At 56.2% G+C, this 54,432-nt stretch carries 64 protein-coding genes (1 of these 64 cut by a window edge); 26 read left to right on the top strand and 38 right to left on the bottom strand.

From position 1 onward, the window contains the following. Positions 1-58: 58 nt before the first annotated feature. The 4 genes from mgtE to ppa all read left to right on the top strand — a co-directional run bounded on the left by mgtE (position 59) and on the right by ppa (position 4,884). Complete coding sequence (gene mgtE / locus FHW16_RS08300; RefSeq protein WP_182548595.1) at positions 59-1,444, top strand: magnesium transporter; 1,386 nt, start codon at positions 59-61, stop codon at positions 1,442-1,444. A 198-nt stretch (positions 1,445-1,642) separates the two neighbouring features. Then, positions 1,643-3,472: a translational GTPase TypA gene (gene typA, locus FHW16_RS08295; protein WP_182548594.1), complete on the top strand. Its 1,830-nt coding sequence runs from the start codon at positions 1,643-1,645 to the stop codon at positions 3,470-3,472. Positions 3,473-3,619: 147 nt separating this feature from the next. Further along, positions 3,620-4,126 carry a GNAT family N-acetyltransferase gene (locus tag FHW16_RS08290; protein WP_182548593.1) on the top strand — a complete coding sequence of 169 codons (507 nt, stop codon included), beginning with the start codon at positions 3,620-3,622 and terminating at the stop codon, positions 4,124-4,126. Between the two features lie 221 nt (positions 4,127-4,347). Then, entirely contained in the window at positions 4,348-4,884 is a 537-nt protein-coding gene (gene ppa / locus FHW16_RS08285; protein ID WP_091879537.1) for an inorganic diphosphatase, read from the top strand. On the opposite strand, the gene FHW16_RS08280 is transcribed toward ppa, so the two are convergent. Both FHW16_RS08280 and FHW16_RS08275 read right to left on the bottom strand, forming a co-directional pair. Continuing rightward, positions 4,885-5,208 carry a DUF167 family protein gene (locus tag FHW16_RS08280; protein WP_182548592.1) on the bottom strand — a complete coding sequence of 108 codons (324 nt, stop codon included), beginning with the start codon at positions 5,206-5,208 and terminating at the stop codon, positions 4,885-4,887. It lies immediately after the preceding gene. Positions 5,209-5,215: 7 nt separating this feature from the next. Next, positions 5,216-5,506 (bottom strand): YggT family protein, encoded by a 291-nt coding sequence (locus FHW16_RS08275; RefSeq protein WP_182548978.1) that lies wholly within the window; start codon positions 5,504-5,506, stop codon positions 5,216-5,218. Between the two features lie 257 nt (positions 5,507-5,763). Between FHW16_RS08275 and aqpZ the strand changes: the two genes are divergently transcribed. Together aqpZ and FHW16_RS08265 are read left to right on the top strand one after the other, a co-directional pair. Beyond that, positions 5,764-6,453, top strand: coding sequence for an aquaporin Z (gene aqpZ / locus FHW16_RS08270; protein WP_182548591.1), 690 nt, complete (start codon positions 5,764-5,766; stop codon positions 6,451-6,453). A gap of 148 nt (positions 6,454-6,601) precedes the next feature. Next, the gene (locus FHW16_RS08265; protein WP_182548590.1) at positions 6,602-7,843 is read left to right on the top strand and encodes an MFS transporter; all 1,242 of its coding nucleotides are present in this window, start codon (positions 6,602-6,604) and stop codon (positions 7,841-7,843) included. Between the two features lie 5 nt (positions 7,844-7,848). Here the strand turns inward: FHW16_RS08265 and FHW16_RS08260 are convergent, their stop codons facing one another. The 8 genes from FHW16_RS08260 to hemC form a co-directional block, all read right to left on the bottom strand. After that, complete coding sequence (locus FHW16_RS08260) at positions 7,849-8,583, bottom strand: glutamine amidotransferase (RefSeq protein WP_182548589.1); 735 nt, start codon at positions 8,581-8,583, stop codon at positions 7,849-7,851. 11 nt (positions 8,584-8,594) lie between these two features. Beyond that, on the bottom strand, positions 8,595-9,071 hold the full coding sequence (locus FHW16_RS08255; RefSeq protein ID WP_182548588.1) for a TerB family tellurite resistance protein: 477 nt from the start codon (positions 9,069-9,071) through the stop codon (positions 8,595-8,597). A 189-nt stretch (positions 9,072-9,260) separates the two neighbouring features. Further along, entirely contained in the window at positions 9,261-9,731 is a 471-nt protein-coding gene (locus tag FHW16_RS08250) for an SRPBCC family protein (RefSeq protein ID WP_182548587.1), read from the bottom strand. After that, a complete protein-coding gene (locus tag FHW16_RS08245; RefSeq protein WP_182548586.1) occupies positions 9,721-10,071 on the bottom strand; it encodes an ArsR/SmtB family transcription factor in 351 nt (116 codons plus the stop codon). Before FHW16_RS08245 ends, FHW16_RS08250 begins: the two co-directional genes overlap by 11 nt. A gap of 156 nt (positions 10,072-10,227) precedes the next feature. Continuing rightward, complete coding sequence (locus FHW16_RS08240; protein WP_182548585.1) at positions 10,228-11,946, bottom strand: heme biosynthesis protein HemY; 1,719 nt, start codon at positions 11,944-11,946, stop codon at positions 10,228-10,230. A 6-nt stretch (positions 11,947-11,952) separates the two neighbouring features. Next, positions 11,953-13,290, bottom strand: coding sequence for a COG4223 family protein (locus FHW16_RS08235; RefSeq protein WP_182548584.1), 1,338 nt, complete (start codon positions 13,288-13,290; stop codon positions 11,953-11,955). Between the two features lie 90 nt (positions 13,291-13,380). After that, the gene (locus FHW16_RS08230) at positions 13,381-14,106 is read right to left on the bottom strand and encodes a uroporphyrinogen-III synthase (RefSeq protein ID WP_182548583.1); all 726 of its coding nucleotides are present in this window, start codon (positions 14,104-14,106) and stop codon (positions 13,381-13,383) included. Further along, the gene (gene hemC / locus FHW16_RS08225) at positions 14,106-15,035 is read right to left on the bottom strand and encodes a hydroxymethylbilane synthase (protein WP_182548582.1); all 930 of its coding nucleotides are present in this window, start codon (positions 15,033-15,035) and stop codon (positions 14,106-14,108) included. The genes FHW16_RS08230 and hemC overlap by 1 nt, the downstream gene beginning before the upstream one ends. 96 nt (positions 15,036-15,131) lie before the next feature. On the opposite strand from hemC, the gene tsaD reads away from it, so the two are divergent. The 5 genes from tsaD to FHW16_RS08200 are packed head-to-tail and all read left to right on the top strand — an operon-like array spanning position 15,132 to position 18,633. Further along, entirely contained in the window at positions 15,132-16,211 is a 1,080-nt protein-coding gene (gene tsaD, locus FHW16_RS08220) for a tRNA (adenosine(37)-N6)-threonylcarbamoyltransferase complex transferase subunit TsaD (protein WP_182548581.1), read from the top strand. Continuing rightward, positions 16,208-17,194 (top strand): NAD(P)H-dependent glycerol-3-phosphate dehydrogenase, encoded by a 987-nt coding sequence (locus tag FHW16_RS08215; protein WP_182548580.1) that lies wholly within the window; start codon positions 16,208-16,210, stop codon positions 17,192-17,194. The genes tsaD and FHW16_RS08215 overlap by 4 nt, the downstream gene beginning before the upstream one ends. 30 nt (positions 17,195-17,224) lie before the next feature. After that, positions 17,225-17,515, top strand: coding sequence for a YciI-like protein (locus tag FHW16_RS08210; protein WP_182548579.1), 291 nt, complete (start codon positions 17,225-17,227; stop codon positions 17,513-17,515). 8 nt (positions 17,516-17,523) lie between these two features. Then, a complete protein-coding gene (locus tag FHW16_RS08205) occupies positions 17,524-17,952 on the top strand; it encodes an EVE domain-containing protein (RefSeq protein ID WP_182548578.1) in 429 nt (142 codons plus the stop codon). Between the two features lie 9 nt (positions 17,953-17,961). After that, a complete protein-coding gene (locus tag FHW16_RS08200) occupies positions 17,962-18,633 on the top strand; it encodes a class I SAM-dependent methyltransferase (protein WP_182548577.1) in 672 nt (223 codons plus the stop codon). 6 nt (positions 18,634-18,639) lie between these two features. On the opposite strand, the gene FHW16_RS08195 is transcribed toward FHW16_RS08200, so the two are convergent. After that, positions 18,640-19,173, bottom strand: coding sequence for a L,D-transpeptidase family protein (locus FHW16_RS08195; protein ID WP_182548576.1), 534 nt, complete (start codon positions 19,171-19,173; stop codon positions 18,640-18,642). A gap of 129 nt (positions 19,174-19,302) precedes the next feature. Between FHW16_RS08195 and FHW16_RS08190 the strand changes: the two genes are divergently transcribed. Together FHW16_RS08190 and FHW16_RS08185 are read left to right on the top strand one after the other, a co-directional pair. Continuing rightward, entirely contained in the window at positions 19,303-19,986 is a 684-nt protein-coding gene (locus tag FHW16_RS08190) for a response regulator transcription factor (RefSeq protein WP_091879514.1), read from the top strand. Positions 19,987-20,127: 141 nt separating this feature from the next. After that, complete coding sequence (locus FHW16_RS08185) at positions 20,128-20,586, top strand: cyclic nucleotide-binding domain-containing protein (protein WP_182548575.1); 459 nt, start codon at positions 20,128-20,130, stop codon at positions 20,584-20,586. A 1-nt stretch (position 20,587) separates the two neighbouring features. Here the strand turns inward: FHW16_RS08185 and FHW16_RS08180 are convergent, their stop codons facing one another. The 6 genes from FHW16_RS08180 to tesB all read right to left on the bottom strand — a co-directional run bounded on the left by FHW16_RS08180 (position 20,588) and on the right by tesB (position 28,133). Continuing rightward, positions 20,588-21,394 carry an exodeoxyribonuclease III gene (locus tag FHW16_RS08180; RefSeq protein WP_182548574.1) on the bottom strand — a complete coding sequence of 269 codons (807 nt, stop codon included), beginning with the start codon at positions 21,392-21,394 and terminating at the stop codon, positions 20,588-20,590. Between the two features lie 129 nt (positions 21,395-21,523). After that, the gene (locus FHW16_RS08175) at positions 21,524-22,192 is read right to left on the bottom strand and encodes an outer membrane lipoprotein carrier protein LolA (protein WP_182548573.1); all 669 of its coding nucleotides are present in this window, start codon (positions 22,190-22,192) and stop codon (positions 21,524-21,526) included. Positions 22,193-22,404: 212 nt separating this feature from the next. Beyond that, positions 22,405-25,032 (bottom strand): DNA translocase FtsK, encoded by a 2,628-nt coding sequence (locus tag FHW16_RS08170; RefSeq protein WP_182548572.1) that lies wholly within the window; start codon positions 25,030-25,032, stop codon positions 22,405-22,407. A gap of 236 nt (positions 25,033-25,268) precedes the next feature. Beyond that, positions 25,269-26,645: an ammonium transporter gene (locus FHW16_RS08165; RefSeq protein WP_182548571.1), complete on the bottom strand. Its 1,377-nt coding sequence runs from the start codon at positions 26,643-26,645 to the stop codon at positions 25,269-25,271. A 26-nt stretch (positions 26,646-26,671) separates the two neighbouring features. Further along, a complete protein-coding gene (locus FHW16_RS08160) occupies positions 26,672-27,010 on the bottom strand; it encodes a P-II family nitrogen regulator (RefSeq protein WP_105734234.1) in 339 nt (112 codons plus the stop codon). Between the two features lie 253 nt (positions 27,011-27,263). Further along, entirely contained in the window at positions 27,264-28,133 is an 870-nt protein-coding gene (gene tesB / locus FHW16_RS08155) for an acyl-CoA thioesterase II (RefSeq protein ID WP_182548570.1), read from the bottom strand. Between the two features lie 121 nt (positions 28,134-28,254). On the opposite strand from tesB, the gene FHW16_RS08150 reads away from it, so the two are divergent. Next, positions 28,255-29,508, top strand: a complete 1,254-nt coding sequence (locus FHW16_RS08150) for a ubiquinone biosynthesis hydroxylase (protein WP_182548569.1) — start codon at positions 28,255-28,257, stop codon at positions 29,506-29,508. A gap of 15 nt (positions 29,509-29,523) precedes the next feature. Here FHW16_RS08150 and FHW16_RS08145 read toward each other — a convergent pair whose 3' ends face one another. Together FHW16_RS08145 and FHW16_RS08140 are read right to left on the bottom strand one after the other, a co-directional pair. Next, positions 29,524-30,561, bottom strand: a complete 1,038-nt coding sequence (locus FHW16_RS08145) for an aldo/keto reductase (protein WP_182548568.1) — start codon at positions 30,559-30,561, stop codon at positions 29,524-29,526. Between the two features lie 21 nt (positions 30,562-30,582). Then, entirely contained in the window at positions 30,583-30,741 is a 159-nt protein-coding gene (locus FHW16_RS08140) for a hypothetical protein (protein ID WP_182548567.1), read from the bottom strand. 4 nt (positions 30,742-30,745) lie between these two features. Here FHW16_RS08140 and FHW16_RS29070 point away from each other — a divergent pair, with 4 nt between their 5' ends. Then, the gene (locus FHW16_RS29070; RefSeq protein WP_281410096.1) at positions 30,746-30,877 is read left to right on the top strand and encodes a hypothetical protein; all 132 of its coding nucleotides are present in this window, start codon (positions 30,746-30,748) and stop codon (positions 30,875-30,877) included. A 62-nt stretch (positions 30,878-30,939) separates the two neighbouring features. Further along, positions 30,940-31,377 carry an OsmC family protein gene (locus FHW16_RS08135; protein WP_182548566.1) on the top strand — a complete coding sequence of 146 codons (438 nt, stop codon included), beginning with the start codon at positions 30,940-30,942 and terminating at the stop codon, positions 31,375-31,377. Positions 31,378-31,452: 75 nt separating this feature from the next. Here FHW16_RS08135 and FHW16_RS08130 read toward each other — a convergent pair whose 3' ends face one another. From FHW16_RS08130 to FHW16_RS08110, 5 genes are all read right to left on the bottom strand, one after another. Next, entirely contained in the window at positions 31,453-32,232 is a 780-nt protein-coding gene (locus FHW16_RS08130) for a succinate dehydrogenase iron-sulfur subunit (protein ID WP_182548565.1), read from the bottom strand. Positions 32,233-32,246: 14 nt separating this feature from the next. Then, entirely contained in the window at positions 32,247-34,094 is a 1,848-nt protein-coding gene (gene sdhA, locus FHW16_RS08125; protein WP_182548564.1) for a succinate dehydrogenase flavoprotein subunit, read from the bottom strand. A 2-nt stretch (positions 34,095-34,096) separates the two neighbouring features. Continuing rightward, entirely contained in the window at positions 34,097-34,480 is a 384-nt protein-coding gene (gene sdhD, locus FHW16_RS08120; protein WP_182548563.1) for a succinate dehydrogenase, hydrophobic membrane anchor protein, read from the bottom strand. A 13-nt stretch (positions 34,481-34,493) separates the two neighbouring features. Then, positions 34,494-34,892, bottom strand: a complete 399-nt coding sequence (sdhC, locus tag FHW16_RS08115; RefSeq protein ID WP_182548562.1) for a succinate dehydrogenase, cytochrome b556 subunit — start codon at positions 34,890-34,892, stop codon at positions 34,494-34,496. Between the two features lie 380 nt (positions 34,893-35,272). After that, the gene (locus FHW16_RS08110) at positions 35,273-35,746 is read right to left on the bottom strand and encodes a GNAT family N-acetyltransferase (protein WP_182548561.1); all 474 of its coding nucleotides are present in this window, start codon (positions 35,744-35,746) and stop codon (positions 35,273-35,275) included. 193 nt (positions 35,747-35,939) lie between these two features. Between FHW16_RS08110 and FHW16_RS08105 the strand changes: the two genes are divergently transcribed. From FHW16_RS08105 to FHW16_RS08080, 6 genes are all read left to right on the top strand, one after another. Then, positions 35,940-36,344, top strand: coding sequence for a hypothetical protein (locus FHW16_RS08105; protein ID WP_182548560.1), 405 nt, complete (start codon positions 35,940-35,942; stop codon positions 36,342-36,344). Between the two features lie 76 nt (positions 36,345-36,420). After that, positions 36,421-37,131 (top strand): 7-cyano-7-deazaguanine synthase QueC, encoded by a 711-nt coding sequence (queC, locus tag FHW16_RS08100; RefSeq protein ID WP_182548559.1) that lies wholly within the window; start codon positions 36,421-36,423, stop codon positions 37,129-37,131. Beyond that, positions 37,128-37,787 (top strand): 7-carboxy-7-deazaguanine synthase, encoded by a 660-nt coding sequence (gene queE / locus FHW16_RS08095; RefSeq protein WP_182548558.1) that lies wholly within the window; start codon positions 37,128-37,130, stop codon positions 37,785-37,787. Before queC ends, queE begins: the two co-directional genes overlap by 4 nt. 48 nt (positions 37,788-37,835) lie before the next feature. Next, positions 37,836-38,222, top strand: coding sequence for a 6-pyruvoyl trahydropterin synthase family protein (locus tag FHW16_RS08090; protein ID WP_182548557.1), 387 nt, complete (start codon positions 37,836-37,838; stop codon positions 38,220-38,222). A 23-nt stretch (positions 38,223-38,245) separates the two neighbouring features. Next, complete coding sequence (queF, locus tag FHW16_RS08085) at positions 38,246-38,680, top strand: preQ(1) synthase (RefSeq protein WP_432652015.1); 435 nt, start codon at positions 38,246-38,248, stop codon at positions 38,678-38,680. A gap of 25 nt (positions 38,681-38,705) precedes the next feature. Beyond that, positions 38,706-39,131 carry an OsmC family protein gene (locus FHW16_RS08080; protein ID WP_182548555.1) on the top strand — a complete coding sequence of 142 codons (426 nt, stop codon included), beginning with the start codon at positions 38,706-38,708 and terminating at the stop codon, positions 39,129-39,131. On the opposite strand, the gene FHW16_RS08075 is transcribed toward FHW16_RS08080, so the two are convergent. Further along, entirely contained in the window at positions 39,132-40,334 is a 1,203-nt protein-coding gene (locus FHW16_RS08075; protein WP_182548554.1) for a GGDEF domain-containing protein, read from the bottom strand. 141 nt (positions 40,335-40,475) lie between these two features. After that, positions 40,476-41,885, bottom strand: coding sequence for a 3-isopropylmalate dehydratase large subunit (gene leuC, locus FHW16_RS08070; RefSeq protein WP_182548553.1), 1,410 nt, complete (start codon positions 41,883-41,885; stop codon positions 40,476-40,478). 196 nt (positions 41,886-42,081) lie between these two features. On the opposite strand from leuC, the gene FHW16_RS08065 reads away from it, so the two are divergent. Next, a complete protein-coding gene (locus tag FHW16_RS08065) occupies positions 42,082-42,738 on the top strand; it encodes a DUF1287 domain-containing protein (RefSeq protein WP_182548552.1) in 657 nt (218 codons plus the stop codon). On the opposite strand, the gene FHW16_RS08060 is transcribed toward FHW16_RS08065, so the two are convergent. The 6 genes from FHW16_RS08060 to rimM all read right to left on the bottom strand — a co-directional run bounded on the left by FHW16_RS08060 (position 42,735) and on the right by rimM (position 47,046). Further along, a complete protein-coding gene (locus FHW16_RS08060; RefSeq protein ID WP_182548551.1) occupies positions 42,735-43,553 on the bottom strand; it encodes an amino acid ABC transporter permease in 819 nt (272 codons plus the stop codon). The two genes, FHW16_RS08065 and FHW16_RS08060, sit on opposite strands and share 4 nt — an antisense overlap. A 9-nt stretch (positions 43,554-43,562) precedes the next feature. Further along, the gene (locus tag FHW16_RS08055) at positions 43,563-44,336 is read right to left on the bottom strand and encodes a transporter substrate-binding domain-containing protein (protein WP_432652014.1); all 774 of its coding nucleotides are present in this window, start codon (positions 44,334-44,336) and stop codon (positions 43,563-43,565) included. Positions 44,337-44,565: 229 nt separating this feature from the next. Beyond that, positions 44,566-45,018 carry a 50S ribosomal protein L19 gene (gene rplS, locus FHW16_RS08050; RefSeq protein WP_182548549.1) on the bottom strand — a complete coding sequence of 151 codons (453 nt, stop codon included), beginning with the start codon at positions 45,016-45,018 and terminating at the stop codon, positions 44,566-44,568. 194 nt (positions 45,019-45,212) lie between these two features. Next, complete coding sequence (locus FHW16_RS08045) at positions 45,213-45,740, bottom strand: GNAT family N-acetyltransferase (RefSeq protein ID WP_182548548.1); 528 nt, start codon at positions 45,738-45,740, stop codon at positions 45,213-45,215. Between the two features lie 14 nt (positions 45,741-45,754). Beyond that, complete coding sequence (trmD, locus tag FHW16_RS08040; protein ID WP_182548547.1) at positions 45,755-46,471, bottom strand: tRNA (guanosine(37)-N1)-methyltransferase TrmD; 717 nt, start codon at positions 46,469-46,471, stop codon at positions 45,755-45,757. Next, positions 46,468-47,046: a ribosome maturation factor RimM gene (rimM, locus tag FHW16_RS08035; RefSeq protein WP_182548546.1), complete on the bottom strand. Its 579-nt coding sequence runs from the start codon at positions 47,044-47,046 to the stop codon at positions 46,468-46,470. Before rimM ends, trmD begins: the two co-directional genes overlap by 4 nt. A 146-nt stretch (positions 47,047-47,192) precedes the next feature. Here rimM and FHW16_RS08030 point away from each other — a divergent pair, with 146 nt between their 5' ends. The 3 genes from FHW16_RS08030 to FHW16_RS08020 all read left to right on the top strand — a co-directional run bounded on the left by FHW16_RS08030 (position 47,193) and on the right by FHW16_RS08020 (position 49,759). Next, positions 47,193-48,149: a tyrosine recombinase XerC gene (locus tag FHW16_RS08030; RefSeq protein WP_182548545.1), complete on the top strand. Its 957-nt coding sequence runs from the start codon at positions 47,193-47,195 to the stop codon at positions 48,147-48,149. Positions 48,150-48,230: 81 nt separating this feature from the next. Next, positions 48,231-49,298 (top strand): TraB/GumN family protein, encoded by a 1,068-nt coding sequence (locus FHW16_RS08025; RefSeq protein ID WP_182548544.1) that lies wholly within the window; start codon positions 48,231-48,233, stop codon positions 49,296-49,298. Positions 49,299-49,441: 143 nt separating this feature from the next. Further along, entirely contained in the window at positions 49,442-49,759 is a 318-nt protein-coding gene (locus FHW16_RS08020; protein WP_182548543.1) for a hypothetical protein, read from the top strand. A gap of 72 nt (positions 49,760-49,831) precedes the next feature. Here FHW16_RS08020 and lpdA read toward each other — a convergent pair whose 3' ends face one another. From lpdA to FHW16_RS07990, 6 genes are all read right to left on the bottom strand, one after another. Further along, positions 49,832-51,238: a dihydrolipoyl dehydrogenase gene (gene lpdA / locus FHW16_RS08015; RefSeq protein WP_182548542.1), complete on the bottom strand. Its 1,407-nt coding sequence runs from the start codon at positions 51,236-51,238 to the stop codon at positions 49,832-49,834. Positions 51,239-51,271: 33 nt separating this feature from the next. After that, positions 51,272-51,799 (bottom strand): hypothetical protein, encoded by a 528-nt coding sequence (locus tag FHW16_RS08010; protein WP_182548541.1) that lies wholly within the window; start codon positions 51,797-51,799, stop codon positions 51,272-51,274. Between the two features lie 9 nt (positions 51,800-51,808). Then, the gene (locus tag FHW16_RS08005; protein ID WP_182548540.1) at positions 51,809-52,447 is read right to left on the bottom strand and encodes a LysE family translocator; all 639 of its coding nucleotides are present in this window, start codon (positions 52,445-52,447) and stop codon (positions 51,809-51,811) included. 2 nt (positions 52,448-52,449) lie between these two features. Continuing rightward, complete coding sequence (locus FHW16_RS08000; RefSeq protein WP_182548539.1) at positions 52,450-52,899, bottom strand: VOC family protein; 450 nt, start codon at positions 52,897-52,899, stop codon at positions 52,450-52,452. Between the two features lie 115 nt (positions 52,900-53,014). Continuing rightward, entirely contained in the window at positions 53,015-54,316 is a 1,302-nt protein-coding gene (gene odhB, locus FHW16_RS07995) for a 2-oxoglutarate dehydrogenase complex dihydrolipoyllysine-residue succinyltransferase (protein WP_182548538.1), read from the bottom strand. A 47-nt stretch (positions 54,317-54,363) separates the two neighbouring features. After that, positions 54,364-54,432 carry the 3' portion of a 2-oxoglutarate dehydrogenase E1 component gene (locus FHW16_RS07990; protein ID WP_182548537.1) on the bottom strand. 2,934 nt of this gene lie beyond the right edge of the window, so only the last 69 of its 3,003 coding nucleotides appear in the window; its start codon lies beyond the right edge, outside the window — the gene reads right to left on this strand; the stop codon is at positions 54,364-54,366.

Here is a 54,432-nt window from a genome sequence, read left to right as displayed (position 1 = left end):
AAGAGATCAGCTCGCCCCGATCAGCCGTGACGGCGGATCGACGGAAAGGCGAGCTAAAATGAACGACCTTCGCTTAACCCAGGATGCACTCAATGCCGACTTGGCACAGGCATCCAATGTAGCTGAACAGCTTGCTGCCATGCAGGCCGCTGATGCTGTTGAACTGCTCAATGAACTCGATATCGAGGATGCTGTCGGCATTCTGGCTGAAATGCCGCGCGATCACGCCGTTTTGATCCTGGATCAGCCCGAACTGCACTCATCCGCCGAGATTATCGCCGAGCTTCCCGCACCGATCGCACGCGAACTGCTCGATGCTATGTCGGCCGACCGTGTCACGGATATTTTCCAGCAGTTCGACGATGAAACCCGTATCCGCCTTGCTTCCAGCCTCGGGCAGGAAACCAAGGCCGCGCTTCGCAAACTGTTGCATTACCCGCCCCATACGGCAGGCAGCCTGATGACCACGGAGTTTGTCAGCGTTCCCGCCAACTGGAACGTCGCTGCAACGCTTCAGCATATTCGCGAAGTTGAGCGGTCTCGCGAGACGATTTATGCAATCTACGTGACCGACCCGAAGACCAAGGGTCTGTTGCGTGCTGTTGCATTGCGCCGACTGATCACCAGCGAGGCAAATGATTCCATCATGAGCGTCGGCCGCGACGTAGCCCCCGTGACTGTCGGTCCGCTGACCGACCAGGAGGACGTCGCCCGGCTCTTCCGCAAGCACGATCTGCTTGCCGTTCCCGTGGTCAATGACGACAATCACATCATCGGTATCGTTACCGTCGATGATGTGATCGACGCCATGACGCAGGAAATGACCGAAGACACGCTGAAATTCGGCGGCATGGAGGCCTTGAACAAGCCCTACATGCAGATCGGATTTGTCCAAATGCTGCGCAAGCGGGCAGGCTGGCTGGGTGTATTGTTTCTCAGCGAGATGCTGACCGCCAGTGCCATGCAGTATTTCGAGGGTGAACTGGAAAAGGCTGTCGTTCTCACCTTGTTCATACCATTGATCATGAGTTCAGGGGGCAATTCCGGCTCCCAGGCCACATCGCTGTTGATACGTGCCCTGGCGTTGCAGGAATTGCGTCTGAAGGATTGGTGGCGGGTCGCCCTGCGTGAGCTGCCCACCGGGATGGTGCTTGGCTCCTTCCTTGGCCTGATCGGCGTCATCCGCATCAGTACATGGCAGATGATCGGCCTGTATGATTACGGCCCGCACTGGATGCTGATCGCCGCAACTGTTGGCGCTGCGTTGATCGGTATTGTGACCTTCGGATCGCTCGTCGGATCGATGCTGCCATTTCTCCTGCAAAAGATCGGCTTCGATCCTGCCAGCGCCTCTGCGCCTTTTGTCGCCACGCTGGTCGACGTGACCGGGCTGGTGATCTATTTCTCGATTGCGCTGGTCTTCCTTTCCGGCACCCTGCTTTGACCAGACGCGCGGCAATTTCCCGGATTTGCCGCGCTCAACCCCAGCGGAGAGCTGTTACGCCTGCATAGCTGTAATGCAGGCAACGGCCAGCCAAAAGCGTATCCCCCCTTTCGCATTTGCGAAAAAACATGTAAGGAGCGCGCAAATGCAAAGCGGCGCCAGCATGTGAGCGTCCACAATCCTCCAAAAGAGAAACTCATGAAACTGCGCAACATCGCGATCATCGCACACGTTGACCATGGCAAAACCACGCTCGTTGACGAACTTCTGAAACAGTCCGGCAATTTCCGTGACAACCAGCGCGTTGCCGAACGCATGATGGATTCGAACGACATCGAAAAGGAACGCGGGATCACCATTCTCGCCAAAGCCACTTCGGTCGTCTGGAAGGATGCACGCATCAACATCGTCGACACCCCAGGCCACGCTGATTTCGGCGGCGAAGTCGAACGTATTCTGAGCATGGTGGATGGCGCGATCGTTCTCGTTGACGCTGCCGAAGGCCCGATGCCACAGACCAAATTCGTGGTCGGCAAGGCGCTCAAGGTCGGCCTGCGTCCGATCGTTGCCATCAACAAGATCGATCGTCCTGACGCGCGTCACGAAGAAGTCGTCAATGAGGTCTTCGATCTCTTTGCCGCTCTTGACGCGACGGATGAACAGCTCGACTTCCCGATCCTCTACGGTTCAGGCCGCAATGGCTGGATGGCGCGCAACCCGGAAGGTCCGCAGGATCAGGGTCTGTCGGCACTCTTCGACATGGTTCTTGAACATGTGCCTGCGCCTACCGTTGGCGAAGGTCCGTTCAAGATGATCGGTACGATTCTCGAGGCCGATCCTTTCCTTGGCCGTATCATTACCGGCCGCATTCATTCGGGCACGGTCAAGTCGAACCAGCAGGTCAAGGTTTTGCATGGCGACGGCACCCAGCTTGAAACCGGCCGCATCTCGAAGATTCTCGCATTCCGCGGTCTTGAGCGCCAGCCGATTGACGAAGCGCATGCGGGCGACATCGTTGCTATCGCCGGCCTGCAGAAGGGCACGGTTGCCGACACGTTCTGCGCAACGGATGTCAGCGAGCCGCTCCACGCTCAGCCGATCGATCCGCCAACCGTCACCATGTCCTTCATCGTCAACGATTCTCCGCTTGCCGGTACCGAAGGCGACAAGGTAACGAGCCGTGTCATTCGTGACCGCCTCCTCAAGGAAGCCGAAGGCAACGTTGCGCTGAAAGTCGAAGAATCCGGTGACAAGGATTCGTTCTTCGTGTCCGGCCGCGGCGAATTGCAGCTTGCTGTTCTCATCGAAAACATGCGCCGCGAAGGTTTCGAACTTGGCGTATCGCGTCCGCGCGTCGTCATGGAAAAAGACGAAGACGGCAACCTGCTTGAACCGATCGAAGAAGTTCTCATCGACGTTGACGAGGAATATTCGGGCACGGTCGTGCAGAAGATGTCCGAGCGCAAGGCCGAAATGGTCGAGCTGCGTCCATCCGGCGGCAATCGCGTCCGCATGGTATTCTACGCACCGACCCGTGGTCTCATCGGCTATCAGTCGGAACTTCTGACCGATACACGCGGCACCGCCATCATGAACCGTCTGTTCCGCGCCTATGAGCCCTTCAAGGGTGAAATCGCTGGCCGCAACAACGGCGTTCTGATCTCCAACGATCAGGGCGAGTCGGTTGCCTTCGCCATGTGGAACCTCGAAGATCGCGGCCCGATGGTTATCGAAGCCGGCACGAAGGTTTATGCCGGCATGATCATCGGCATTCACTCACGTGATAACGATCTGGAAGTGAATGTGCTCAAGGGCAAGAAGCTGACCAACATCCGGGCCGCCGGCAAGGATGAAGCGGTCAAGCTGACACCGCCGATCCGCATGACGCTGGAACGCGCCCTGTCATGGATTCAGGATGACGAACTGGTTGAAGTCACACCGAAATCCATTCGTCTGCGCAAGCTTTACCTTGATCCGAACGAACGCAAGCGTTTTGAGAAGAGCAGCAAGACTGCCGGGGCTGCGTAAAACGGCCTCAACCATTCAATGACCGGAAGAGCGGCGATTTTCGCCGCTCTTCTTTTTTGTGCCATTTTCTTTTTGGTGCAAGACGCAAAAAATCGTTTTGAATGCCAGTTGCGAAGTCCTGACTGCCGGGTCTATGGTTAAGAAATCATGAACACCCATGTGACCGAGATCAGACGAGCAGAACTGGCCGATGCGGGCGCAATCTCCGCCGTGCATCTGGCTGCCTGGCAAGGTGCCTATCGGGGCATCATTCCCCATCGTTCACTCAATACCATGTTGCACCGTCGCGGTGCGGACTGGTGGGCGAGAGCCATTCGCCGCTCCACACAAATTCTCGTTGCCGATATTGGCGGCATCGTCGCAGGTTATGCCACACTGGGACCCAACCGGGCACGACAGCTGCCGCAAAAGGGTGAAATCTACGAACTTTACATCCGTCCCGAATATCAGGGATTGGGTCTGGGTACACGGCTACTGGGCGCTTCTCGCCGGAGCCTTGTCGACCAAGGCCTCAAGGGTATGGTTATCTGGGCTCTTGAAGACAATGATCTTGCGATCAGTTTCTACGAAAATGCAGGCGGCAAGGATGTAGCCGAAGGCGTCGAATGTTTTGAGGGCAAGACCTTAAAGAAAATCGCCTTCGTCTGGAACTGATTGTCGGCATGCCGCCCGTAAAAGCTACCCCCGCTTCATCTTCCCCGTGCCGCATGAGGCCCTTGGCATTGCCATATCTGGCGTTCATTGTCTTTTTATGTACTTATTTCCACAGAATGGGCCTATCACTCCCCCTTTGGGACATGGATTGACGACGCAATTCTTGCGTCATGCCATAAAAATCTTTACAGCACTCCCAAACCAACAAGGACTCTGAAAATATGCGCATTGATGCCATTTCGGTCGGCAATAATCCTCCTGAAGATGTCAACGTAATCATCGAGGTTCCAGTCGGCGGCCAGCCGATCAAGTACGAACTCGACAAGGATTCCGGCGCACTGTTTGTCGACCGGTTCCTGCACACACCGATGACCTATCCGGGCAATTACGGCTTTGTGCCTCATACGTTGTCGGACGATGGTGATCCGATTGATGTCCTGATCTGCAACACCCGTGCCCTGATGCCAACCAGCGTCATCAATGTACGCCCGATCGGCGTTCTGGTGATGGAAGACAACAAGGGTCAGGATGAAAAGATCATTGCCGTGCCCTCGCCGCACCTGACCCTGCGTTACGAGAAAGTCCACAACTACACGGACCTTCCGGAGATCACACTGAAGCAGATTCAGCATTTCTTCGAACACTACAAGGATCTGGAGCCCGGCAAATGGGTGAAGATTGGCGATTGGGGTGATGAGGATGCGGCGCGCAAGCTGATCACCGAAGCCATCGAGCGTCACAACGCCAAGAAGGCCTGATTATTCTTCGGGCGATCCGAGCGCTGCGAGCTTCACAGCCAGCGCTTCCGGGTCGCCCGAAACTTTTATCTGTTTTAGCCGCGATGTTGCGCCTGCGCCAATGCTGACATCCCGCACGGCCACTCCAAGCCATTTTGCCAGCAGCTTTTCCAGCGCAGCATTGGCCTTGCCGTCTTCCGGTACTGCCCGTACCCGGGCTTTCAAATGCGCCCTGCCATCATCCGTTTCTTCTACACCTTCAATCGCATCCCTCGCTGACTTTGGCGTCAGCCGTACGAAGAGCGTGATGCAGTCACGCTCCTTGCGAAAGAATGCTGTGCTCAAAACAGGATTAGACCAGCAGCGGCGCAATCGTTGTCCAGAGGAACTGACGAAGGAAAAAGATAATCAGCAGCAACACGATCGGCGAAATATCGATACCGCCAAGATCAGGCAGAAAGCGCCGGATCGGACGCAAGGCAGGCTCGGTCACCCGATAAAGGAAATCACCGATCGAGGCGACAAACCTGTTGCTCGAATTGATCACATTGAACGCGTACAGCCATGAGAAGATCGCACTGGCAATCAGAATCCACGTATAGATATCGAGGGCCAGATCAATCGTGCGGATAAGAGCGAGCATAGGTTTCTCCTGATAATCACGCGACATGTAGCGATTGGCTGGCCTTCGGGCAAGAGGCAGCAGGTTTGCAGGCTTCAAAACAGCAGCGCCCTTTTTCACTTCCCATCCAAGTATTCGCCTTCCGAAGGCTTTGCTCATTGGCGGAACAACAGCATCCATTGATGTACAATTGAACGTTATTGTTGAATTTTAAAAACAGGAATAACTTATAGTTGTGAGTCGGGCAGTTCCGGCAAGCATTTATCTAGGGGGTTTCCATGCTCAATAAACTGTCAGCCGAATTCTTCGGTACATTCTGGCTCGTCCTTGGCGGTTGCGGCAGTGCCGTGCTTGCCGCTGCATTTCCGGGCGTTGGTATCGGTCTGCTTGGTGTTTCCTTTGCGTTTGGTCTTACGGTTCTAACCATGGCTTATGCGGTCGGCGGTATTTCCGGCGGCCACTTCAATCCCGCTGTTTCGCTTGGCCTTGCCGTAGCGGGACGCTTCGACTTCAAGGATCTTATCCCTTATTGGATAGCGCAGGTTGTCGGCGCGATCGCTGCGGCGGCGGTGCTTTATCTGATCGCCTCGGGCAAGGCGGATTTCGCCGGCGTCAAAGGTTTTGCTTCCAACGGCTACGGTGAGCTTTCTCCGGGCGGCTATGGACTGACTGCGGCTCTGATTGCAGAAGTTGTCTTTACTGCCTTCTTCATCATCATCATCCTTGGAGCAACATCTTCTTCGGTTCCGGCAGGCTTTGCGCCAATCGCGATTGGTCTGGGGCTGACCCTGATCCATCTGGTGTCGATTCCAGTAACGAATACCTCTGTCAATCCGGCCCGGTCCACCGGTGTCGCACTGTTCGCGGAGACTGCTGCTCTCAGCCAGCTCTGGCTTTTCTGGGTAGCTCCGCTTGTTGGCGCCATTGTTGGTGCAATCATCTGGAAGGCGCTTCTCGGTAAAGACTGAGACTTCGATCTTTTCACACTTGATTTGGGCCGGTTATCCGGCCCATTTTTATCTGAGGGTGCAACACTATAATATTTCGCATTTGCTATCCCCTTTGGTGGTGAATTGCTCTAGAAGAAATCTCCAGATTCCGGAGCCTTTCATCGAAATGACCCTCCCTGAAACGAATGCGGCTCATGATCGTTATGCCGCCTTTCGCCATTCATCTTTCACCCGCTACTGGCTGTCCCGCTTCTTCGGATCCTTTGCTATCCAGATTATCAGCGTGTCTGTTGGCTGGCAGATTTATGATCTGACGCGCGATCCCTTTGATCTCGGGCTTGTCGGACTTGTGCAGTTCGCCCCATCATTGCTGCTGGTCCTTGTCACCGGCGCTGCGGCAGACCGCTTTGGCCGCCGGTTCATCATGGGCCTCGCCCTTGCTGCGGAAATGATCTGCGCGGCCGTGCTGCTCCTGCTGACAGTCACCCACATGTTCACGCCTCTTGCCGTGTTTGCCATTCTCGCGGGATTTGGTGTGGGACGCGCCTTTCTCGGCCCAGCTTCGGCCTCTCTCGTCGTTAACCTTGTGCCGACGGAGGTTTTCTCGAACGCCGTGTCCTGGAATTCCTCGGCCTGGCAGATTGCCACGATCGTTGGCCCAGTTGCCGGCGGCCTGCTCTACGGCTTGTCGCCGGTCATCGCCTACAGCATCGCGACAATCCTGCTGGCCGCCGCAACAATCTGCATTTTCTCCATCCCCAAACCTACCCAGCACACATTGACTGAAAAGAAGTCATTCCAGACACTGATGGCCGGGTTCCACTATATCTGGAAAGAGAAGGTCGTTCTCGGCGCTATTTCACTTGATCTGTTCGCAGTGCTTCTGGGCGGCGCTGTAGCACTTCTACCCGTTTATGCCCGGGATATCCTTCAGCTTGGGCCCTGGGGGCTTGGCATGTTGCGCGCAGCGCCTGGCATCGGTGCCATTCTCACAGCGCTCTGGCTGGCGGGCCATCCAATCCGCGATCACGCAGGCATGATCATGTTTCTGTTCGTCGCGCTTTTCGGCTTACTCACCATCATGTTTGGCGTATCCAATCTGGCATGGCTGTCCATAGCGCTGCTGGCACTGATGGGCGCCGCCGACATGATCAGCGTTTATATCAGGGAAACGCTCCTGCAGCTCTGGACACCGGACCATGTGCGCGGCCGCGTCAACGCGGTCAATATGGTGTTTGTCGGGGCCTCGAACGAGTTGGGTGAATTCCGCGCCGGCATCATGGCGTCGCTGATAGGCACAGTCCCCGCCGTAGTCTTCGGTGGTGTCGGCACAATCGCGGTGGCAGGTCTTTGGGCTTACTGGTTCCCGCAACTGCGCAAAGCGCGCAATCTGCAAGGCAGAACCTAGGCTCTTTAGGCAAGAACCGGCGCGCCGAAAATCGTTTCGAGGAAGCGCTGCAACCAGGCCTTGAGCATGGCGTCATAGACCAGACGGCCTTCCAGATGTTCTCGGCCCTGTTGCGCGTTGTTCATTGTAAAGCGCTCTGAACCGCGCACCACCCAGCGCTGCATCATCGCGCGGGTCAACTCGGCATGGAATTGTACACCCCAGGCATTCTCGCCGTAGCGAAAAGCCTGATTGTGATAAGCTTTGGCCGTTGCCAGAAGCGTGGCGCTGCTTGGCAGGTCAAAACCCTCCCGATGGAAGTGGTAAACCATCGACGGCCAGTCCATCAGAGACTTGCCGGCCTCGGTCGCTTCGAGTTCGTACCATCCGATCTCCACCAGACCTTCGGGATGCGGTCCCACTGAACCGCCAATATGCTTGGCAAGCATCTGGGCCCCAAGGCAAATACCGAGAAAGGGTTTGTTTTCCGCAAGCGGTACGGAAAGCCAGTCGGTTTCGCGGGCAACGAACTCATCCGGATCATTGGCGCTCATCGGGCCGCCAAAAATGACGGCGCCCGCATGGCCTTCCAGCGTCTCCGGCAAATCATCGCCAAGTGGCGGGCGGCGGATATCAAGATCAAAACCGGATTGCAGCAGCAACTGGCCGACCCGGCCAGGGCTGGAACGTTCCTGATGCAGTACCGTAAGGATTTTCGGGCGTTTCACTTGCCGGTTCTCCATCCAGTCTGTCTGGAACATTCTTGCGTTTCCTATTCCTCTTGCACCGCCTGTTTGGCACGAAGGGCTGCTTTCTGCTTCACCGTTACACGATCACGAGATGAAACACCGATGAGTTCCGCCACACGCCAGACGACGTTCTCTTCCAGCTCATGCGCGGATCCGTCGGCGAAAACCACGTCCCACATCAGTTCAATGAAGTGAATTCGCGCCTCTTCGTCAAGATTGCGTTTGAGCACGCTGGTGAAACTATAGAGATCCACCGCTTCCTGATCCGCCTGTTCGCTGTCTTCAAGCAGCCTTTTCAGCGCTTCGCCTTTGAGACCATAGGCTTCGGAAATCAACTGCGACAGGCGCTTGCGCTCGACTTTGCGCCGCTCGCCGTCCGCATCCATGACATGAAACATCAATGCTGCCGCAGCAAGACGCGGATCATTTCTGGAGAAATGCCCTTTTCCACTCTCGCCGGATGGCAGAGCCTTGAAGAAAGTTACGAGGCGGTCGAGCATAAATATGGATCTCTCAGCGTTGTTACCAATGGCCCGAATCAACTGATAGCTCGGCTGACGAGGCCCCGCCATTGTGCATCTTGCCGCAAAGACCGCTATTGAAATTAACGTGTTATGATCGACACACCGGCTGCGGGTTCAAAGGTTCATTACGCAGCCTGACGCGCTGTCCGCGATCCGGTTACCCATTCACTTCAATCGTTCGGCAAAAACCGCGAGTTGGTCGATCGTGGTTCCCCAACCATCGTGGAATCCCATTTCTTCATGCTTTCGGGAGTCTGCCGGGTTTTTATGCAGAACGCGGGCCGAGTAGCGGGTGCCGCTTCCCTCTGCTTCAAATGTTATGATTGCGGTCAATGCCAGCCAAGGTTCGACCGGTTTCCACCCCTCGGTCAGGACCGTCGTGAAAACCAGTTTAGCTTCGGGAATGATTTCCAGAAAACAGCCGTCGACGTGCGGTTGGAATTCGCCGCCGCCCTCGCGCATGCGCGTCTCGAACGCGCCGCCGGGGTGGAGGTCAAGCTTGATCACCTTGCATTCGATAGGGGCGGGTATCCACCATTTCGCCAGGTGCTCGCGCGTACTCCACGCCTTCCAGACGAGAGCTGGCGGCGCATTGATGAAACGCGCAATGGTCAATTCGGATTCTTCAGCCGGCATCTTCAATACTCCCCGACATTTGGGTTTCAACATAATCAGCAAGCCGGTCCGTTCTGGCCTGCCAAAGCGCACGCTGCTCGCAGAGCCAGGACTCGGCCGCCGTTAGCCTCTCGGTGTTCACCCAGCAGGTGCGGACGCGACCGACCTTTTTGGAACGGATCAGTCCATCCGCCTCAAGCACCCGAAGATGTTTCATGAACGACGGCAGTCCCATATTGAAGGGTTGCGCCAGTTCCTTGACCGGCGCGGGCCCCCTCGTCAGGCGACTGATAACTGCCCGTCTGGTCGGATCAGCAAGGGCGTGAAAAGCTGCATCGAGTGATGTTTGATAGTTTTCCATATGGAAAACCATAAAGGAAACTATCCCATTTGGCAAACTAAATCGCGTGCAGCGATGGCGATACACCGATTCAATGCCCGCGAGGAGGCATTGCCATCAGCGAACTGGTCGGATTGCCGGATATGTCGGGCTAATCGTTATTGTGCTGGCTCTGGCCTAGAAGAGCCGAAACTTCTTGTTTGGCCGCTCTTCCTCATCGTCTGGCAGTACTCCGGGATCATCCGGCACCGGAATGATCAGTTTTTCCTCATCATCCGCCGGTGCAGCCGCCACCTTTTCCGGCAGCGGAGGCAATACCGATGCAATCCGCTCATGCGCCTGCTGTTCTTCGGTCGCGACCGTCAGCGATGCCTCAACTGGCTTTGATGGTGCAGGTTTCGAAACGGGTTCAGCCGATACGACCTCCGCATCTGTAACATCCGAATTCGGTTCAATCACCCGCGAAACGGGCTTCTCAGCCGCCACGATCACCGATTTCTCCCGGATCAACGGTTCGCTGACCTCGCGCCTGGACGGCGTCTGGATAGGTCTAGCCGCAAGCGCACTGTCAAAATCCTCTCGCGCATCAATCACGGTTCCAAGCTGTTCGACCGGAACCTTCCACTCAAACGCATTGAGTTTGCCTGTCACCGGGGAGGCGGGAGCCCAGCGCTCTGAAACATAGCCGTCCGCAGTCCAGGCGGGGTCACGGGGCGCCTTGACGGCCCGGGAGAGCCACTGGCGCACGCGCCCCTGATCGCCCGTCTGTGCTTCCTCGATATCGGCCAGCAGCAGATAGGCACTTTCGCGCGGCGCGGTGCGCAGGACCGTCTCTGCCGCCTCACGCGCCTCCTTCAGCTCACCAGCGGCCAGCGCCGCGTGGGCAATGGCGAGGCTGGATTCCGGATGATGCGGGTAGAGCCCCGCCAGATGGCGGGCACGCTTCAGGCGATCGAAGACGGAATCACCCAGCCGCGCATGGACGTATGTTTCCGCCACTTCCGGATGCGGTTCCTTCTTCCAGACGTGCTCGAGAATTTTTGATCCTTTGCGCAAGTCACCCTGCTGGAACAACACTTTGGCTGCAACAATCGCGGCGGGAACCAGATCGGGCACCAGTTTATTGGCTTCAATGGCGATGGGTTTCGATCCGACCGGATCGCTCTCGAACGTATCGATCGCCTTGGCGGTCAGGAGAACAGCACGCTCACGTTTGGCTGTGTCCTTGTCGATCTGCTTGGTCAACTTCTGCTTTTCGAGCAATTCCAGAGCGCCATCCCAGTCGCCGTGTGCTGTCTTCTGACCGAGTGCAGCTGTAGCGGCCCATTCCACGTTGGGCGCGAGAAGTGCTGCCTGTTCCGCATATTGCTTGGATGCCTCGCGTGCACCAAGCCGCTGCGCTTCCAGATAGAGGCCCCGCAGGCCCAGAAGCTTGGTTTCCGGATCATCAAGCATGGCCTGAAATTTAGTCCGCGCATCATCCGTGCGCCCTTCCAGCATGGCTGCCTGTGCGTCCAGAAGCTTGATGAGCGGCTCTTGATCGACATTCAGCAACTTCTCTGCCTGTTTGATCATGCGCCGCGCTGTTTGCCCGTCTCCCGCTCCGGCTGCAATCAAACCCGTCGACAGGGATTGATAGCCGCGGTCACGCTTGCGGGCACGAAAGTGGCGGCGCAAGGCGTAGGGAGAAGCGACAACACTCTTGATTATCCACCAGACAAGCATGACACCGGCCACAAGCGCCACTATGGCCGATGCGGCCACCATCAGGCTGACCTTGTGCTGCATACCAGCAAAGGTGATGACGAGATCTCCAGGCCGGTCGGCAAGCCAGGCAAAGCCGAAACCAAGCACCAGTACAACGAGAAGGAAAGACAGGACTCTGATCATGATCATCTTCCCTTACTGTGCCGCAGCCGGTGTTTTGATACCGGTTAATGCATTGGAGAGTGCCGCAGACACGACGTCGCCAGCCTTTTGTCGGGCACGCATGGCATTGGCGAAATCCGTCGAAACCGCCTTGGCTGAGTCCGGCAGTTTGTCCCAATCCGCAAGGGCAGCGGCGAGATCATCAGCATTGAGATGCGCCTCGATACGCGCCGTTATGGCATCCACGCCCTCGCCCTCGATGAGCCCTACCGGCCGCGATTGCACCAACCCTTCAGCACTAGCCCACAGCCGGTCGAGAATACCGGCATTGGGATCGACGGTTCGCGTGGTCGCAATGATTTTTGTGGCCACATTATCGAACTGGCTCGCCAGCATGCTGACCGTTGGAACACCCGCCGAGGCGGTGGCCCGAAGCCCCTCCACATCAGCGGAAGCAGGCGCAACAGCAAGATAGGTATCAAGCTCCGCCGCGAAAGGCCCGCCCCGGTCAATGGCTGACTTTAATCCTGTGGCCGCGATGGCCAAGGCCATGTTGTTTTGGCCGGCGTCATCCTGAACCTTCGTTTCAAGGGCATCGAGACGTGTCTGCAAGGCGGCCGATGCCTGCGCTTCACCTGCAAGAGCGCCTGCAGCCTGCTCGGCTTTCTGCTGGCTGGCGGCGAGCTGTGTTTCCAACGAGGCTATGCGCGTATCAATGGCACTGGTGTCAACTGTACCCCCTCCTGCGCTGCCTGCGTTTGCCTGGGCGTCTGCCACACTCTGCTTCACCATCTTCAATTCATCGGCCAGACCAGACACCTGACCCAAAGCCTGTTTGGCATTTTCTACCGCGCCATTGAGCGCAACCTGCGCACCCTCGTCGAGCGCCGCTTTCGGTGGTGCAGCATTGCGCAGTTCCGCAATCTGCTGTTCCACAGCTGAGAGATCGGCCTTGGGTGAAGGCAGTACACCGGCCCACTGCAGAGCTGCAGCGCCAAGCAGCGCCACAACACCGCCAATCAGCCCTGACGTCAGGCGCCCCAGCGGATCATTGACCTTCTGCGGGACGGTAACAGATGCAGAAACAGCTGGCTTCGGCTGGTCGGTGGACGGCGACCTGCCGAATGACGCGCCTTGCTGGTATGCGTTTTCCGTTTTGGGTGTGTTTTCACTCTTAATCGACGCTGCTTTCTCTGGCTCGCGCTTTGGTTCCTGCGGCTTGACGCTGGCGTCAGGACTGAACCCAACAGGTTCCGGTTGAGGAACATTTCCACTGGCGGAGGAACTCTTCACAACATCCGATGGCTCCAGTTCAATCGTCACAGGCTTTCGGGCTGACTTCGAATGACGGGGAACGGATGATTTGGCCATGGATACTCTCTTCAGAACAATTGGGTTGACTGAAACCCCAAGCTAGCAGGGAAGTTCCATTTGGGAAACGCCGCTGAGCGACGATTGCATTTATCGGCCGCCCAGCTCTCGCATCAGCAGGTCAAACAATGCATCCTCGTCAGGCCGAGCGGCAACCTTTATAATCGGATTTTGTAGGCCGGAAATACCGTCGGCAATGCGTCGTGATAAGCATAAAAACATCGTATTTTCAAATAGATATGTTAATTTCAGCTCATCGATCAGGCTTGAGAAGACCTCCGAACTCATACGCGAATAGAGCAAACAACAATCAAGATGTTTTGAACCAAGCGACCTCATCAGAAAATCAGTTGTATAACTGACTGAATTCGTATCGTAGATCGCCAAAGATGAACAGAGGAACCCCGCGCTCTTCACTGCGCGCTCAAATTCTGGAGATCTGACATGACCGGTTAGATAAAGCAGCGAACCGCCCGAACAGAGATCTTCGACAATCGTTTCAGCCAGCGATTCCCCGTCACTGTCCCCCGTCGTAACTGTCTCAAAGCCACGGGCACGAGCCGCATCTGCAGTTGCATCACCCACGGTGAAACAGGGCAGTTGGAGAAACGGCGCAAGTAATTCTTCGCTGGCATGTACCAGCGCATTGGCGCTTGTTGCCACAACGGCGTTGAACATACCTTCAGGCATTGTCGGATTCAGGGGAACAATCTGTGTGAGCGGCAAAAGTGCTGGCGCAAAACCTTGCGCGCGCAGTCGGTCGGCGGTTCTGGTCGCAGCTGGCAAGGGCCGTGTGACCAGAACCGTTTTTTCCATCAGAGCCAATCCGTAAAGAAATGGGCTCCGGCTTTTGCCCGGACGCGCGCCGCTGCATCCCTGCCAATCGCGGCGGCATCTGCAACCGCGCCTTCACCAGTTACCTCATGGGCTTCCGTACCATCCGGCAGCAGAATCATGCCGTGGAACGTGAGAGTCTTACCGGAAACCGTCGCAAGACCGGCGATCGGTGTGCGGCACGAGCCGTCCAATGTACCGAGAAATGCGCGCTCGCAGGCCAGTGCCGTCGACGTTTCAAAGTGATCGAGCGGTGCAATCAGCGCATCGATTCGCTCATCGCCGATTCGGGTTTCCAGCGCAATCGCCCCTTGTCCGGGTGCCGGTGGAAAGGTTGTAACATCCATCAGGGCAGTCGCCGCATCGCCAAGACCGAGGCGGCGCAGACCCGCATAGGCCAAAAAAGTTGCATCGACCTGCCCATCAGCGAGCTTGCGCAGCCGGGTGTCAATATTGCCGCGGAAATTCACAACCTTCAAATCCGGCCTTGATCGGAGAATCAGCGCCTGACGCCGCAGGGATGCGGAGCCGACAACGGCGCCCAGAGGCAGCTCCATCAGCGTTTTGACAGTGCGCCCAATAAACGCATCGCGCGGGTCCTCCCGCTCAAGGAAAACCGAAAGGTGCAGGCCCTCCGGCAGGAAAGTCGCCATGTCCTTGGACGAGTGCACGGCCAGGTCGATGCGGCCATCCACCAGTTGCTCTTCGATCTCAAGGGTGAACAGTCCCTTGCCGCCAACTTCCGATAATGGACGATCCTGAATCCGGTCACCGCTGGTCGAAATCACGACGATCTCGATATCCTCTTCGCGCAGACCATGGGCTTTAACCAGCCGATCACGCGTCTCACGGGCTTGTACAAGCGCGAGAGCACTCCCACGTGTACCGATCTTGAGCGTTTTTGTTTGCATTAGTCGCAGTCCGTGTTACGCGAGTTCGAATTATTTGGCCCTAACTAACGGGCTTTTGTGCAACGGGCAATGCGACGAAGGATGTCAGGGTCATCGATGCGGGTTTTGGGTATAGAAACAAGCTGCGACGAGACGGCCGCTGCGGTCGTGGAACGCGACCATAACGGTCACGGACGGATTCTCTCCAACGTGGTTCTGAGCCAGATTGACGACCACGCGCCCTACGGCGGCGTGGTGCCCGAGATTGCCGCACGCGCCCATGTGGAAGTGCTTGACCGTCTGATCGGTCAAGCCTTGCACGAAGCCCAGATGACGCTTGACGATGTGGATGCGGTGGCTGCAACGGCGGGCCCTGGCCTCATCGGCGGATTGATCGTCGGCCTGATGACCGGCAAAGCCATCGCAATGGCCGCGCAAAAACCATTCTATGCCATCAACCATCTGGAAGGTCATGCGCTGACACCGCGCTTGACCGACCAGATCGATTTTCCGTATCTGCTTCTGCTGGTTTCCGGCGGCCATACCCAGATGGTGCTGGTCAAGGGACTAGGCGATTACGAACGGCTTGGCACGACCATTGATGACGCCTTGGGCGAAGCCTTTGATAAAACCGCCAAACTGCTTGGCCTGCCCTATCCCGGTGGACCGGAAGTTGAAAAAGCAGCCCTGCTGGGCGATTCCAGCCGGTTTCTACTACCAAGACCGCTGAAGGGTGAAGAACGGCTGGATTTTTCCTTCTCCGGCCTCAAGACAGCGGTACGCCAGCTGGCAACCACACTCGAGCCGTTGTCGCAGAGCGATGTCAACGATATATGCGCCGCATTTCAGGCGGCCGTTGCCGATACACTGAATGACCGCGTATCCCGCTCGCTCGCGCGGTTCCGTACCGTTTTTCCTGAGGTGGCGGAGCCGGCACTCGTTGTTGCCGGTGGCGTTGCCGCCAACAAGGTGTTGCGTGCCTGCCTGCAAAACCTGTGCGCCGGCAACGGCTTTCGCTTCATTGCTCCGCCCATGGCACTGTGTACCGACAATGCTGCGATGATTGCCTGGGCCGGTGCGGAACGGGCGGAGAATATGACCGCCGATTCGCTTGATATCGCGCCGCGCTCGCGCTGGCCGCTGGATATGCAATCGGCACCTTTGATCGGTGCCGGGCGTAGAGGAGCCAAGGCATGACCGCCAGACACAATATCGCTGTCCTTGGTGGCGGTGCATGGGGTACGGCACTTGGCTCTATGGCAGCAAGCAACGGACACTACGTGCGCCTCTATGCCCGCGACGCTGTAATTGTTGAATCCATCAACGCCGGTCACCGCAATGAATCCTATCTGCCCGGCATTGATCTCTCCCCGACATTGACCGCAAGTACACAAACAAAAGACGTCCTTTCGGATTGCGATTTCATTCTTTGTGTGATTCCGGCGCAAGCCATGGCTGACGCCCTCGAAGAATTGAAGGTGTTGATCCCTCGATCGATCCCCTTGATCATCTGCGCCAAAGGCATCGACCGCAAGCGTGGACTGCTGATGTCCAATCTGGTCAAGCAGATCATCCCAGACCAGACTCTCGCTGCCTTGTCGGGCCCAAGCTTTGCCAGCGACGTGGCGAGAGGTCTGCCAACTGCCGTCACCGTTGCTGCAGAAAGCCAAGCCATGGCCGACCGTATTGCCTCTGCACTCTCCGGACCGAAATTCCGCTGCTATTCGACCGACGATCTCGTCGGCGTTGAAATTGGCGGCTCCCTGAAAAACGTACTCGCTATTGCCGCCGGCGCGGCCATTGGCCGAGGATTTGGCGCCAGCGCACAGGCCGCGCTGGTTACGCGCGGATTTGTTGAATTGCGCCGGGTTGGTCAAGCTCTTGGCGCCCGATCCGAAACGATCATGGGCCTTTCCGGTCTTGGTGATCTGCTGCTTTCCTGCTCGACAACCCAATCGCGCAACTATTCTTACGGCCTCGCACTTGGTCGGGGCGATGATCTGACCGGCCGACCATTGGCCGAGGGCGTGGCAACAGCGGCTATTGCTGCGGAACTCGTCGCCCGGCACAGTATCGAGGCCCCCATCATCAAAGCGGTCGCACGAATTCTGGATCGCAGCATTACAATTGATGAAGCGGTCGAAGCCCTGCTTGCGAGGCCGCTTAAAAACGAAGATTAGAAATCTGGTTGTCCGTATCGGAGAAAATGAATGCTCTATGCCCTACTTTGCAACGACAAGCCTGACCACTTGCAAGTGCGCCTCGACACGCGCGCCGCACATCTTGAGTATCTCAACGGTCTTGGTGACCGCCTGAAATTCGCAGGACCTTTTCTCGGAGATGATTCAAAGCCCAATGGCAGCCTTGTCGTTGTCGAGGCAGCGGATATCGCCGGTGCACGGGAAATTGCTGCCGGCGATCCCTACGCCAAGGCAGGATTGTTCGCCGCCGTCGATATCCGCCCCTGGAACTGGGCAATCAAAAATCCGGACAACAAATAGGTTCAAACATGGCATTCTGGCTTTTTAAATCCGAACCCGACGCATGGTCATGGAACAAGCAAAAGGAAGCGGGCGCCAAGGGTACCGAATGGACCGGCGTGCGCAACTATCTCGCCCGCAACAACATGCGAGCCATGCAGATTGGCGACAAGGGCTTCTTCTATCACTCCAACGAAGGTCTTGAAGTCGTCGGCATCGTTGAGGTCTGCGCGCTGGTGCATCATGACTCGACCACGGATGATCCTCGCTGGGAATGCGTTGATATCCGTGCGGTGAGGGACGTGCCCAAGCCGGTGACACTCAAGGACGTCAAGGCCAATCCAAAGCTGGAGAAGATGGCACTTGTGACCTCGATGCGACTTTCCGTACAGCCAGTCACACCGGAGGAATGGGAGGAAGTCTGCCGCATGGCCGGGCTTGTTCCAGCACCCCAATGATTGCCCGTCATGGATGAACAAGCGCTCGACCCCAACAGCGAACGCTATCGGCGCTTTGTTCTGGCGAATACCAGCTTGCAATCACCACCACATGTGCCGGAGATACGGCTGCATCTTGCCGATGAGGCCCATGACCTCTGGCACAGGACCGAAGATGAACTGGCAACCATCGGCCTGCCGCCACCTTTCTGGGCCTTTGCCTGGGCGGGCGGCCAAGGTGTTGCGCGCTACGTTCTCGATCATCCCGACACGGTAAAAGATAGAACCGTCCTGGATTTCGCCTCTGGCTCCGGGCTGGTCGGCATTGCCGCTGCGATGGCGGGAGCCGCACATGTCACATCCTGCGACATCGACCCCTTTACCCGTCCAGCCATTAATCTTAATGCCAAAGCCAACAGCGTTGTGATTGAAACCCTTATTCATGATCTGATCGATACAGACCATGATTGGGACGTGATCCTGGCAGGCGACGTCTTCTATGAAAAGCCGCTGGCGGACCGGCTGATCCCGTGGTTTACGACGCTGGCAGCACGCGGAGCCACCGTGATTGTCGGTGATCCCGGGCGTTCATATTTCCCGAAAGACCTTCTGGAAGAACTGGCTGTCTACTCGGTGCCAGTCACACGAATCCTCGAAGATTCGGAAGTCAAACGCACGACCGTCTGGCAGTTCCGCCGTTAGCAGGGCCTAACGCAAAACCCGGATAATCGTTTCTGGTGACAAAAATGGCAGCAGCCGATCCATATCTCGCCGATTGAGAGCAATACAGCCCTCCGTATGGGTATAGCCGGGCCGCGCCAGATGAAAGAAGATGGCACTGCCGCCCGAACGCCGCCTTGGTTTGATATTCCAGTCCATGACAATGCAGACGTCGTAGAGGTCATCCTTGCGCCACATGGTTTCATGGCTGGCGCCATAGGGAATACGCACCTTCCGGTTGTAATTGCGGTCATCGCCTACCTCGCACCAGCCATCGTTGCAGCGCAGCGCGCGTAGACCAAGACCTGTCGGCGCAATCACACGCTTGTCAGGGCGCTTGAAACCATAGAGCAGACGCATGCGTGCCAGTGGCGTCGCGCCGTCCCCTTCCCGTTTGAAAGCGGAGATACCGCCCTTTCCCAGAGCGCAATGCAGCACCATCTGGCCTGCAATCAGCTGCCCGCGGCTGCGATGACCGGGCTTTCGGCGAACATCGATCATTTTCAACGCTGTACGACTCATGGTTGCCTCATAAAAAGCATTTTTATGTCAGACTGATGCGCCGCATAAGCAATATCAAGCCGGTCCCCTTTCTTTCCGGAACAATTCGACTTAAATTCCAACCACTTCTTTGCACGGGCGGGAAACCATATGACAGCACGCACCATTCTTATCGTCGATGATGATACTGATCTTCGCGCCATCCTGGTTGAGCAGTTGAGCCTCTATGAAGAGTTCCAGATTATCGAGGAAGACAACGCAACCAAGGGTATCCAATCTGCACGCAATGGTGTTGTTGACTTGCTGATCATGGACGTTGGCCTGCCTGATATGGATGGACGGGAAGCGGTAAAGCTTCTGCGCAAGGGCGGTTTCAAGGCGCCCGTTATCATGCTCACCGGACATGACACTGATTCGGACACGATCCTCGGCCTCGAATCAGGCGCTAATGACTATGTCACCAAGCCATTCCGTTTTGCCGTGCTGCTGGCACGCATCCGCGCGCAGTTGCGCCAGCACGAACAGAGCGAAGACGCGACCTTTGTTGTTGGTCCCTACACCTTCAAACCGGGTCAGAAAATGCTGATCGACGCCAAGGGTGGCAAGATCAGGCTGACGGAAAAAGAAGTCGCGATCATCAAGTACCTCTACCGCGCGGGCGGCAAGGTTATTACCCGTGACGTTCTTCTGGAAGAGGTCTGGGGCTACAATTCCGGCGTGACAACCCACACGCTGGAGACCCACGTCTACCGGTTGCGACAGAAAATCGAGCATGATCCATCGAATTCAAGCATACTCGTTACCGAAAGCGGGGGATACAAACTCATTCCTTGATGCCGGTTACTGCGCCATGCAGCTTTTTGGCGCATAAAGGACGCAGTAAAGCTTTTGATTTGCGCATAACCCGCACCAAAAATCATAGGAGATTTTTTGGGGTTATGCGCGGCGTCAATCTAGGTATATGTCTGTTCTTGCATGGCAATTGAAGATGATATTCGCATTCTGGAGACAGTGGGGCTGTTCGGGACATTCACCCGCGACCAGTTGCGTTTGCTTGCCTTTGGAACAGAGCGTCTCGTCTTAAGGGAAGGCCGCGAACTTTATCGCGAAGGTCAATCTGCCGATTGTGCCTACGTCATCGACCGGGGGACGATCTCCCTCTTCCGAGAAGGCCAGTCTGGCCGTATCGTGCTCAAGAGTGTTGGTCCTGGAGCGGTTCTCGGCGAAATGGCGATTATCGCCCAGACAAAACGTCTCACCAGCGCAATGGCCGACACGGAAACTGAAGTCATCCGGCTCAATCGATCGCTGTTCCGGCGTATTCTGGAGGAGTATCCGGAAATTGCCGCGGCTCTCCATGCCCAGATTTCTGCCGATCTGAACGACATGGTCGCGGCTATCAGCAAATACGAACATCTATTCGGCGAGCGCTAGCTTAGTCCAGATTGAACCGCGCGATGACCGGCACGTGATCCGAGGGGCGGTCCCAGCCGCGCGCTTCACGCAGAATGGTGATATTGGCCAGATCGTTTTCCAGATCCGGTGAGCCCCATATGTGATCAAGACGCCGGCCTTTGTCAGCAGCGGCCCAATCGGCCGCGCGGTAGCTCCACCATGTATAGATCTTTTCATGCGGCGGAATGTAATGGCGCATCAGATCGCTCCACCCGCCATTTTTGCGCAGCGCTTCAAATGTCTCTGTCTCGATCGGCGTATGGCTGACCACTTTCAACAATTGCTTGTGTGACCAGACATCTGTCTCCAAAGGAGCGATGTTCAGATCGCCCACCAGCAATGACGCGTGGCCATCACCATAAACGGCGTTCATCGCCTTCATTTCCTCCAGGAAGCCGAGCTTGTGGGCAAATTTCGGATTGATGAGCGGATCCGGCTCGTCGCCCCCCGCTGGCACATAGAAATTATGGATACGCAGCCGTTTCGCGCCAGCGGTAACAATCGTGCTCAGATGACGGCAGTCAGCGATATTGCAGAAACCAACCCGCGCTGGTTCAGACAATGGTCGACGTGAGAGCGTGGCGACGCCGTGATACCCCTTCTGACCGCTGATCTCGATATGTTCATAGCCAGCCATGTGAAAGGCTTCGCGCGGGAAAAGATCGTCCGGACATTTCGTTTCCTGCAGGCACAGGACATCAGGCTGATAATCCCGCAAAAACTGCAGAACCAGATCAATGCGCAGACGCACGGAATTGATGTTCCAGGTGGCAACAGAAAAAGGCATGGGGGATAAGCTCGCGATAGAATGGGAACAGCACGAGACTAGACCAAGTTTGCAGCGAATGAAAATCGAAAGGCCGCTCGTCCACACGCGATTGGTGTAACGAAGCGGCCCAAAAAGGACGAAACGCTGTTAGCGCTTCATCGCGATACGCGTGTAATCGATCGTGAACATGTCCTTGGCGAACTTCACATCCTTGCGGACATTGGTGATCATCACAGTCGTGTCGAGGCCCTGCGCATCCGTGATTGTCCACTGCCGCAATTCGTATGTCTTCGGATCAAACATCATCGTAATAGTGGAATTGCCAAAGACAGATTTGTCGCCGAGCACGATCGTGGTCATGTCAGGCTCTTCCTTCACCGACTTGACCCGGTCACCGGTCAAATCGATCTGGTCGGCAAGCAGCAGCTTCAACGGTGTCTTCGACAGGGGATAGAGATCCCACGTATCGAGCTTGCGATTGTTGATGACAACTGATTCGCCATCGGAAATGACACGGATCGGTGATGGCTTGTTATAGGTGAAGCGGATTTTGCCGGGCCGCTCGATATAGAATGTGCCTTCAGTCTGCTCGCCGCGCGGGCCGAACTGAACGAAGTCGCCGGTCATTGTCTTGACGCTGGAAAACTGGTTGGCAATCTGCTGAGCCCCGTTGATGGCGGCCGGTGCCGCCTGGGCATTCGCCTGTCCAGAAACACCAGCTGCACCAAGAAACAGCCCCATGCCAACCACGGAAGCCGCAGCACAGGTCCGGGCAAAGGTGCCAATCGTGCGAAACGAAGCTTTTGTCGTTGTCATGGTGATTATGTCTCCTGTCTTATTCTCTTGCTTTATACCCGGCCAGTTTGACCTGACTGTGGCCGAGAAACGGCGGGAAACCGCAACTTGTTCCTCAATTTTATTATGCGGGGGCTGAATACTAGTTACGTAACACCCCATCACATCGTTACATAGTCACTTGCTCGAGCCGTTACAGCGTCGGGACCCAAAAATGTTACGTAACAGCACCTTTAAAAATCATCATCCTGTGTCGGCACGAGGATGTCGCGCTTGCCTGCATGGTTGGCAGGCCCGACAATCCCCTCCTGCTCCATACGCTCGATAATCGAAGCGGCACGATTGTAGCCAATGCCGAGACGCCGCTGAATGTAACTGGTCGATGCCTTCTTGTCCCGCAGCACCACAGCAACGGCCTGATCATAGGGATCGTCTGAATCTTCCAGATTGGATGTTCCGGCGGGACCGCCGCCCATATCATCTTCGTCATCCTCTTCGGTGATCGCATCGAGATATTCAGGTACACCCTGCATTTTCAGATGGTTGACGATCTTTTCGACTTCATCGTCGCCGACAAAAGGTCCGTGTACACGCTGAATACGGCCGCCACCGGCCATGTAGAGCATGTCACCCATGCCCAGCAGCTGCTCTCCGCCCTGCTCACCCAGAATGGTGCGCGAATCGATCTTGGAGGTCACCTGAAAGGAAATACGCGTCGGGAAGTTCGCCTTGATCGTACCGGTGATCACGTCCACCGACGGACGCTGAGTCGCCATGATCACATGGATACCGGCCGCACGGGCCATCTGCGCCAGGCGCTGCACTGCGCCTTCAATGTCCTTGCCCGCGACCATCATCAGATCGGCCATCTCGTCGATGATCACAACGATGTAAGGCATCGGCTGCAAATCGAGTTCTTCCGTCTCGTAGACTGCCTCGCCCGTTGCCCGGTCAAATCCGGTCTGCACGGTCCGGGCGATGCGCTCACCCTTCTTCTGTGCCTGCTCGACCCGCTGATTGAAGCCGTCAATGTTGCGGACGCTGACCTTCGACATCTTGCGGTAGCGGTCTTCCATTTCCTTGACCGTCCACTTCAGCGCCACGACGGCCTTTTTCGGATCAGTCACAACGGGCGTCAGCAGATGCGGAATCCCGTCATAGATCGACAGTTCCAGCATTTTGGGATCGATCATGATCAAGCGGCACTGTTCCGGGGTCATTCGGTAAAGCAGCGACAGGATCATTGTGTTGATGGCGACAGATTTACCCGAACCGGTCGTACCCGCGACCAGCAAATGCGGCATCTTGGCCAGATCGGCAATAACCGCTTCGCCATTGATCGTCTTACCCAGCGCCAGCGCCAGTTTGGTTTTCGTCTGCTCGAAATCCCGACTGGCCAGCAGTTCGCGCAGATAGACCATTTCGCGGGTCTGGTTCGGCAATTCGATACCGATGGCATTGCGCCCGGGTACAACGGCAACACGAGCTGCAATGGCGCTCATCGAACGTGCAATATCATCGGCAAGCGTGATGACGCGTGATGATTTTATCCCTGGCGCAGGCTCAAGTTCATAAAGTGTCACAACCGGTCCCGGGCGGACATGGATGATCTCACCGCGGACACCGAAATCTTCAAGCACACCCTCAAGCAGTCGCGCATTCTGCTCAAGCGCTTCCTTGGAAAGGCTTGGATTGCGCACGACATTCTTGGGCTCACTGAGGAAATGCAGCGGCGGCATCTCGAATGCATCGGATTTGATCAGGGAAGTCTGTGCCTCGCGCTGCACGCGAACGCCCGCCTTGGGTGCCGGCGCTGGCGTATCGATGCGTGCTCTTGCGCCGGGCGCGGCTGCAGGACGTGCGGGGGCTGCTTGAGGCGCCCAATCATCGACATCATCCTCTTCGCTGAAGGCAATCGGATCATAGTCATCGGACTCACGGCCAAAATCATCATTGCCAATGTCGATAGATGGCGCGTCGATGCGCGGCGCTTCATCATAGAAGCCCGGTTCACGGCGTGCATCGTTCTGCCGTGCGACAGGCACATCGTCAAACATATCATCGTCATTGTGCCGTGCGGCCATGCTGCGGGCGCTGCTATAGAGGCCTGCACTGCGCCCGAAGATACGACGGAACAAAGCCTTGATGCTCAAAAACCAGTGAGTCAGTGCGCCGAGTGCGAGCCAGCTTCCGCCTTCGCTTTCCTCGTCGTCTTCGTCCTCATCGTCAAAATCCTCTTCGCGCGTGACCTGACGGCCGGACTTCTTCGCCACGACAGGTTCGCTGTCGCGATACGTCAGACCACTGGCAAAACCGAATATCCATAGCGTTGGCAAGGCAAGCACCGCGACAAGGATCATGGCGAGGCCGCCACGTGGAAATGTACCGGTGAAAATTGCGGGGATTTTGAGAACCATGTCGCCAAAAACACCGCCCAGGCCGATGGGCATTGGCCAGCTGGCAGGAATGTTGAAGCAGCCAGCCATTGCTGCGGCCATCAACGACGCACAGAACCAGGCAATCGCCCGGCGCGGCAAACGATCCAAGCCCCGGCCAGTCAGCATCAGACCTCCCCAAAACAAGGCAGGCATGAGAGCAACCAGCGCCGAAAGGCCAAAGAACTGCATGCCGAGATCAGCAAAAACCGCGCCCGCATAACCAAGTGCGTTATGCACCGGATTGGAAGTCGCGTGACTGAAGCTTGGATCGATAACATTCCAGGTTGCAAGACTTCCAATGGCAAACGCCACGAAGCAAAACAGCGCCAAACCCCAGACAATCTGGATCTGCCGGCGAAAGAGGGTCGTTAACCCGTGCCGGTTTTCATCAATCGCATAGGAGGCTGAATATCCTTGACGCATGAAATCTCGCCCTAAGTAAACGCACGCACGGCGGTCGTGAATAACCGCAGATTCGATTCCCACGTTACGGCGCGGATGGTTAAGGGGGCATTAACCATGGCAGGCAGGAATGAAATTACGTTGGGGCAAGCAGGATTGTCGTGGGGAAGAGGTTTTCTCGCATTCATTAGCAACCACCTCCAAAAGAAAAGGGCCCGGAAAACCGGGCCCTTTCAGTTCCTGTAAAAAACCGCCCATTAATTGTGGTAAGCGGCTTCACCATGCGAGGTCAGGTCGAGACCGATAGACTCGGCTTCGGCCGTCGGACGCAGGCCAATAACAACGTCAACAATCTTGAAGAGAATGAACGAACCGACGCCGCTCCAGACCAGCGTGACGAGCACAGCCTTGATCTGCACGATGACCTGCGCACCCATGGTAACTTCGCCCGCATAGCCAACACCGCCAAGCGTGGTGCTGGTGAAGATGCCAGTGCCGATCGCGCCGATGATACCACCGATGCCATGCACACCAAAAACATCAAGGCTGTCGTCATAGCCGAGCTTCGGCTTGACCACGGCAACCATGTAGTAGCAGACGATGCTGGCGATTGCGCCGAGGAAGATGGCGCCGACCGGGCCAATTGTACCGGCAGCCGGGGTAACAGCAACCAGACCGGCAACCACACCCGACGCTGCACCGAGCATCGAGGCCGTCTTGCGGGCAAGCGCTTCGATGGCAACCCAGGCAATGATCGCACCGGCAGTCGCCGTGAACGTGTTGATCATCGCAAGTGTCGCTGTACCATTGGCTTCGAGGGCCGAACCGGCGTTGAAGCCGAACCAGCCAACCCACAGGATCGCGGCGCCAATCATCGTGAAGGGCATGGAATGCGGAGCCATCATGTCGCGGCCCAAGCCTGCCCGCTTGCCGACGAGAAGTGCGCCAACCAGACCGGCAATACCGGCATTGATGTGAACAACCGTACCACCGGCAAAATCAAGCGCGCCCCAACCGAAGATCAGACCGTTGGCATCCCAAACCATGTGGGCAATCGGGAAATAGACGAACGTAACCCAGAGGATAACGAAGAGGATCGTAGCAGAGAATTTGATGCGCTCAGCGAAGGCACCAATGATCAGAGCTGGCGTAATGGCAGCAAAGGTCATCTGGAAGCAGATGAACACATATTCGGGAATGCCGACACCCTTGGTGAAGGTTGCTGCAACCGAAGCCGGTGTCACGCCCGACAGGAACACTTTGCCGAGGCCGCCCCAGTAAGGGCTGGTACCGCCGCCAAAGGCGAAGGAGTAACCGTAGAAGACCCAGATGACCATGACGACAGCCGCAATGCCGGTGCACTGCATGAGAACGGAAAGAACGTTCTTGGCGCGGACGAGACCGCCATAGAACAGGGCAAGGCCCGGAACGATCATGAACAGCACCAGCACGCTGGAAATCATCATCCAGGCGGTGTCGCCCTTGTCTACTGTCGGCGCAGCAGCGGCGGCTGCATCGGCTACAGCAGGCGCAGCTTCCTGTGCAAGCGCGGCCAGCGAACCGAATGCGGTCAGCGCCAGTGAACCCAGAAGGGTACTGCGCACCGCGGATGTCAGACTGGTTGGAATTTTCATTATTTTCTCCTTAAACCCCAAATGACTCAAAGCGCATCAGTGTCAGTTTCGCCCGTACGGATACGGACGGCCTGATCAATACTGAGAACGAAGATTTTCCCGTCACCGATCTGACCGGTTTTGGCGGCGGTGGTGATGGCTTCAACGGCGGTGTCGACGAGCTCTGACGCGACAGCAACTTCCACCTTCAGTTTGGGAAGAAAGCTGACGGCATATTCCGCGCCACGATAAATCTCGGTGTGTCCTTTCTGGCGGCCATAACCTTTCACCTCGGTGACGGTCAGGCCCTGGATGCCGACAGCGGTAAGTGCTTCGCGCACTTCGTCCAGCTTGAACGGCTTGATGATGGCCATCACAATTTTCATTGACTATACCCCTGCGCTAGCGCGGTACCCTTCAGGTGGAATTACCCGAACAGCAGCAATCCGCGTTGAACCCATCCCCCGAGCCTTGACGACCCTTGGCGACTGGTAAGGAGTATTCAAGTTCCGTGCCAGACTGGAAAAATAATACTAAGTCATTGATTAAAAATAATAATTTTTATCACTTCGGCAGTGCACAATACATTATCCGGCAATGCGCCTAAAAATTAGGCATTTATACCAAGGGAGTGGAGTTTCACTCGGATGGATGCACACGAATTAGGCCTTCCTGCGCCGTCGAGGCAATAAGAGTGCCATCGCGGCTATAAAGCGCGCCACGATTGAAGCCGCGCGCGCCAGCGGCGCTGGGGCTGTCTGCCGTATAAAGCAACCAGTCATCGAATTTGAAGGGACGATGAAACCACATGGCGTGATCAAGGCTGGCAACCTGCAAATCCTTGTCGAAAATGGAACGGCCATGGGCATAGAGCGATGTATCGAGCAATGTCATGTCGGACAGATAAGCAAGAACCGCGGCCTGCACGGCACGATCGTTGGGCACAGCACCCGTTGCCCTGATCCAGACATTCTGTTCCGGCGGCAGCTTTTCCCGCGTGAAATAGTGGGTGAGCGACAAAGGCTTCATCTCGATGGGGCGGTCCTGTTCCCAATACTTGCGCACGTTGGCTGGCGCATTCTGCAGGTATTGCTCCTTCAGGTCCTTGTCACTCATCAGCTTTTCCGGCTCAAGAACGTCCAAGGGTATCGGCTTCTGATGTTCAAGACCTTTTTCCTCGATCTGGAAGGACGCTTCGAGTGAAAAAATGGCATGGCCATGCTGGATTGCGACGACACGCCGGGTTGTAAAGCTCGAGCCATCGCGGATACGATCCACCTCATAGATGATCGGCACCTTCGGGTCGCCTGCCCGCATGAAATAGCTGTGCAGGGAATGCACGTGGCGTTCGGGATCAACCGTGCGCTGCGCTGCCACCAGCGCCTGACCGATGACCTGTCCGCCAAACACACGTTGCCAGCCAACCTGCGGGCTGCGACCTCGAAACAGGTTGTGTTCAAGTGTCTCAAGGTCGAGTATGGACAAAAGCTCTTTCATGGCATCAGACATGATGGGCGCAACTCCTGTTCGTACGGCCGGCATAATAGTGCCTCAAACCGCTTGCAACAGGAACAGGTAAACAAGTCAAGCGTCACGTAGGCGCAAGAGCAAAGAGAAACCGGAGGCAATCATGGCCGAAAGAACCCGGACACAGACATCCAAGATCCCCGGCAGCGCCGATATCATTATCGCGGGCGCAGGCTATGTTGGCATGGCAACAGCCGTCGCGCTGAAATCTTCTGCACCGCATCTGGCTGTAACCGTGATTGACGCAGCGCCTGCGGGCGTCTGGCGCAATGACACCCGCGCCTCAGCAATTGCAGCCGCTGCAAGCCGCATGCTCGACCGGCTGGGCTGCTGGGAGGAAATCCTGCCAAAGGCGCAGCCGATCACTGAGATGATTGTTACGGATTCGCGCACCTCAGATCCGGTCCGACCGGTCTTTCTAACCTTCAACGGCGAGATCGAACCCGGCGAGCCTTTTGCCCATATGGTTGAGAACCGCGTGCTCAATGCATCTTTGCGTGCGAAAGCCGAAGAGATCGGTATTACATTTATAGAAGGTGCACCCGTCCACGGTTTTCACAACGAGGACGAACACCTCACCGTTCGGTATGGCGATGACAAAGAGCTGCGGGCGCGTCTGCTTCTGGCTGCCGATGGCGTCAAATCGCGATTGCGCGATATGGCTGGTATCAAGACCGTCAACTGGGAATATGACCAGTCCGGTATTGTCTGCACAGTCGCACACGAACGCCCCCACCATGGTCGCGCGGAAGAGCATTTCCTTCCCGCGGGTCCCTTTGCCATCCTGCCGCTTAGCGGTAATCGTTCGTCACTCGTTTGGACCGAGCGTACCGCTGATGCTGAGCGGTTGATCAAGGAAGATGACTTTGTTTTCGAAGCGGAGCTTGAGCAACGCTTTGGCCTGAAGCTCGGAGAACTGCGGGTCGAAGGACCACGCAAGGCTTTCCCGCTTGGGCTGACTTTAGCGCGCGATTTCGTCAAGCCGCGCTTTGCGCTGGTCGGTGATGCAGCTCACGGCATTCACCCGATCGCCGGTCAGGGCCTCAATCTGGGCTTCAAGGACGCCGCGGCAATCGCTGAAACCATTGTCGATGCCGACCGCCTCGGGCTCGACATCGGCTCTGTCGCCGTCCTTGAGCGTTATCAGAGCTGGCGCCGTTTCGACACGGTACAGATGGGCGTAACCACCGACGTCCTGAACCGTTTGTTCTCCAACGACAATGTGCCGGTTCGCGCCCTGCGTGACTTCGGATTGGGTCTTGTAGAGCGCATGCCGCGGCTCAAAGGATTTTTCATCCGTCAAGCCGCAGGATTGTCGACAACAGCGCCGAAACTGCTTCAGGGTCAATCGATCTGAAGCGGTTTTCCGCCCTTACAGCGGGCGGGGATAGGCTCGATAAATGGCCTGGATTTCCGCGAGGATTTCCGGGGTCAGCGTGACATCGGCAGCGCCAATATCGATCTTCAGCTGTTCCATTGATGTCGCGCCGATGATGACTGATGTGACAAACGGCCTGCTCAGTGCAAAGGCAATCGACAGTTGTGCAACATCAAGACTGTGTTTGCGGGCAAGTTCAAGATAGGCCCGAACAGCCGGATCGGCGTGCTCATTGTTCCGCCAAAGCGCCTGCAGCGAGCCCCGCGTGCCTGCTGGCACCTTTCCATCGAGATATTTGCCAGTCAGAACGCCCGAAGCCAGGGATGAGTAAGCAAGAAGCCCGACATCTTCGTGGTGGCTGAGTTCCGCCAGATCGAGGTCGAATGCCCGCTGCAACAGGCTGTACTCATTCTGAACTGAAACAACGCGCGGCTGATCCTGGCGTTCGGCAAGTTTCAGCCATTGGGCAATGCCCCAGGCGGTTTCGTTGGAAAGGCCAATATGACGGATCTTGCCCGCCTTCACCATTTCATCCAGGCCAGCGAGAGCTTCCTCGATTTGTGGCCCTACCTCAGCCCTGTTCTGGTGATGCGGCGCATATTCCCAGCCACTGCCGAAATGATAATGTCCCCGAACCGGCCAGTGTACCTGATAAAGATCGATATAATCAGTCTGTAGACGTTTCAGGCTGCCATCCACCGCTTCGGCGATCGTGGCCTTGCTCATGAGGCTGCCGCCGCGGATCCAGCTGTTGCGTCCACCACCCGCAATTTTTGTTGCCAGCACAAACTGGTCACGCTTGCCGGTCTTCTTGAACCAGTTGCCGATATATGTCTCGGTCTTGCCATAGGTCTCGGCCGTTGGCGGGACCGCATAGATCTCCGCCGTATCCATGAAGTTTATTCCGGATTCGAGCGCATAGTCGATTTGCGCATGCGCATCCGCTTCGGTGTTCTGTACGCCCCAGGTCATGGTGCCGAGGCAAATTTCCGTGACGTCAATATCCGTCCGGCCAAGCTTTTTCAATTTCACGGGGATTTTCCTGTTTTGAATTCAAGAGCGTTCGATTTCGAGGCCGAGCTTCTGCTTCAGCTTTCGGACACGCTGGCCGTAGTGAGGGGAGGTCTGAACTGCGGCAGCGGCCGTGTCTAGCATAGCAATCAAATCCTGCTTTTCCACCTCGTTGAGGTGCTGACGCTGCAAAGGTGACATTTTATTGATCACGATCACCGTATTGCCCGGTGAATTGATTGATGAAAAGACCGCCTATGGAAAGATCCCAATGCTGCCGAAACTTGTAAAATCTGGCAAGTTCCAACATCCTGTCGATGCCAAGGAACTGCTGTAATGTTCTTGCGTTACCAATAGGGCAGCAATAACCCGAATGAATCAACCAAGGGAGAGTCAATAATGGACAGACAAGCGACGGCAATCTGGAAAGGCGCCTTGAAAGACGGTACCGGAACTCTTGATACGCAAAGCGGCGCACTCAAGGGCCTCCCCTATAACTTCAAGGCTCGTTTCGAGGATGCAAGCGGCACGTCCGGAACCAATCCGGAAGAGCTTTTAGCGGCGGCCCATGCCGGTTGTTTTGCCATGCAGCTTTCGCATTTTCTGGCAGAAAATGGCACGCCAGCTGAAAAACTGGACGCCAAGGCAGCGGTAAGCATCAACCCAGCGGCCGGCGGTGGCTTTGAAATCACCAAAAGCGCTATTACTCTGGTCGGTAATGTACCCGGTATTGATGCCGACACCTTTGCCAAACTCGCGGAGCAAGCAAAAGCCTCCTGCCCGCTTTCCAAGGCACTCGGCGCCATTCAGGTAACGCTGGATGCAAAGCTGGCGTGATCGGGCGTTCCGCATGTCAAACAAAACGGGCGCTTTAAGCGCCCGTTTTTATTCAGCCATCATTGTGATCAATACCTAGATCCGGCGTTCGACCATCATCTTCTTGATTTCGGCGATTGCCTTGGCGGGATTCAGCCCCTTCGGGCAGGTCTGCGCGCAGTTCATGATGGTATGGCAGCGATAGAGCCGGAACGGGTCTTCCAGATTATCAAGACGCTCGCCCGTTGCCTCGTCGCGGCTGTCGATCAGCCAGCGATAGGCCTGCAGCAGAACAGCCGGTCCGAGATAACGATCGCCGTTCCACCAATAGCTTGGGCAGGACGTCGAACAGCAGGCGCACAGGATACACTCGTACAACCCGTCGAGCTTGGCACGATCATCGTGGCTCTGCAGCCATTCCTTTGCCGGCTCCGGCGAAACCGTCTTGAGCCAGGGCTCGATCGAACGATGCTGGGCATAGAAATTCGACAGATCGGGCACGAGATCCTTGACCACGGGAAGATGCGGCAAGGGATAGATTTTAACCGCACCCTTGATTTCGTCCATGCCCTTGGTGCAGGCGAGCGTGTTCGTTCCATCGATGTTCATCGCACAGGAACCGCAGATGCCTTCACGGCAGGAGCGGCGCAGGGTCAACGTCGGATCGATCTTGTTCTTGATCCACAACAGGCCATCGAGAACCATCGGTCCGCAATCGTCGAGGTCGACATAATAGGTATCGATCCGCGGATTTTCGCCATCATCCGGTGACCAGCGATAAATGCGGTACTCGCGAAGATTGTTGGCGCCCTGCGGGCGGTCCCATGTCTTGCCGGGACGCATCTTCGAATTCTTGGGAAGTGCAAGTTCAACCATAATGCTCTGATCCCTTAGTACACACGCGCTTTTGGCGCGATCTTGGCAAGGCTGATGCCGCCGTCCTCTTCCTTGACCAGCGGGTCAAGATGAACGGGACGATAGTCAAGCTTGACCTCCCCTTCGGGGGAGAGCCAGGCAAGGCTGTGCTTGCGCCAATTGACGTCATCGCGCTTGGGGAAATCCTCGTGCGCATGAGCGCCGCGGCTTTCCTTGCGCGCTTCAGCGGCGACGACCGTCGTCAGCGCATTGGCCATCAGATTTTCCAGTTCCAATGTTTCCACCAGATCGGAATTCCAGATCATCGAGCGGTCAGTCACCTTGATATCCGGGAGTTCGCTCCAGATTTTCTCCATGCGTTCAACGCCCGACTTCAGCGATTCCGATGTACGGAATACCGCAGCATCTTCCTGCATTGTCTTCTGCATCTTTTCCCGCAGGACAGCTGTCGGTGTACTGCCATTGGCATGACGCAGACGGTCGAAACGCTCCATGATTTTCTCGACCGAAGCCTCGTTGATGGCAGGGATCTTGGCATTGCGGTCGATAACCTGACCGGCGCGGATGGCGGCCGCACGGCCAAAGACCACGAGATCGATTAGCGAATTCGAGCCCAGACGGTTGGCCCCGTGCACCGACGCGCAGCCCGCCTCGCCGACAGCCATCAGGCCCGGCTGGATGCGGTCTGGATCATCCTTGGTCGGATTGAGCGCTTCACCCCAATAATTGGTCGGAATGCCACCCATGTTGTAGTGAACCGTCGGCAGAACCGGGATGGGTTCCTTGGTCAGATCAACACCGGCAAAAATCTTCGCTGATTCGGAAATGCCGGGCAGACGTTCATGCAGAACAGCTGGGTCGAGATGGTCAAGATGCAGGAAGATGTGATCCTTGTCCTTGCCCACGCCGCGCCCTTCGCGGATTTCCAGGGTCATGCAGCGCGAAACCACGTCGCGCGATGCCAGATCCTTGGCCGACGGTGCATAGCGCTCCATGAAGCGCTCGCCCTCGGAATTGACGAGATAGCCGCCCTCGCCGCGCGCACCTTCAGTGATCAGGCAGCCTGCGCCGTAAATGCCGGTCGGATGAAACTGAACGAATTCCATATCCTGCAGGGGAAGACCGGCGCGCGCCACCATACCACCACCGTCACCGGTGCAGGTATGAGCGGATGTTGCCGAGAAGTAAGACCGACCGTAACCACCCGTTGCCAGAACAACCATTTTGGCGGCAAAGCGATGTATCGTGCCGTCATCGAGGTTCCAGGCGACAACGCCTGTTATCGTGCCATCCGCATCCTGAATCAGATCCAGCGCAAAATATTCGATGAAGAACTGCGCATTGTGACGCAGGCTCTGGCCATAAAGCGTGTGCAGGATGGCATGACCTGTGCGATCGGCTGCAGCACATGTGCGCTGGACGGGCGGACCATCGCCATAGTTCATCATGTGGCCGCCGAAGGGGCGCTGATAGATCTTGCCCTCTTCCGTGCGCGAGAAAGGCACGCCGTAATGCTCCAGTTCGTAGACAGCAGCCGGCGCTTCGCGTGCCAGATATTCCATGGCATCCGTATCGCCGAGCCAGTCCGATCCTTTGACGGTATCGTACATGTGCCACTGCCAGGAATCAGCGCCCATATTGCTCAGAGATGCAGCGATACCGCCCTGTGCCGCAACGGTGTGCGAGCGGGTCGGGAACACCTTGGTAATGCAGGCCGTCTTCAAACCCTGCTCGGCCATGCCAAGCGTAGCGCGCAGACCGGCACCACCGGCACCAACCACGACCACATCAAATTTGTGATCAACGAATGTATAGGCCTTACCGTTCTTGCCGGCGGTCCCGTTCTTGTCTGTAGTTGCCAAGATTAGCCTCCGAAGCTCAGCTTGATGATCGCAAAGACGCAGGCAATACCCACCACAAGGGTGAAAAACGTATTGAGCATCAGACAGGCGAGTTTCTTGCCTTCGCTGGTTACGTAGTCTTCAATGATGACCTGCATGCCAAGGCGCATGTGATAGAGACCTGATATGATCACCATCAGCAATACCAGCGCAGTCAGCGGGTGCGAAAGAGCGGCCCTTGTTTCCACATAGCCTGCACGATGCAGATAAATGATCAGACCAATGAAAAACAGCATCAGCGGTACGTTGGCGACGGCGGTCAACCGCTGACGCCAGAAATGCTCCGTACCTTCGTGCGCAGAACCCAGTCCGCGAACCTTCTTAAGCGGTGTGCGCATTTCGCTCATTGTCCCGCCTCCTTTACAAAATCGTGAACGCTGCGATCCAGATCAGGATCGTCAACGCTATGGAGAGAATGAGTGACGCGATGGCCATCTTCGTCGTCGTATGCTTTTCAAGGCCACGGCCGGTATCCCAGATCAGATGACGGATGCCACCGATCATATGATGGATGAGTGCCCAGGTGTAACCGAGCAGAACCAGCAAACCGATCCATGAACTGAATACCCAGCTGACGAGATTGAACTGCGTCTCGCTTGTCGCCGTTGCGATCAGCCACCAGGCAACAAGCAGCGTGCCGAAATACAGCGCGCCGCCGGTGATGCGGTGAACGATGGACATGACCATAGTGGGAATGAGTTTGTAGATTGACAGATGCGGCGACAGTGGCCGATTGGCATGAAGGTTAGTCTTGCTCATAGCGTCCCCAGTGATAAGCGCCGCGCCATTTGAACCTTGATTGACGGGCAGGGCCGAAAGGCTGGATAGAGGCAAATTTAGAAGGGTTTTAGTCCCGTTTTTGCACTGCGTCAAAGGCCCATTCACCCCCCTCATGCGGCGAATTGGCACCAATAGCAAGAGGATAAGGTTTTGGTAGAAAATTCAATCGTTTAAACCCTGTGAAACGACTGAAAAAACCCTCTGATCGCGCTTTCTTGGTGATCAAAAATATGTGAGTGAGTCTGTCCTATTTAAGCCTTTTGGGCCGGTTGAGACGCTTGATTGTGCAAACGCGAACGGAACATCGCGAGTCGCTCCCAGGATGCTCGTTGCGTTATCCGGATAGGGCCCAGGCGGTTTTACTGGTTGCCAAAACGGATAATGAAACTCGTCCAGTCGGCAGTGGCTGCGATCTGCTCGTACAGTTTGCGCCCATCTTCCGGCAGGCGTGGCGCGTTAAGAGACAGTTTTGTCCAGCCCCGCTCTTCCGCCTTGTCTGCCAGAACGTCGATTAGTGCCTTGGCTATGCCTTTACCACGATGATCGTGATGCACATAAATATGGTCGACCTGTCCGGCACGCATTCCGGATACAGGCTCGGGCAGATCGTAGAAAATGACAAAGCCGACGAGATTGCCGTCGAGCCGGGCACCGGCGATTTCAGCCGCACGATCACGCAGAAGATTTTCCGCATAATAGTCATCCGGACGGCGCGGTGCGCCCCGCTTCAGCGCCTGCGCATAGCTTGCGAGTAAGGGTGCAAACTCGTGTGCATCGTTGAGATGCAGCAGAGAAATGTCGACGGCGTGTTCGTCTGCGGTCTTTGTCGTCATGGTCGCATCATCCCTTTCACTCCGGCAGCACTTCCGGCTGGCCTGCATCTGCTGAGGATTGGTTGATTGTGCCGCGCCCGTCAACCGCCACTACCAGGCAAAAATCGATTCAAAAGCGTTTTGGCGGATGACAAGCATTAATAATAGGTTAATGCTTGCACTGTCGCAGCCAGTTTAACAAAGGAGCTTGTCCATGTTCGCTTTCCGCAAACACACGGTCACGCTTTTGTTGTCTGGCCTGACAATTTTCATAGTCACACAAAGCGCTGCCGCCTACGATGTCAATGTTCGTGATGCCTACGGTGATGAGTATGGCAATGTGATCGTGCAGGACCCTGATGGTCCGAAGATGATCTTTGTCGGTGCCGCCGCCGTCAAGTCCGACACGCTCGGACGCGAGCTCCGCAAACAGGTCCGCGTTTACAAGCGGGCCAAGGGACCGGCCATCATCTCTCCACCCGCTGATCCCTATGTCATCGGCGTTATTCCTGCACCCAATACAGGCTGCGATGCCCCGATTGTCGTGCGCGGTCGCGGCTATATGTATGGCATTGACCGTGGTGAAATACCGATTCTCGGCATTCCGGGCTGCCAATAGACCTCTCCTCCCATATTTGATTTGCCTCGCCGGGCCGCGCCCTGTATGGGGGCCGCTTCATTGAAGAGGTTATTCCATGGCTCGCAATTCCGACGGTGCGCTCGTCCTGTTTTCTGGCGGGCAGGATTCTGCCACCTGCCTTGCTTGGGCGCTTTCGCGTTTTGACCGGGTCGAAACGGTCGGCTTTGACTATGGCCAGCGCCATCGGGTGGAGCTTGACGTGCGCAATGATTTCCGCACCAGCCTCATCCGCCAGTTTCCGCAATGGGTGGAACGCCTTGGCGACGATCACCGGCTTGATGCCGGCGTGATCGGCCAGCTCGGCGCCACTGGGATGACCGACGACATTGCCATCGAGATGGCAGAGAACGGCCTGCCCAATACATTTGTTCCGGGCCGTAACCTGCTGTTTTTCACCCTGGCCGCCGCCCTCGCCTATCGGCGCGGCCTGCGCGTCATCGTTGGAGGCATGTGCGAAACCGATTATTCTGGTTATCCCGATTGCCGCGACGACACCCTGAAAGCCCAACAGGTCGCATTATCATTGGGTCTTGATCGCCGCATCACCATCGAAACCCCATTGATGTGGCTTGATAAGGCGGAAACATTCGCCTTGGCCCAGAATATAGGCGGTGATCCGTTGCTCGACATGATCGTTGAAAATACCCACACCTGCTATCTCGGCGATCGTTCGGCCCGCCATGCCTGGGGCTATGGCTGCGGCACATGTCCCGCCTGTGAATTGCGCTCTGGCGGATGGCAAAAGTTCAAGGCAGAAGCCGCATGACCTACGCCGTGAAAGAAATCTATCTGACCCTTCAAGGCGAAGGCAACCACACCGGCCGTGCCGCTGTGTTCTTGCGCTTTGCCGGATGCAATCTCTGGTCCGGACTTGAACGCGACCGTGCCGATGCGCAGTGCCGCTTTTGCGATACGGATTTTGTCGGCATAAACGGCCCCGGCGGCGGCAAATTCAAAACCGCCGCCGCTCTGGCCGATGCGGTTGCGGCAGCGTGGCCGCGCGGCGGTCGTTCAAACGGAAAGCCCTATGTCATCTGCACCGGCGGCGAGCCGCTGTTGCAGCTCGATCCCGTCCTGATCGCTGCCTTCCATAGCAGGGGCTTCGAAGTCGGTGTCGAGACCAATGGCACCATCGCCGCCCCTGTCGGGCTTGACTGGATATGCGTCTCGCCCAAGGCCGATACCACGCTTGTGCAGACCAGTGGCCACGAGCTCAAGCTCGTCTTTCCGCAGGCCGAAGCTGCGACCCATCCCTCGCATTTCGAGCAGCTCTCATTTCAGCATTTCTACTTGCAACCTCTTGACGTCATCGGTGATCCGGCGCAAACCGCCAAGCATGTGGCATCTGCAGCGGCCTATTGCCTCGCCCATCCGCTTTGGCGGCTGAGCACGCAGACACATAAATTGATTGGCTTGCCCTGAGGGCAATTTTGGCGGGCGCCTCATGCGCCAGTGCTGAAGAGGAATACCATGAGAATCTTTACCGACTTCACGTTTGAAGCGGCACATCATCTGCCGCATTCTTTTCCCGATGGCCATGTCAACCAGCGCTTGCACGGACACAGTTTCCGCGTTCGCGTCACCCTGCAGGGCAGACCGGATCCCAAGACCGGACTGATTGCCGATCTTGGAGCTGTCAAAGCCGCCATCAAAAGCGCGCGTCATGCGCTTGATCACCGGTATCTCAATGAAATTGATGGTCTGGAGTTGCCGACGCTGGAGACCATCGCCATATGGCTATGGCGGCGTATTGCTCCGGATCTTCCGGCTTTGGCCGAAATCGGCATCTATCGCGACAGTTGCGGCGAGGGGTGCGAGTATCAGGGCGAATTCGAACCACTGGAGAAGGCGGCATGAGTCATTACGCAGAACAGGCAACGATGCTGGGTAAGGATGTTCCCATTCCCCACCATCCTGACGAGGCGCTTCTCGACGCCGTGCCGAACCCGCAAGCCGGAACGCTGTTTCTCGCCCGCTTTGCCTGCCCGGAATTCACATCGCTCTGTCCCGTCACCGGCCAGCCGGATTTTGGACATCTGGTCATCGATTATGCACCCGATCAGGCGCTGGTCGAATCCAAGTCGCTGAAACTGTTCCTGACCAGCTTCCGCAACCATGGCGCATTCCACGAAGACTGCACCGTCAATATCGGCAAGCGCATCGTTGAAGCAGTAAAACCGTTGTGGTTGCGCATAGGCGGCTATTGGTACCCGCGCGGCGGTATCCCCATTGACGTCTTCTGGCAAACGGGCCCTGCACCGGAAGGCCTCTGGTTGCCTGACCAGGGTGTGCCCGCCTATCGCGGACGCGGCTAATCACATACAGCGGGAGACAACGGTAATGGCTGAACTCAAGATCAGAACAAGAGACGTTGGCGCCACAGCTGTTTTGCTGCACGGCGGCCAACCGGTTGTTACATCCCATACGGGCGGCGTCCTCAACGTCGCCCATGCGGTTTCCGAAGCAGGCTTTGGGCCGCTCGATCTGCTCTACGCATCACTGTCGGCCTGTCTGGTGCTGAGCGCAAAAATGGCAGCAGCCCGGCTTGGCGTTGCCGGCAAGCTCGAAACTGTTGAAGCCCACGTGACCGGCGACAAGGCCAAAGAAGGCCTCTCACGCGTCGAACGTTTCCATATCGCTTTCACCATCACCGGCGATATCGACGCGGCGACACGCCATGCCATTGTCGAAGCAGCGGAAAACGAGATCTGTACCGTCAGCAACACATTGCGCGGCAATCCGTCTTTCACAACGACGGTAGGCTAATCAGCCCTCCAATCGCTGAACATTTTCTGTTCCGGTCTCGGGTAGGTCATTGGCAGCGATACGTACGCAATTGCGTCCGGCCTTCTTGGCCTCATACAACGCATGATCGGCGCGGCGCATCATGCTGCTGAGCCCTTCACCCGATTGCGACTCCGCAATGCCGAAACTTGCAGTCAGGCTTTGGCCGCCGGCAAGTTCTGCCAATTCAAAGCCCGCAAAGGCCTGCCGCACATCTTCTGCATATTGCCGGGCAGCTTGACTGATGGAGCCAGGAAGCAGGACGGCAAATTCTTCGCCACCGATACGCGCAACAACCTTTTCCTGATCCGACACTGCGCGCAGGATCGCCGCAAAACCGGCGATCACCTTATCCCCCGTGCCATGCCCATGACTGTCATTGATCTGCTTGAAATAATCGAGATCGCAGATGATCAGACTGATCGGATTGCCCAGATGCTGCGCGCGGGTGAGCGCCGCCCTTGCTCGTCCCTCAAATCCGCGCCGGTTGAGCAGAGATGACAGTACATCGGTTTCGGAAACGGAAGATATGTTGGCCAGAATATTGCGGGTCAGGATCGTCAGAAGCAGAATGGCCGTGGCAACGGACAGGACAGCCGATGCCGATTGCGAGAGCAGAGCATATTGTGTCGAGATATAGCTTTGCGGGCTGTCACCCATCCCGCCAAGCACGGCTGCCAGAAACGGCTTTGACAGGAAATGCGCCGCGTTGAGCGCAAACAGTACCATCAACGCCCGGTCAAAGCCGGAGCGTAACGATGAACGCAGGACGAACAGGGCACAGAGCGCAAAGATGATGGCGTAGGGGCCTTGATAGATCGACATGCGGACGATGGACTGGCGCGGCATATCCTCGCTCAGCTGGTTCGCAATAATCGAGCCCACAAGCACCGCAGAAAAGAGAGTCCACGGAATTGCCTTTGCGTAACGCTGGGCAATACCCGCGGTAAAAATCAGCATGGCAACAATCAGCACCGCGAAAGCCAGGAATACTGCAACACGCGCATCGGCCAGTGACGGGATCAGGAATTCAATGGCAAAATTGAGCATGCCGAGCGCGTAGGCCAACGCAAAGAAATGCGCCGCTACGTTTTTCCGGTCATAAAGCCCGATCATGAAAAATGCCGTAGCAAAAATGCCCGACATGAAAAGATTCATTGCGAGAATAAAGCCCGCACCGCTCATGGTGTTATCCTGTGATCTGCCGAACGGGGCAACCTGTTTTCAAGATCGTAGCATGGAATACGCACGGGCGATTGAAAAGGTTACAAAAAACGGGGCCTGGGGCCCCGTTTTCATGACATCAGGCGGAAGAAAGCGCGAAGCCTATTTCCACTCGCGAATATCAACAAAATGTCCAGCAATCGCTGCGGCTGCAGCCATGGCAGGCGAGACCAGATGGGTACGACCCTTAAAACCCTGACGGCCCTCGAAATTGCGGTTCGAGGTGGAGGCGCAGCGCTCGCCCGGCTTCAACCGGTCATCATTCATCGCAAGGCACATGGAGCAGCCCGGCTCACGCCAGTCAAAACCCGCAGCCTTGAAAATCTTGTCGAGGCCTTCGGCTTCGGCCTGTTCCTTGACAAGGCCGGAACCCGGAACAATCATCGCGTCCACGGTTGGAGCGACCGTGTGACCTTCAACAACCTTGGCAACAGCGCGCAGATCCTCGATGCGGCCATTGGTGCAGGAGCCAATGAAAACCCGATCAAGCTTGATATCGGTCATCGGCGTACCCGGCTTCAGGCCCATATAGTCGAGCGCGCGCCATTTCGAGGTGCGCTTGTTCTCGTCGGTGATTTCGTCCGGATTAGGAACGGCACCGGTGATGGAAATAACGTCTTCCGGCGAAGAACCCCAGGAAACGATGGGTGGCAAGTCAGCAGCATTGAGCACAACCACCTTGTCAAAATGCGCACCTTCATCGCTCTGTAGCGTCTTCCAGTACTCGACAGCCTGATCGAACGTTTCACCTTTCGGCGCACGCGGCTTGTCTTTGACATAGGCGAAAGTAACTTCATCAGGCGCAATCAGACCGGCTCGGGCGCCACCTTCGATCGACATGTTGCAGATGGTCATGCGACCTTCCATCGAAAGTGCGCGGATGGCTTCACCCGCATACTCGATCACATAGCCGGTGCCGCCAGCGGTACCGATCTCGCCAATAATAGCAAGAATGATGTCTTTGGCGGTGACGCCAGCAGGCAGAACACCGTCAACGCGCACCAGCATGTTCTTGGCTTTTGACTGGATCAGCGTCTGGGTTGCCAGAACGTGCTCGACTTCCGATGTACCGATGCCATGCGCAAGCGCGCCGAACGCACCATGCGTGGATGTATGGCTATCGCCGCATACAATTGTCATGCCCGGGAGCGTAAAACCCTGCTCCGGTCCGATGATGTGCACGATGCCCTGACGGATATCCTTTTCGGAATAGTATTCGACGCCGAAATCAAGGGCGTTCTTGGCAAGCGCCTCAACCTGAATACGGCTTTCGTCGTTCTTGATCCCGTTGACGCGATCCGGCGAGGTCGACACATTATGATCGACGACAGCGAGTGTTTTTTCGGGATGGCGGACCTTGCGGTTCGTAAGACGCAGACCTTCAAAAGCCTGCGGGCTGGTCACTTCATGCACAAGGTGACGATCAATATAGAGAAGGCAGGTGCCATCGGCCTGCTGATCAACCAGATGATCATCCCAGATCTTGTCATAGAGTGTACGTGGCGCAGTCATCGCGATATCCTCGGCAATGGTAGGTACTTGTAAGATTATGTCGTGGACATATGCACTCGGTGCCCACTTACGTCAAGAAACAAGCGGTAAAAGTAATATTTCGGCGACAAAGCGCCGCGATCGATGACCGCTCGTCCATGATTTTGACGTGTTTCTCCCTGTATTTCACACCGGATCGGCAAAAGGGAGACACCAAATGGTTTCGCGACGAATTGTTGTGCTGGGTGGCCTTGCCACTGTCGCTTCCATTTCCGGTATTCTCCGCCTGCCGTTTCCGACCTACGCCATGACTCAGAATGCAACGCCCTTTCTCGAACCCGATGCCTGGGCGAGCAAACTGATCACAGCTGCTGAAAACCAGATCGGCCAGACGGTGCACTACGATCCTGCCTATACGCGTATCGCCTATCCCATGGGTGATGTACCGCTTGAACGCGGTGTCTGCACCGACGTGATTATCCGCGCCTATCGCCAATCGGCGGGCATTGATCTTCAGGAACGGGTTCACCGCGACATGGCGACAGCCTTTGCCGTCTATCCCAAATCATGGGGAGCCAAGCGGCCTGATACCAGCATCGACCATCGCCGCGTTCCCAACCTTGCAACGTTCTTTCAGCGTGCGGGCGCCGCTTTGCCCATTAGCACGGAAGCGAAGGACTACAGGCCCGGCGATATCGTCACGCAAATGCTTCCGGGTAATCTTCCCCACATCGGTATCGTGACTCAAAGGGCAAATCCTGATGGCTCGCGCCCACTTCTGGTTCACAACATCGGAGCCGGCACGCGACTTGAAGACCGCCTGTTCGAATTCAGGATTACCGGGCATTACCGATATTTACCCCGGACGGTTTAGGTTCGGTCATTTAAGCGCGCTTCGATCCACCGCAATCCCAGGGACAGGCTGATCGTCAGGATCAGATAGATATAGGCAACGACAGAATAGGTTTCGAAGAAGCGAAACGACCCTGATGCATAGACCTTGCCCATTTGCGTGACATCGACGACGCCAAGCACGGATACAAGCGAAGAATCCTTTACCATCGAAATAAAATCATTGCCGTAAGGCGGCAGAATGGTGCGCAACGCCTGTGGCATCACGATCAACCGGAACCGCTGGAAACGCTTCAGGCCGAGCGCTTTCGATGCCTCGATCTGCCCCTTGTCGACGGCTTGAATTCCCGCCCGGAAAATCTCCGCCAGAAATGCCGCATAGGCGAGCGTCAGGGCAATGATGGCCCTCCACAAGAGCGAGAAATCCCGCACCTGGAGCGGCTCGAACAGACCAGCGCTTTGCAGGGGATGCGCGATGACGTTCCACAGGGCAACAGCAGCAGGCGCGCCGACAAAGGCGATGTAGAAGAGAAGCACCAGCAAAGGTATTCCACGGACGATCTCGACGTAGAACCGTGCGCTCTGGCGCAAGACAATATGTTCTGAAAGGCTCATCACCGCCAGCAGAAGCCCGAGGCCAGAGGCGAGGAAAAATGCGAGAAGCGATACCCAGATGGTGATCCAGATGCCCTGCGACACCGTGGTGAACACCTGACCATAGATATCGCTGACCACGATCGCCAGGCCAAGTACGATGGCAATGGCCACGGCGACAACCAGCCACCAGGGGAAGTCCTTTTTGACAAAAGGACTTCTGTTCTGTGAGGGAACTGACAACAGGCAGCCTTACTGGCCAAGCTTGTAGTCGAGGAACCACTTCTTGTTGAGCGCGTCAAACGTGCCGTCGGTCTTCAAGGCTGCAATCGCCGCGTTGACCGGGCCAACAAGGTCAGACCCCTTGGCAAAGATGAAACCGAAATCTTCAGCGCCCAGCGGACCGCCGACAAGTTTCAACGCACCACCGGACGCATCAACATATCCTTTGCCCGCGGTGCTGTCCGTCAAGACCACATCGACGTCACCGGTCTTGAGCGCCTGGATGGTGGCGCCAAACGTCTCGAACAGCTTGATACGAGGATTTTGCTCGTTACCGTCAAGCAGGTTATAGACGGCGACATAGAAATTTGTTGTACCCGGCTGTGCGCCCACCAGGCCGTCCTTGATCTCACCAAAGCCTTTTGCATCAAAAAAACGCTTTTCATCACTGCGAACCAGCATAAATTGTTCTGAACGCATGTACGGTTCAGAAAAATCCACCTTCTGTTTGCGCTCATCATTGATGGTAATGCCGGTCATCCCAATCTGATACTGATTGTCCGAAACCGCCTGAATCATCGCATCCCAACTTGTATTCAGATACTCCACTTTGAAATTCAACCGCTTGGCGATTTCATTCATCGCGTCATATTCCCAGCCGACGGCCTTGCCGGTTTTGGGGTCGATAAACTGCAACGGTGGATAGGCATTCTCCGTCACAACGGCAACCTTCTTACCGCCCAGATCGGGCAGCCCAGCCGCCAAAGCGGTAAACGGCGTTACGGCGAGCATCAGCCCCACCATGAAAACGGATCGCAAGTTCATGTTAGACCCCTAATATTGCGTTTTGATCAAGCGAAGCACAAATTTCACTTTATAAAGGCCCCGTCAATCCCCGAATGGAATGCAACCGCTTTATTCGCTATCGCGCAAGCATGATTTTTTCAACCGGCGAATGACAACTGGAAAAGCTCCAGCACAAAAGAAAAAGGCGGCCCGAAGACCGCCTTTTTGAACACACTATGAACCTTGCTTATTCAGCAGCAGGTGCCTTGGCAACGGTTTCTTCCGTTACTTTTTCCGCTGTACCGGAGACCGGAACAGCTGCTTTGTTCTTGCGATTGTCTTTCTTTTCGACAATACGGGCAGCCTTACCGGTCAGGCCGCGCAGATAATAGAGCTTCGCACGACGAACCTTACCGCGGCGGACAATGTCTACGCCTTCAACCAGCGGTGAAATGATCGGGAATACGCGCTCGACGCCTTCGCCGTAGGAAATTTTGCGAACTGTGAAGTTCTCGTTGATGCCAGCGCCGTTACGCGCAATGCATACGCCTTCGTAAGCCTGAACGCGGGTACGTGTACCTTCCGTCACGCGAACATTAACGCGGACTGTGTCGCCTGGCTTGAAATCTGGAAGCACGCGCTTGGCTTCGATTTTTGCTCTCTGTTCGAGATCGAGCTGACGAATAATATCGACGGTCATCGTCTTCATCCTTTTCTTTTTCAAACAGTCAGAGCGCTCAACACTTGCAACGCAGCACCTTTGGCCGCATTTCTATGCTTCTGATGAAGCAGGAGCGAATTCACCATTCATTGATTGTCGGACTTGGGTTTTTCCCGAGTTGGCGGCCAAATACACCATAAAAGTCCGTTTGTCACCTCTGGCGGCGATTCTTTTTAGCGCTGATTGCCATTCGAGTCGACCCGAAGCGATTTCTGCATGAAAACCCTCCGCGTCTCATCAAACCCCTTTTCGATATGCAGCTGCCGGATTCGTTCCAGCGCCGGGCTCAATGCCGTGTCGGGAACATCAGTAAATCCAAGCCGCCGGTAATAAGGTGCATTCCACGGAACATCCCGAAAAGTGGACAAGAGGAGCCCCATTCTGGCCTCCGCGCGAGCGCGCTCCTCCACCAGCCCGATCAGCGCCGATCCAATACGTTTTCCCGCGTACTGTGGATCCACGTCGATCTGTTCGACGTACAGGTGGTTATCGATCACATGAAAGATCACAAAACCAACGGGTTGTACGTCGACAGCGACAAAAAGGCGATCCTGAGCGATTCGCTTCAACACGACTGCTTCCGGAGTCGGGTCATCGCCGGCAATTTCCGGCATGCCGATATCAAGGAATCGTGCCGCTGACGCTCGTTCGATTGCAGCAATGACCGGTACGTCACCGGCTTCCCCGCTCCGAAACTGCATTGTCTTGTTCCCGCTTATTTATGTGGCTTCTTCATCTGCGGATAAAGGTCCCATAGGTCCGGACGGCGTTCCCGCGTCAGTTTTTCAGCTTCTGCCTTGCGCCATTTCTCAATGGCGCCGTGGTTACCGGACAGCAGCACATCCGGGATGCGGCGCCCTTCCCATTCCTGTGGCTTGGTGTATTGCGGATGCTCCAGCAATCCGGTCTCAAAGCTTTCCGTTTCGCCGGATTGGGCATTGCCCATCACACCGGGAAGAAGACGGACAATTGCATCGAGAACAACGATAGCCGCTGTCTCGCCACCCGACAAAATATAATCGCCGATCGAGACCTCTTCAAAGCCGCGCGCTTCGATCAATCGTTCATCAACACCTTCGAACCGGCCGCACAATATGATTGCGCCCGGACCTGCGGCCAGTTCCCGCACACGCTCCTGACTGAGCGGCTTGCCACGCGGGCTCATGAAGAGCCGTGGCCTTTCATCCGCCACCGCATCGACGGCGCGCGCCAGCACATCAGCCTTCATCACCATGCCAGCACCACCACCGGCGGGCGTATCATCCACCATGTGATGCTTGTCCGTGGCGAAATCGCGTATCTGCACCGTTTCCAGCGACCAAGCCTTGTCCGCCAATGCCTTTCCGGCAAGAGATACGCCGAGTGGACCCGGGAACATCTCTGGATAAAGCGTCAATACCGTCGCTCGGAAACCGGCATCTTGCCCGCTCATGACTGCTCTTTCCCGCCGTCACCACCCAACTGCCTGCGCCGTTCCTCTTCTTCGTTCTCATCGGGAATGAGCCCGGCAGCAGCCGGATCGATGACAACCTGTCCGGCTTTGATGTCGATATGGGGTACAGCAGCCTGGGTAAATGGTACCAGTAGCGGCCGGCGGCCCGGTATGGTCAGCTCGATGAGATCTCCACCACCGAAATTGAACATAGCCGTGACCTTGCCGTATGGTTTGCCTTCTCCATCAATCGCATCAAGGCCTATCAGGTCGGCATGGTAGAATTCATCTTCGTCAAGCTCCTCCGGCAACTGCGAACGATCGATGAACAGCGTCGTGCCATTCAGCGCCTCGGCCATATTGCGATCATTAACACCACGGAATCGCACAACGACAACCGTATTGGCCGGGCGAATTGCCAAAATTTCAAAACTTCTACCGGTTACATCGTAGAGCAGGCCATAATCGGCCAATGCCAGGGGATCGCCGGTGAAGGTCTTCACTCGCACTTCGCCGCGTGTCCCGTGCGCTGCACCGATAACGGCAAGCTGCACTGGATCATTCAATTTTGCCATCGGGCTTTTCCATTCCTATCTTCTCTCATCGACGAATTACCCCGTCTTTGGTCAAACGCCAAGTACGAAGGACTGAGTTAGAGGCTAAAGAGAAACGACTCCGTAAGGTCTGATGTGCATTATCAGCTGGAACAGGGAGTATCGCTATGGTCGTCCAGCCGCAGAATACCGAATTTCTCGTTTCGGCCCGGCCCGACCTGATTGCAGCTCGGGAAGAATGGCTGAAATCACTGAAAAACACCCGGCGCCTCGCAACCAATACGCTTGAGGCCTATGAACGTGATACCCGCCAGTTCTTTCAGTTTCTAACGGGTCATCTCGCTGAACCGCCATCACTGAAGGATGTAGCGGCTCTGCGCATCGCTGATCTACGGTCCTATCTCGCACGCCGTCGCAACGATGGCGCCGGAGCACGCACGCTCGGTCGCGGCCTGGCGGGGATCCGCTCCTTTCTGCGTTACCTGGAGAAGCAGGGCATGGCCAACGCCGCGGCCTCCATTGCCATGCGCGCGCCAAAACAGCCCAAATCCCTGCCAAAGCCCCTGACCACCATTGATGCCCGGCGCGTGGTGGAAAAAGGGGAACAGCTTAATGAGGAACCCTGGATCGCCGCGCGCAACGCTGCCGTCCTGACCCTGCTTTATGGTTGCGGGTTGCGCATTTCTGAAGCGCTTAATCTTGATGGCGGCGCACTGCGAGACCCTGCCGCTCGCTCCATTCCCATCACCGGCAAGGGCAGCAAGACGCGGATGGTGCCACTCCTGCCCATTGTTCATCGGGTGGTCGACGAATATCGCACTCTTTGCCCCTATCAGCTGGAAGCGGGCAAACCGCTGTTTCGCGGTGCACGCGGCGGCGAGTTGCATCCGGCTATCATCCAGCGTGACATGCAGAAAATGCGGAGCGCGCTTGGTTTGCCCGATACGGCTACCCCGCATGCACTGCGTCATTCCTTTGCCACTCACCTTCTCGGGCGCGGCGGCGATTTACGCACTATTCAGGAGCTGCTTGGCCATGCAAGCCTGTCAACAACGCAGGTTTATACCGGCGTTGATACCGACCGGTTGATGGAGATCTATGACAAAGCACACCCTCGAGCTTGAATACATTCGTATTGATCAACGTAAACAATCTATAGTCTGGCCTTAACGCCTTTTTTGGCAAACCCCATATATGTACCGACCATGACCCAAACCGGCCCAACCATTTTTCTTGATCGTATGACTGAGAATGCACTGCGGCTTCTGGCTTTCCTCAGTTGGCTGTTGCTTGCCTCCTTCCTGATTGTCGCATTCACCGCAACCCGCGCTCGCGCAGAAGATGTATCATGCGGCGGACATGATCTCGTCGCCGCAATGGCAAAGACTGAACCTGAGAAGCTTGCTGCTTTGCGAAAGGAAGCTGCAAGCACGCAGAACGGCAAAGGTATTTTGTGGAAGATCGAGAAACCGGGAACGAAACCATCCTGGCTCTTCGGAACCATGCATCTTACGGATCCGCGCGTATTGAAGCTTTCGGATACAGCCGAGACCGCTTACCAGGGCGCAGGAACCATCGTCATTGAAACGGATGAAGTCCTTGATCCCAAGGCACCCATGAAGGTCATGGCACAAGATCCGGGATTGATGATGTTCACGGATGACAACACACTGGAAAAACTCATCCCCGCTGACAAACTTGAAGGGGTTAAGGCCGGGCTTGCAGCACGCGGCCTTTCGCTTGCAGCGCTCAACAAGATGCAGCCCTGGATCGTGACAAGCATGCTCGCCATGTCTCCCTGCGAACTGGAGCGCGGCAAAAGCGGCGTGGCCTTTCTCGATATCAAGCTTGCCCAAGATGCCAAGGCACAGGGCAAGGAAGTAACCGGACTCGAAACCATCAAGGATCAGCTCAGTGCCATGGCGTCCTTGCCATTAAAATTCCATGTCGAGGGACTGGTCGAGACACTTAACCTGGCGGCAAAGCTACCCGACATGTTCGAAACAATGGTTGTGCTTTATACCCATGGCGACACGGCCATGATTTTCCCGTTCATGCGCTCCCTTTCGCCCGACGGCACGGCAACCGGCGAGAATTACGCAGCGTTTGAAGAAAAAATGGTTGATGCCCGCAACCGGGTGATGGTGGAACGCGCTGCGCCAATCATCGACAAGGGCAATGCCTTTATTGCTGTAGGAGCACTGCACCTTCCAGGCGAAAAGGGGCTCGTAACCCTCCTTCGGAGCAAGGGATACACGGTTACAGCGCAATAGCCTCCGCCCGAGACAAACAGATAACGATATGATTTTCAACGATATATCCCGACTCAGTGTAAGGAAAGGGAATAATATCGGAACTTACGACACCGTGAACCGTTATCCCCTTCGAACGCAAAGAGTGTGATGGAGGACATCAAATGACCTATGATCCCAATTTGCAACGTCCCGTGGACGCGCAGACCGACCGCGAACCCAAGGTGGTTCAATCGAGTGGAGGCGGGAGTGGATTCCTGATTGCAGGGATACTGATCGCTGCATTGATTATCGGCGGCTACTATTACTTGAACAACAGCTCAACGATGGATGCCCCGGCACCGGCAGCGCCAACAACACAGGCACCTGCGCCTGCTGCTCCGGCAGCCGAGCCCCCAGCATCAACAGCACCCGCAGCGCCAGCCCCGGCCCCGGCTGAGCCGGCACCCGCACCAGCCACACCGGCTCCAACCAACAATTAATGCCGGATTGGTACTGAAACTAAAAAGGCCCGAATTTCTTCGGGCCTTTTTCATGTTTGAATGAAACCAGGATTACATATGGATCGGCTTGGCAAAGGTTGCCAGGGCCGCTTCGCGAACCGCTTCCGACATGGTCGGGTGGGCATGGGTTGTGCGGGCCAGATCTTCCGACGAACCTCCGAATTCCATCAGTACGGTTGCTTCATGGATCATTTCGCCAGCACCGAAACCGACAATATGCACGCCGAGCACCCGGTCCGTCGCCTTGTCAGCCAGAATTTTGACAAATCCATCCGTGTGCAGCATGGCGCGAGCACGGCCATTGGCCGTAAACGGGAACTTTCCAGCCTTATAGTCGATACCGGCTGCCTTGAGTTCTTCTTCCGTCTTTCCGACCGAAGCCACTTCCGGCTGCGTGTAGACAACGCTTGGAATGGCATCGAAATTCACATGTCCGGCTTGTCCGGCCAGAATTTCGGCCACGGCAATGCCTTCGTCTTCAGCCTTGTGTGCCAGCATCGGACCCTGGACGACGTCACCAATGGCATAAATGCCGGCAACATTGGTCTGCCAATGGTCATTGATGGCCACGCGTCCACGATCATCAACGTTGACACCGGCTTCCTTCAAACCCAGTCCGTCGGTATAGGGACGACGGCCCGTCGACACCAGAACCGCATCGGCGCTAATCGTCTGGGCTTCACCGCCCTTGACGGGCTCGAAGGTGACCTTGGCACCCTTGCCCGACTTTTCAACGCCGGTTACCTTGGCGCCCATCTTGAACTCGATGCCCTGTTTTTCCAGCATGCGCTGGAACTGGCGGGAAACCTCGCCATCCATCGGTCCGAGAATCTTGTCAAGATACTCGACAACCGTAACCTTGGCACCGAGACGCGCCCAGACCGAGCCGAGCTCAAGCCCGATGACGCCACCGCCAACCACAACCAGCGTACCGGGAACCTTGTCGAAATCCAGCGCGCCCGTCGAAGACACGATGATCTTCTCGTCGAATTCGACATTGACGCCGGGAATGCCCGCTACATCGGAGCCCGTCGCGATGACGATGTTCTTTGTCTCGATTTCCTGGACCTTGCCATCGTCGCCGGTAACAGAAACCTTGCCCGCTGCCACGACCTTGCCGGTACCCTTGAATGTATCGATCTTATTCTTCTTGAACAGGAAGGCCACGCCGTTGACGTTGGATTCAACCGTTGCAGTCTTGTGCGCAAGCATTGCTTTCAGATTGAGTTTCGGCGTGCCGACTTCGACACCCAGTGTCGCATGCGAATGACCGGCCTCATGAAACACCTCAGACGCATGCAGCAGTGCCTTGGAGGGGATGCAGCCAATGTTCAGGCATGTACCGCCAAATGTATCGCGCTTTTCGATCACAGCGGTCTTCAGACCCAGTTGTGCAGCCTTGATTGCACAGACATAACCGCCCGGACCTGTTCCGATGATGACGACGTCATATGACATGATTCAATCCTTCTTCTGTGACGCAACGCGAAACTACTGTTCGGGTACGCATTCTTTGAAACGGAAGACTTCCCATGGAAAAGTCTCAAGGGGTTTTTCAAGTTTGAAATTGAAGCTGCTCATGGCACCGGAAAAATCCGGCAGGAGCAGCGCCTGCGCGGAAGGCTCCTTGGCCATCGGCAAAAGTTCGGCGTCAGCGCCTTCCTTCAAGCCGTAGATCACACCTTTCCAGACGGTGCATTGCTGCAATTCTTCGCCGGTCACATCACCCGTGGGGCACTTGTACATAACTGTGGCATTGGGCCGGCCTCCATCCTTGTCCCACATGACAACGCCATCCATCTTCAGATCGCTGTCATTCATCTGGATTGTGAATTCGTTCGACGTCACGGTGGGTACATCGTCCGGAACGCTTTTGAAGGTCAGTGTAAAATCATCGTCCCGGTCGGTGTAGATCGCGCGGTCCTGCAGACACGCAGCAAAGGCCGGCGATGACAAGGCGATGCTGAGTACAACAACTGCAGCAGATTGACCCAAACGGAAACGGAACAAGCCAGCCATCAACAATCCCTAGCTCGCCTGCTGCGTCGCGAGCTTGATGCCAAGCCCGATGAATACCAGCCCAGTGACTCGATTAAACCAGCGGCCCCAGGCAACGAAACGCTCACGCACTGACTGCATGGTGAAGAAGGTCGAGACTGCAACAAACCAGGCGATCAGTGCCGTCGCCATGAACAACCCATAGGTTGCCTGCACCAGCGCCGGCGTCTCGTGGCTGACCAGGGCAGAAAACAATGACAGGAAGAACAATACCGGCTTTGGATTGAGTGCGTTGGTAACAAAACCCATCAGGAAGCAGCGCCAGTCGGAAATATTCTTATCCTTCTCACCCTCTTCTATCCCAGCGGGCGCTTCCATTCCCGGAGCCCGCAAAGCTTTGACGCCGAGATAGAACAGATAGGCGGCACCGGCCCATTTCAGCATACCGAACAGGAACAGGGATTTTGACACCAGCAGGCCAAGGCCAAGAATGGTGTAGCTGATGTGGAACAGCAGTGACGCACCAATACCAAAGCTGGTCATAACAGCACTGCGGCGGCCATGCACGATGCTCTGGCGCACGACGATGGCAAAGTCAGCACCCGGCGAGACGATCATGATCGAGAATACTGCCATGAGGCCGAGAAACTCATACATGTAGTGCGACATGCTTATTCTCCGGCAGGCGCTTCGAGCGCTGCATTGAAAGCCCATACATGGCCAAAAGGATCACGAATACGGCCGTAGCGGGCGTTCCAGAATGTATCCTCGATCGGCATGATCAATGTCGCACCGGCCCTGACAGCACGCTCGACAGCCGCATCAACATCGGCAGGTTTATTCAGATTGATATTCAGCGCAACACTCGCGCCGCCGCGCGTGTTCGGCGACATGACATCGTTCTCGCCACCCTGGTTTTTGTATTCCGGAAACTCGTCATGCAACATGATCGAGCCGCCGAACAGCGAGAGATTGGCGTGCAGGATGCGCTTGCCGTCCTCGGCCAGTTGCTTGAAAGTATTCTCAGCCCCAAAGGCCTTCTCATAGAAAGCGATCGCTTCGAGGCCGCCATTTACGCAGATATGAGGTTCGACAGGTGGGAAATTCGGTGCAAAAGCCATTTTTAATCGCCTTTCATCACGTCATTTTGTGATTGGCCGCAAGACTAAGTCAACTCCACCCGATTCACCACGCTGCAAGGGCAGCCCGTTATGACAACGGGCCGCCGGTGCAATCTTAGAGGTCGAGAACCAGGCGTTCCGGATCTTCCAGGCTCTCCTTGACGCGAACAAGGAAGGTGACCGCTTCCTTGCCGTCAACAATACGGTGATCGTAACTCAATGCGAGGTACATCATCGGACGAATGACGATCTGACCGCCAACTACAACAGGACGATCCTGGATCTTGTGCATGCCCAGAATACCGGACTGGGGTGCATTGAGGATCGGCGACGACATCAGCGAGCCGTAGACACCGCCATTGGAGATGGTGAACGTACCGCCCTGCATGTCAGCCATCGACAGTGCGCCATCGCGCGCAGCTTTGCCCAGACGGCCAATGTCCTTCTCGATTTCAGCGATCGACATCTGATCGGCATTGCGTACGACTGGAACGACCAGACCCTTGTCTGTACCGACGGCTACGCCGACATGGGCAAAGTTCTTGTAAATAATGTCAGTGCCGTCAATCTCGGCATTCACTGCTGGGATTTCCTTTAGGGCGTGGGTGACCGCCTTGGTAAAGAAGCCCATGAAGCCGAGCTTGACGCCATGCTTCTTTTCGAAGATTTCCTTGTAGCGGTTGCGCAGATCCATCACCGCTGACATGTCCACTTCGTTGTAAGTGGTCAGCATGGCTGCCGTGCTCTGTGCATCCTTGAGTCGGCGGGCAATGGTTTGGCGCAGACGGGTCATCTTCACCCGCTCTTCGCGCGACGCATCGTCAGCCGAAGAGGCCGGACGGGCAGCCTGCGGCGCAGCAGCGGAAGCTGCTGGCTGTGCCGAGAAGCCCTTGGCAACGGCGTCAAGCACATCACCCTTGAGCACCTGGCCACGCTTGCCGGAACCATCGACCTGCGAAACGGAAACGCCCTTTTCGGCCAGCAGCTTTGACGCTGCCGGAGAAGCCGGCATTTCACTCGCCTTGCGTGCTGTGACAGCCGGCTCGCCGGCAACTTCGGCTGTTTTGGCAGATGCTTCGGCCGTGGAGGAAGCAGCGGCGCCACCCGAACCTGATGCCTGCGCAACGGCTTCCGGCTTTGCCTCTTCCTTCTTGGCCGCAGCAGGAGCAGCACCGGCACCGGCGGCACCGATCATACCGAGCAAGGCTCCAACCTCGACGGTATCGCCTTCCTTGGCTGTGATTTCTTCAAGCACACCAGCAGCGGCGGCAGGAACCTCAAGTGTCACCTTGTCGGTCTCGAGTTCAACCAGTGGTTCGTCGGCGGCAATCGCATCGCCAACTTTCTTGAACCATTTACCAATGGTTGCTTCGGAAACGGATTCGCCCAGCGTTGGGACGCGGATTTCGGTTGCCATGATCTTGCTCTTCCGTTGATCGTCAGATGACTTCTGTTTGTTGTGGTTTAGGAGCCGAGGGCATCTTCAAGGAATGCTTCGAGCTGTGCAAGGTGTTTGGACATGAGGCCCGTTGC

This window comes from Phyllobacterium myrsinacearum (assembly GCF_014138285.1).
GTDB classification, from domain to species: Bacteria; Pseudomonadota; Alphaproteobacteria; order Rhizobiales; family Rhizobiaceae; genus Phyllobacterium; species Phyllobacterium myrsinacearum_A.
Note: the sequence above shows the minus strand (reverse complement) of the source record. Positions and strands in the feature narration are given on the sequence as shown.

Bases quoted from the DNA above. Each gene is read 5' to 3' on its own strand.
- mgtE (WP_182548595.1), top strand. From the start codon at position 59: ATGAACGACCTTCGCTTAACCCAGGATGCACTCAATGCCGACTTGGCA.
- typA (WP_182548594.1), top strand. From the start codon at position 1,643: ATGAAACTGCGCAACATCGCGATCATCGCACACGTTGACCATGGCAAA.
- FHW16_RS08290 (WP_182548593.1), top strand. From the start codon at position 3,620: ATGAACACCCATGTGACCGAGATCAGACGAGCAGAACTGGCCGATGCG.
- ppa (WP_091879537.1), top strand. From the start codon at position 4,348: ATGCGCATTGATGCCATTTCGGTCGGCAATAATCCTCCTGAAGATGTC.
- FHW16_RS08275 (WP_182548978.1), bottom strand. From the start codon at position 5,506: ATGCTCGCTCTTATCCGCACGATTGATCTGGCCCTCGATATCTATACG.
- aqpZ (WP_182548591.1), top strand. From the start codon at position 5,764: ATGCTCAATAAACTGTCAGCCGAATTCTTCGGTACATTCTGGCTCGTC.
- FHW16_RS08265 (WP_182548590.1), top strand. From the start codon at position 6,602: ATGACCCTCCCTGAAACGAATGCGGCTCATGATCGTTATGCCGCCTTT.
- FHW16_RS08260 (WP_182548589.1), bottom strand. From the start codon at position 8,583: ATGTTCCAGACAGACTGGATGGAGAACCGGCAAGTGAAACGCCCGAAA.
- FHW16_RS08255 (WP_182548588.1), bottom strand. From the start codon at position 9,071: ATGCTCGACCGCCTCGTAACTTTCTTCAAGGCTCTGCCATCCGGCGAG.
- FHW16_RS08250 (WP_182548587.1), bottom strand. From the start codon at position 9,731: ATGCCGGCTGAAGAATCCGAATTGACCATTGCGCGTTTCATCAATGCG.
- FHW16_RS08245 (WP_182548586.1), bottom strand. From the start codon at position 10,071: ATGGAAAACTATCAAACATCACTCGATGCAGCTTTTCACGCCCTTGCT.
- FHW16_RS08240 (WP_182548585.1), bottom strand. From the start codon at position 11,946: ATGATCATGATCAGAGTCCTGTCTTTCCTTCTCGTTGTACTGGTGCTT.
- FHW16_RS08235 (WP_182548584.1), bottom strand. From the start codon at position 13,290: ATGGCCAAATCATCCGTTCCCCGTCATTCGAAGTCAGCCCGAAAGCCT.
- FHW16_RS08230 (WP_182548583.1), bottom strand. From the start codon at position 14,106: ATGGAAAAAACGGTTCTGGTCACACGGCCCTTGCCAGCTGCGACCAGA.
- hemC (WP_182548582.1), bottom strand. From the start codon at position 15,035: ATGCAAACAAAAACGCTCAAGATCGGTACACGTGGGAGTGCTCTCGCG.
- tsaD (WP_182548581.1), top strand. From the start codon at position 15,132: ATGCGGGTTTTGGGTATAGAAACAAGCTGCGACGAGACGGCCGCTGCG.
- FHW16_RS08215 (WP_182548580.1), top strand. From the start codon at position 16,208: ATGACCGCCAGACACAATATCGCTGTCCTTGGTGGCGGTGCATGGGGT.
- FHW16_RS08210 (WP_182548579.1), top strand. From the start codon at position 17,225: ATGCTCTATGCCCTACTTTGCAACGACAAGCCTGACCACTTGCAAGTG.
- FHW16_RS08205 (WP_182548578.1), top strand. From the start codon at position 17,524: ATGGCATTCTGGCTTTTTAAATCCGAACCCGACGCATGGTCATGGAAC.
- FHW16_RS08200 (WP_182548577.1), top strand. From the start codon at position 17,962: ATGGATGAACAAGCGCTCGACCCCAACAGCGAACGCTATCGGCGCTTT.
- FHW16_RS08195 (WP_182548576.1), bottom strand. From the start codon at position 19,173: ATGAGTCGTACAGCGTTGAAAATGATCGATGTTCGCCGAAAGCCCGGT.
- FHW16_RS08190 (WP_091879514.1), top strand. From the start codon at position 19,303: ATGACAGCACGCACCATTCTTATCGTCGATGATGATACTGATCTTCGC.
- FHW16_RS08185 (WP_182548575.1), top strand. From the start codon at position 20,128: ATGGCAATTGAAGATGATATTCGCATTCTGGAGACAGTGGGGCTGTTC.
- FHW16_RS08180 (WP_182548574.1), bottom strand. From the start codon at position 21,394: ATGCCTTTTTCTGTTGCCACCTGGAACATCAATTCCGTGCGTCTGCGC.
- FHW16_RS08175 (WP_182548573.1), bottom strand. From the start codon at position 22,192: ATGACAACGACAAAAGCTTCGTTTCGCACGATTGGCACCTTTGCCCGG.
- FHW16_RS08170 (WP_182548572.1), bottom strand. From the start codon at position 25,032: ATGCGTCAAGGATATTCAGCCTCCTATGCGATTGATGAAAACCGGCAC.
- FHW16_RS08165 (WP_182548571.1), bottom strand. From the start codon at position 26,645: ATGAAAATTCCAACCAGTCTGACATCCGCGGTGCGCAGTACCCTTCTG.
- FHW16_RS08160 (WP_105734234.1), bottom strand. From the start codon at position 27,010: ATGAAAATTGTGATGGCCATCATCAAGCCGTTCAAGCTGGACGAAGTG.
- tesB (WP_182548570.1), bottom strand. From the start codon at position 28,133: ATGTCTGATGCCATGAAAGAGCTTTTGTCCATACTCGACCTTGAGACA.
- FHW16_RS08150 (WP_182548569.1), top strand. From the start codon at position 28,255: ATGGCCGAAAGAACCCGGACACAGACATCCAAGATCCCCGGCAGCGCC.
- FHW16_RS08140 (WP_182548567.1), bottom strand. From the start codon at position 30,741: ATGTCACCTTTGCAGCGTCAGCACCTCAACGAGGTGGAAAAGCAGGAT.
- FHW16_RS08135 (WP_182548566.1), top strand. From the start codon at position 30,940: ATGGACAGACAAGCGACGGCAATCTGGAAAGGCGCCTTGAAAGACGGT.
- FHW16_RS08130 (WP_182548565.1), bottom strand. From the start codon at position 32,232: ATGGTTGAACTTGCACTTCCCAAGAATTCGAAGATGCGTCCCGGCAAG.
- sdhD (WP_182548563.1), bottom strand. From the start codon at position 34,480: ATGAGCGAAATGCGCACACCGCTTAAGAAGGTTCGCGGACTGGGTTCT.
- sdhC (WP_182548562.1), bottom strand. From the start codon at position 34,892: ATGAGCAAGACTAACCTTCATGCCAATCGGCCACTGTCGCCGCATCTG.
- FHW16_RS08110 (WP_182548561.1), bottom strand. From the start codon at position 35,746: ATGACGACAAAGACCGCAGACGAACACGCCGTCGACATTTCTCTGCTG.
- FHW16_RS08105 (WP_182548560.1), top strand. From the start codon at position 35,940: ATGTTCGCTTTCCGCAAACACACGGTCACGCTTTTGTTGTCTGGCCTG.
- queC (WP_182548559.1), top strand. From the start codon at position 36,421: ATGGCTCGCAATTCCGACGGTGCGCTCGTCCTGTTTTCTGGCGGGCAG.
- queE (WP_182548558.1), top strand. From the start codon at position 37,128: ATGACCTACGCCGTGAAAGAAATCTATCTGACCCTTCAAGGCGAAGGC.
- FHW16_RS08090 (WP_182548557.1), top strand. From the start codon at position 37,836: ATGAGAATCTTTACCGACTTCACGTTTGAAGCGGCACATCATCTGCCG.
- queF (WP_432652015.1), top strand. From the start codon at position 38,246: ATGCTGGGTAAGGATGTTCCCATTCCCCACCATCCTGACGAGGCGCTT.
- FHW16_RS08080 (WP_182548555.1), top strand. From the start codon at position 38,706: ATGGCTGAACTCAAGATCAGAACAAGAGACGTTGGCGCCACAGCTGTT.
- FHW16_RS08075 (WP_182548554.1), bottom strand. From the start codon at position 40,334: ATGAGCGGTGCGGGCTTTATTCTCGCAATGAATCTTTTCATGTCGGGC.
- leuC (WP_182548553.1), bottom strand. From the start codon at position 41,885: ATGACTGCGCCACGTACACTCTATGACAAGATCTGGGATGATCATCTG.
- FHW16_RS08065 (WP_182548552.1), top strand. From the start codon at position 42,082: ATGGTTTCGCGACGAATTGTTGTGCTGGGTGGCCTTGCCACTGTCGCT.
- FHW16_RS08055 (WP_432652014.1), bottom strand. From the start codon at position 44,336: ATGGTGGGGCTGATGCTCGCCGTAACGCCGTTTACCGCTTTGGCGGCT.
- rplS (WP_182548549.1), bottom strand. From the start codon at position 45,018: ATGACCGTCGATATTATTCGTCAGCTCGATCTCGAACAGAGAGCAAAA.
- FHW16_RS08045 (WP_182548548.1), bottom strand. From the start codon at position 45,740: ATGCAGTTTCGGAGCGGGGAAGCCGGTGACGTACCGGTCATTGCTGCA.
- trmD (WP_182548547.1), bottom strand. From the start codon at position 46,471: ATGAGCGGGCAAGATGCCGGTTTCCGAGCGACGGTATTGACGCTTTAT.
- rimM (WP_182548546.1), bottom strand. From the start codon at position 47,046: ATGGCAAAATTGAATGATCCAGTGCAGCTTGCCGTTATCGGTGCAGCG.
- FHW16_RS08030 (WP_182548545.1), top strand. From the start codon at position 47,193: ATGGTCGTCCAGCCGCAGAATACCGAATTTCTCGTTTCGGCCCGGCCC.
- FHW16_RS08025 (WP_182548544.1), top strand. From the start codon at position 48,231: ATGACCCAAACCGGCCCAACCATTTTTCTTGATCGTATGACTGAGAAT.
- FHW16_RS08020 (WP_182548543.1), top strand. From the start codon at position 49,442: ATGACCTATGATCCCAATTTGCAACGTCCCGTGGACGCGCAGACCGAC.
- lpdA (WP_182548542.1), bottom strand. From the start codon at position 51,238: ATGTCATATGACGTCGTCATCATCGGAACAGGTCCGGGCGGTTATGTC.
- FHW16_RS08010 (WP_182548541.1), bottom strand. From the start codon at position 51,799: ATGGCTGGCTTGTTCCGTTTCCGTTTGGGTCAATCTGCTGCAGTTGTT.
- FHW16_RS08005 (WP_182548540.1), bottom strand. From the start codon at position 52,447: ATGTCGCACTACATGTATGAGTTTCTCGGCCTCATGGCAGTATTCTCG.
- FHW16_RS08000 (WP_182548539.1), bottom strand. From the start codon at position 52,899: ATGGCTTTTGCACCGAATTTCCCACCTGTCGAACCTCATATCTGCGTA.
- odhB (WP_182548538.1), bottom strand. From the start codon at position 54,316: ATGGCAACCGAAATCCGCGTCCCAACGCTGGGCGAATCCGTTTCCGAA.